The sequence below is a fragment of the Mesorhizobium sp. L103C131B0 genome (assembly GCF_000502275.1).
Classification (GTDB): Bacteria; Pseudomonadota; Alphaproteobacteria; order Rhizobiales; family Rhizobiaceae; genus Mesorhizobium.
Genome location: NZ_AYXC01000033.1, coordinates 1 through 56,584 on the forward strand (window position 1 = coordinate 1; position 56,584 = coordinate 56,584).

35 protein-coding genes and 24 pseudogenes are annotated in these 56,584 nt (G+C 58.8%); 35 read left to right on the forward strand and 24 right to left on the reverse strand.

The features are described from left to right. Positions 1–196: pseudogene (locus X730_RS0134900) on the forward strand (transposase); the annotation flags it as partial. 316 nt (positions 197–512) lie between these two features. On the opposite strand, the gene X730_RS136700 reads toward X730_RS0134900, so the two are convergent. Further along, positions 513–1,691, reverse strand: a complete 1,179-nt coding sequence (locus X730_RS136700; RefSeq protein WP_023827634.1) for a Xaa-Pro peptidase family protein — start codon at positions 1,689–1,691, stop codon at positions 513–515. 627 nt (positions 1,692–2,318) lie between these two features. Between X730_RS136700 and X730_RS136695 the strand changes: the two are divergent. From X730_RS136695 to X730_RS136685, 3 genes and pseudogenes are all read left to right on the forward strand, one after another. Beyond that, positions 2,319–2,573 (forward strand): annotated as a pseudogene (locus tag X730_RS136695) (transposase); the annotation flags it as partial. A gap of 231 nt (positions 2,574–2,804) precedes the next feature. Continuing rightward, positions 2,805–4,166 carry an IS110 family transposase gene (locus X730_RS136690; protein ID WP_031197465.1) on the forward strand — a complete coding sequence of 454 codons (1,362 nt, stop codon included), beginning with the start codon at positions 2,805–2,807 and terminating at the stop codon, positions 4,164–4,166. Then, positions 4,167–5,066: pseudogene (locus X730_RS136685) on the forward strand (IS3 family transposase); the annotation flags it as partial. 101 nt (positions 5,067–5,167) lie between these two features. On the opposite strand, the gene X730_RS136680 reads toward X730_RS136685, so the two are convergent. Together X730_RS136680 and X730_RS136675 are read right to left on the reverse strand one after the other, a co-directional pair. After that, a complete protein-coding gene (locus X730_RS136680) occupies positions 5,168–6,313 on the reverse strand; it encodes a M20 family metallopeptidase (protein WP_031197466.1) in 1,146 nt (381 codons plus the stop codon). Beyond that, positions 6,286–7,464: an aminotransferase class V-fold PLP-dependent enzyme gene (locus tag X730_RS136675; protein ID WP_245261442.1), complete on the reverse strand. Its 1,179-nt coding sequence runs from the start codon at positions 7,462–7,464 to the stop codon at positions 6,286–6,288. The genes X730_RS136680 and X730_RS136675 overlap by 28 nt, the downstream gene beginning before the upstream one ends. A 362-nt stretch (positions 7,465–7,826) precedes the next feature. On the opposite strand from X730_RS136675, the gene X730_RS136670 reads away from it, so the two are divergent. From X730_RS136670 to folD, 9 genes and pseudogenes are all read left to right on the forward strand, one after another. After that, positions 7,827–8,291, forward strand: a complete 465-nt coding sequence (locus X730_RS136670) for an Lrp/AsnC family transcriptional regulator (RefSeq protein ID WP_023827640.1) — start codon at positions 7,827–7,829, stop codon at positions 8,289–8,291. Between the two features lie 219 nt (positions 8,292–8,510). Then, a pseudogene (locus X730_RS1000000166985) lies at positions 8,511–8,805 on the forward strand (transposase); the annotation flags it as partial. Positions 8,806–9,238: 433 nt separating this feature from the next. Next, on the forward strand, positions 9,239–10,387 hold the full coding sequence (locus X730_RS136665) for a Xaa-Pro peptidase family protein (protein WP_023827641.1): 1,149 nt from the start codon (positions 9,239–9,241) through the stop codon (positions 10,385–10,387). A 9-nt stretch (positions 10,388–10,396) separates the two neighbouring features. Next, positions 10,397–11,653: a sarcosine oxidase subunit beta family protein gene (locus X730_RS136660; protein ID WP_023827642.1), complete on the forward strand. Its 1,257-nt coding sequence runs from the start codon at positions 10,397–10,399 to the stop codon at positions 11,651–11,653. A 12-nt stretch (positions 11,654–11,665) separates the two neighbouring features. Next, on the forward strand, positions 11,666–11,932 hold the full coding sequence (locus X730_RS136655) for a sarcosine oxidase subunit delta (protein ID WP_023827643.1): 267 nt from the start codon (positions 11,666–11,668) through the stop codon (positions 11,930–11,932). After that, on the forward strand, positions 11,929–14,883 hold the full coding sequence (locus tag X730_RS136650; RefSeq protein ID WP_031197468.1) for a sarcosine oxidase subunit alpha family protein: 2,955 nt from the start codon (positions 11,929–11,931) through the stop codon (positions 14,881–14,883). Before X730_RS136655 ends, X730_RS136650 begins: the two co-directional genes overlap by 4 nt. After that, on the forward strand, positions 14,876–15,379 hold the full coding sequence (locus X730_RS136645; RefSeq protein WP_023827645.1) for a sarcosine oxidase subunit gamma family protein: 504 nt from the start codon (positions 14,876–14,878) through the stop codon (positions 15,377–15,379). Before X730_RS136650 ends, X730_RS136645 begins: the two co-directional genes overlap by 8 nt. 145 nt (positions 15,380–15,524) lie before the next feature. Next, on the forward strand, positions 15,525–16,409 hold the full coding sequence (gene purU / locus X730_RS136640) for a formyltetrahydrofolate deformylase (protein WP_031197469.1): 885 nt from the start codon (positions 15,525–15,527) through the stop codon (positions 16,407–16,409). 3 nt (positions 16,410–16,412) lie between these two features. Further along, positions 16,413–17,305, forward strand: a pseudogene (gene folD, locus X730_RS01000000164930) (bifunctional methylenetetrahydrofolate dehydrogenase/methenyltetrahydrofolate cyclohydrolase FolD). Between the two features lie 346 nt (positions 17,306–17,651). On the opposite strand, the gene X730_RS01000000164935 reads toward folD, so the two are convergent. After that, positions 17,652–18,152, reverse strand: a complete 501-nt coding sequence (locus X730_RS01000000164935) for a phosphotransferase (protein WP_348633136.1) — start codon at positions 18,150–18,152, stop codon at positions 17,652–17,654. Between X730_RS01000000164935 and X730_RS1000000169305 the strand changes: the two are divergent. After that, a pseudogene (locus tag X730_RS1000000169305) lies at positions 18,118–18,189 on the forward strand (helix-turn-helix domain-containing protein); the annotation flags it as partial. The gene X730_RS01000000164935 and the pseudogene X730_RS1000000169305 overlap by 35 nt on opposite strands. Positions 18,190–18,343: 154 nt before the next feature. Then, positions 18,344–18,939, forward strand: a pseudogene (locus tag X730_RS1000000168895) (IS5 family transposase); the annotation flags it as partial. A gap of 288 nt (positions 18,940–19,227) precedes the next feature. On the opposite strand, the gene X730_RS136635 reads toward X730_RS1000000168895, so the two are convergent. Together X730_RS136635 and X730_RS0134930 are read right to left on the reverse strand one after the other, a co-directional pair. Continuing rightward, positions 19,228–20,631, reverse strand: coding sequence for an aspartate aminotransferase family protein (locus tag X730_RS136635; protein ID WP_023827652.1), 1,404 nt, complete (start codon positions 20,629–20,631; stop codon positions 19,228–19,230). 13 nt (positions 20,632–20,644) lie between these two features. Next, entirely contained in the window at positions 20,645–22,117 is a 1,473-nt protein-coding gene (locus tag X730_RS0134930; protein ID WP_031197471.1) for an NAD-dependent succinate-semialdehyde dehydrogenase, read from the reverse strand. Between the two features lie 1,066 nt (positions 22,118–23,183). Between X730_RS0134930 and X730_RS1000000169140 the strand changes: the two genes are divergently transcribed. The 5 genes from X730_RS1000000169140 (at position 23,184) to X730_RS136625 (ending at position 27,161) form a co-directional block, all read left to right on the forward strand. After that, a complete protein-coding gene (locus X730_RS1000000169140; protein WP_280816295.1) occupies positions 23,184–23,324 on the forward strand; it encodes a lyase family protein in 141 nt (46 codons plus the stop codon). A 55-nt stretch (positions 23,325–23,379) separates the two neighbouring features. Further along, positions 23,380–23,655 carry a lyase family protein gene (locus X730_RS1000000169145; protein WP_280816306.1) on the forward strand — a complete coding sequence of 92 codons (276 nt, stop codon included), beginning with the start codon at positions 23,380–23,382 and terminating at the stop codon, positions 23,653–23,655. 48 nt (positions 23,656–23,703) lie between these two features. After that, on the forward strand, positions 23,704–24,015 hold the full coding sequence (locus X730_RS1000000168900) for a hypothetical protein (protein ID WP_023827654.1): 312 nt from the start codon (positions 23,704–23,706) through the stop codon (positions 24,013–24,015). A 476-nt stretch (positions 24,016–24,491) separates the two neighbouring features. Beyond that, positions 24,492–25,343, forward strand: a complete 852-nt coding sequence (locus X730_RS136630) for an SDR family oxidoreductase (protein ID WP_023827655.1) — start codon at positions 24,492–24,494, stop codon at positions 25,341–25,343. A gap of 810 nt (positions 25,344–26,153) precedes the next feature. Continuing rightward, the gene (locus X730_RS136625; protein ID WP_023827656.1) at positions 26,154–27,161 is read left to right on the forward strand and encodes an enolase C-terminal domain-like protein; all 1,008 of its coding nucleotides are present in this window, start codon (positions 26,154–26,156) and stop codon (positions 27,159–27,161) included. Between the two features lie 522 nt (positions 27,162–27,683). Here X730_RS136625 and X730_RS136620 read toward each other — a convergent pair. Further along, on the reverse strand, positions 27,684–27,893 hold the full coding sequence (locus tag X730_RS136620) for a hypothetical protein (RefSeq protein ID WP_155922542.1): 210 nt from the start codon (positions 27,891–27,893) through the stop codon (positions 27,684–27,686). A 52-nt stretch (positions 27,894–27,945) separates the two neighbouring features. Here X730_RS136620 and X730_RS1000000167865 point away from each other — a divergent pair, with 52 nt between their 5' ends. After that, a complete protein-coding gene (locus X730_RS1000000167865; RefSeq protein ID WP_023827658.1) occupies positions 27,946–28,116 on the forward strand; it encodes a hypothetical protein in 171 nt (56 codons plus the stop codon). A 435-nt stretch (positions 28,117–28,551) separates the two neighbouring features. Beyond that, a pseudogene (locus tag X730_RS1000000167870) lies at positions 28,552–28,868 on the forward strand (transposase); the annotation flags it as partial. Between the two features lie 3 nt (positions 28,869–28,871). On the opposite strand, the pseudogene X730_RS1000000167875 reads toward X730_RS1000000167870, so the two are convergent. Continuing rightward, a pseudogene (locus X730_RS1000000167875) lies at positions 28,872–28,971 on the reverse strand (prephenate/arogenate dehydrogenase family protein); the annotation flags it as partial. 81 nt (positions 28,972–29,052) lie between these two features. Between X730_RS1000000167875 and X730_RS136615 the strand changes: the two are divergent. Beyond that, positions 29,053–29,514 (forward strand): annotated as a pseudogene (locus X730_RS136615) (transposase); the annotation flags it as partial. Positions 29,515–30,082: 568 nt separating this feature from the next. Here the strand turns inward: X730_RS136615 and X730_RS0134940 are convergent. Continuing rightward, positions 30,083–30,784 carry an IS110 family transposase gene (locus X730_RS0134940; protein WP_081731686.1) on the reverse strand — a complete coding sequence of 234 codons (702 nt, stop codon included), beginning with the start codon at positions 30,782–30,784 and terminating at the stop codon, positions 30,083–30,085. On the opposite strand from X730_RS0134940, the pseudogene X730_RS0134945 reads away from it, so the two are divergent. Next, positions 30,785–30,985, forward strand: a pseudogene (locus X730_RS0134945) (transposase); the annotation flags it as partial. Positions 30,986–30,996: 11 nt separating this feature from the next. On the opposite strand, the pseudogene X730_RS1000000167015 reads toward X730_RS0134945, so the two are convergent. The 6 genes and pseudogenes from X730_RS1000000167015 to X730_RS01000000164955 all read right to left on the reverse strand — a co-directional run. Then, positions 30,997–31,558: pseudogene (locus X730_RS1000000167015) on the reverse strand (prephenate dehydrogenase/arogenate dehydrogenase family protein); the annotation flags it as partial. A 6-nt stretch (positions 31,559–31,564) separates the two neighbouring features. After that, positions 31,565–31,687 (reverse strand): annotated as a pseudogene (locus X730_RS136610) (histidinol-phosphate transaminase); the annotation flags it as partial. Positions 31,688–33,375: 1,688 nt separating this feature from the next. Beyond that, a complete protein-coding gene (locus tag X730_RS136605; RefSeq protein ID WP_196814855.1) occupies positions 33,376–34,827 on the reverse strand; it encodes an aldehyde dehydrogenase in 1,452 nt (483 codons plus the stop codon). Between the two features lie 322 nt (positions 34,828–35,149). Continuing rightward, complete coding sequence (locus X730_RS136600; RefSeq protein WP_023827667.1) at positions 35,150–36,844, reverse strand: GMC family oxidoreductase N-terminal domain-containing protein; 1,695 nt, start codon at positions 36,842–36,844, stop codon at positions 35,150–35,152. A gap of 140 nt (positions 36,845–36,984) precedes the next feature. Next, positions 36,985–37,410, reverse strand: coding sequence for a 2-oxoglutarate and iron-dependent oxygenase domain-containing protein (locus X730_RS1000000167020; protein WP_245261447.1), 426 nt, complete (start codon positions 37,408–37,410; stop codon positions 36,985–36,987). Positions 37,411–37,631: 221 nt separating this feature from the next. After that, a pseudogene (locus tag X730_RS01000000164955) lies at positions 37,632–38,296 on the reverse strand (helix-turn-helix domain-containing protein); the annotation flags it as partial. Positions 38,297–38,525: 229 nt separating this feature from the next. Here X730_RS01000000164955 and X730_RS1000000168350 point away from each other — a divergent pair. The 8 genes and pseudogenes from X730_RS1000000168350 to X730_RS136585 all read left to right on the forward strand — a co-directional run. Continuing rightward, a pseudogene (locus tag X730_RS1000000168350) lies at positions 38,526–38,618 on the forward strand (DUF4372 domain-containing protein); the annotation flags it as partial. Beyond that, positions 38,618–39,585, forward strand: a pseudogene (locus X730_RS01000000164960) (IS4 family transposase); the annotation flags it as partial. The pseudogenes X730_RS1000000168350 and X730_RS01000000164960, both read left to right, overlap by 1 nt. Further along, positions 39,582–39,698, forward strand: a pseudogene (locus X730_RS1000000168905) (IS4 family transposase); the annotation flags it as partial. The pseudogenes X730_RS01000000164960 and X730_RS1000000168905, both read left to right, overlap by 4 nt. A 27-nt stretch (positions 39,699–39,725) precedes the next feature. Further along, positions 39,726–40,020: pseudogene (locus tag X730_RS1000000167890) on the forward strand (IS4 family transposase); the annotation flags it as partial. A gap of 42 nt (positions 40,021–40,062) precedes the next feature. After that, positions 40,063–40,221, forward strand: a pseudogene (locus X730_RS1000000167025) (IS21 family transposase); the annotation flags it as partial. Positions 40,222–40,927: 706 nt separating this feature from the next. Then, positions 40,928–41,236: a reverse transcriptase domain-containing protein gene (locus X730_RS1000000168910; RefSeq protein ID WP_245261444.1), complete on the forward strand. Its 309-nt coding sequence runs from the start codon at positions 40,928–40,930 to the stop codon at positions 41,234–41,236. After that, positions 41,233–41,649 carry a group II intron maturase-specific domain-containing protein gene (locus X730_RS1000000165575; protein WP_245261445.1) on the forward strand — a complete coding sequence of 139 codons (417 nt, stop codon included), beginning with the start codon at positions 41,233–41,235 and terminating at the stop codon, positions 41,647–41,649. Before X730_RS1000000168910 ends, X730_RS1000000165575 begins: the two co-directional genes overlap by 4 nt. A gap of 490 nt (positions 41,650–42,139) precedes the next feature. Next, a pseudogene (locus X730_RS136585) lies at positions 42,140–42,481 on the forward strand (ISNCY family transposase); the annotation flags it as partial. A gap of 2 nt (positions 42,482–42,483) precedes the next feature. On the opposite strand, the gene X730_RS136580 reads toward X730_RS136585, so the two are convergent. Together X730_RS136580 and X730_RS01000000164970 are read right to left on the reverse strand one after the other, a co-directional pair. Continuing rightward, a complete protein-coding gene (locus X730_RS136580) occupies positions 42,484–42,828 on the reverse strand; it encodes a hypothetical protein (protein ID WP_023827679.1) in 345 nt (114 codons plus the stop codon). Next, a pseudogene (locus tag X730_RS01000000164970) lies at positions 42,825–43,915 on the reverse strand (IS5 family transposase). Before X730_RS01000000164970 ends, X730_RS136580 begins: the two are co-directional and overlap by 4 nt. A 567-nt stretch (positions 43,916–44,482) precedes the next feature. Between X730_RS01000000164970 and X730_RS1000000167035 the strand changes: the two are divergent. Further along, the gene (locus X730_RS1000000167035; RefSeq protein WP_155922544.1) at positions 44,483–44,719 is read left to right on the forward strand and encodes a transposase; all 237 of its coding nucleotides are present in this window, start codon (positions 44,483–44,485) and stop codon (positions 44,717–44,719) included. Here the strand turns inward: X730_RS1000000167035 and X730_RS1000000165580 are convergent. After that, positions 44,679–46,081 (reverse strand): annotated as a pseudogene (locus tag X730_RS1000000165580) (IS30 family transposase). The gene X730_RS1000000167035 and the pseudogene X730_RS1000000165580 overlap by 41 nt on opposite strands. A 22-nt stretch (positions 46,082–46,103) precedes the next feature. On the opposite strand from X730_RS1000000165580, the gene X730_RS136570 reads away from it, so the two are divergent. Both X730_RS136570 and X730_RS136560 read left to right on the forward strand, forming a co-directional pair. Then, positions 46,104–46,421, forward strand: a complete 318-nt coding sequence (locus X730_RS136570; protein ID WP_023827683.1) for an integrase core domain-containing protein — start codon at positions 46,104–46,106, stop codon at positions 46,419–46,421. A 1,127-nt stretch (positions 46,422–47,548) separates the two neighbouring features. Next, a complete protein-coding gene (locus X730_RS136560; protein WP_023827685.1) occupies positions 47,549–48,613 on the forward strand; it encodes a serine hydrolase in 1,065 nt (354 codons plus the stop codon). A 355-nt stretch (positions 48,614–48,968) separates the two neighbouring features. Here X730_RS136560 and X730_RS1000000167895 read toward each other — a convergent pair whose 3' ends face one another. The 6 genes and pseudogenes from X730_RS1000000167895 to X730_RS136540 all read right to left on the reverse strand — a co-directional run bounded on the left by X730_RS1000000167895 (position 48,969) and on the right by X730_RS136540 (position 56,280). Next, complete coding sequence (locus tag X730_RS1000000167895) at positions 48,969–49,178, reverse strand: hypothetical protein (protein ID WP_155922545.1); 210 nt, start codon at positions 49,176–49,178, stop codon at positions 48,969–48,971. Next, on the reverse strand, positions 49,160–50,746 hold the full coding sequence (locus X730_RS136555; protein ID WP_023827686.1) for an ABC transporter substrate-binding protein: 1,587 nt from the start codon (positions 50,744–50,746) through the stop codon (positions 49,160–49,162). Before X730_RS136555 ends, X730_RS1000000167895 begins: the two co-directional genes overlap by 19 nt. A gap of 929 nt (positions 50,747–51,675) precedes the next feature. Next, positions 51,676–52,584 (reverse strand): annotated as a pseudogene (locus X730_RS1000000168915) (IS5 family transposase); the annotation flags it as partial. A gap of 177 nt (positions 52,585–52,761) precedes the next feature. Continuing rightward, positions 52,762–54,482: pseudogene (locus X730_RS01225) on the reverse strand (ABC transporter ATP-binding protein). Continuing rightward, positions 54,482–55,306, reverse strand: a complete 825-nt coding sequence (locus X730_RS136545; protein WP_023827692.1) for an ABC transporter permease — start codon at positions 55,304–55,306, stop codon at positions 54,482–54,484. The pseudogene X730_RS01225 and the gene X730_RS136545 overlap by 1 nt, the downstream one beginning before the upstream one ends. A gap of 8 nt (positions 55,307–55,314) precedes the next feature. Further along, positions 55,315–56,280, reverse strand: a complete 966-nt coding sequence (locus X730_RS136540) for an ABC transporter permease (RefSeq protein WP_031197478.1) — start codon at positions 56,278–56,280, stop codon at positions 55,315–55,317. Between the last annotated feature and the right edge of the window lie 304 nt (positions 56,281–56,584).

Consider the following 56,584-nt stretch of genomic DNA (forward strand, 5'->3'; position numbering starts at 1 on the left):
AAAAAAAGCGGGCGAAGACCAAGCCATCAGACGCTCCCGAGGCGGACTGACCACCAAGATCCACGCCATGGTCGGCGCATTGGGCAACCCCGTCGGCTTCTCTCTGACCCCTGGCCAAGCCTCCGATCTTGGCCAGGCTGAGCCGTTGCTCGACCAAGTCGACCCGCAAGCCCTTCTTGCGGACAAGGCCTACGACAGGCCACTCTCAACCGCTGCGATCACTCGCGAACGCAAATCCTCCGATATGGCTCTAACCATGCCTGCTGGCCTCCATACCCAGCCGACATGATGAATCAGATATTCTCCCCGATGGGAATCCCTCGCGATTCCATCAGGTCAGATTATGCTCTAGGCCTGTGCCCGATCCTCCATGGCGGCGTGCAGGAAGCCTCGATCGTCCGCCCAAGGCGGACCTTGCTGTGGAGAGCAAGGTTAGGCCAGCCTTCGACTTGTTATTAGGACGGTCTCCGCTCCCCGTCATTAAAAGACTAATGGATCATTCCCACTGCCGATCATCGAATGTGAAGTTCCCGCTTGAATTTCGTAAGTATTTCACATCCCGCTTCAGTCACCCGGATCGTTTCACTTATCCCTACGTCGGCAAATCCGAACACCTTGACCAGAGAAGGAATGTGAAAGGTCATATTTGGAAGCAGCTCTCGGGTTTCTCCGCGCTTAAAGGAAAGGATATGACCCTCGCCCCAATCCGGCGGAAAGCATACTCCGATCGAGTAGCCCGTTCTCTTGAATCGCCCCTCATAGCCGCCGTCCGTGACAGTGTTCGACCAAACCTTCCAAACTTCCTCCAAGGGGCGCCCAGGCCGGATGGCCTCGAGCATGTTCTCTAGCGCTTTGCGGGACACATCCTCCATGCGCTGTAATTCGCGGCTAGCCGGTTTGACGACAATAGTGCGCATGAGGGCCGCACTGTAGCGACGGACAGTACCCGATGGTTCCAACAAAATCGGGTCGCCTTCTTGAATTTTCCGGCCAGCCCAGGTTGCATGGGCGTAACTGGTACGAACGCCTGACGCAACAAACGGCGGATAACCCGGATATTCGCTTCCGATGCTTGTCACGACGCGCTGAATTTCGGCAGCGATATCATTCTCGCTTGCGCCGACGTGGATCTGGTTTATGCCAGCCTCCATACCCGCTTCAACGATCCGGGCAGCCTGACGAATATATTCAATTTCCAGGTCCGACTTCACCACTCGTGCACTTTCGACGATCATCGATCCGTCCTGGACTCTCGCGCTCTGAAGTCCTTCTCGGATCTTTTCATAGTGGGCGATTGTCAAGAACCAGCCAGTTTTCTCGATGCCAATGATGGAGTTGGCATAACCCATGTTTCCAATCGTTGCCACGAGGACCTCGATTGGCGATTCGTGGTCCATGTAACTGGAGCTACTAGTGAGCCACGAATATGCTTTAACGTTAGTCTGCTCGATGGCGCGCGTTACAATATGCAGGTCACCGTTGCTTGGCACTAGCAAGAATTGGATAGCCGGATAGCCTAGTGTGTGATACCCGCTAAGGTAATATATGTTTTCGGGGATACTGACAATCAGCAGGTCCAATCCTCTATTCGCAATCTCCTGGCGAACAGCTTTAAGGCGTCGTTCAAACTCCGAGACCGGAAATGCAAGATCTTTTTCGATAACGGCGTTGTCGATGCCTGAAATTTTCATCTAGTCCATCCTTGGTCCATCGAGCTCATATGCCGGCGGAGGCGGCATTCCCCTGTGCTCGATCTACATGTCCCGAAAAGGTAGCAAGGTCCTAAAAGTTGGATAGTGCGAAGTATCCGTTCGGCCTGCAGGAAACCAGCGTTTTTGGGCATCATGTGCACAATATGTCCACTCGAGTCGGCTGCATCGACTTCTTTGATCCTTGCCAGCCACTTCGCCCGGTGAAGCCTCGCCATGAAAGCCGCCGTGGAGGGTTGCCTAATGTGCAATGGTAGCCGCCTCCGGATTGGGAGGCCATTTGCTTGCGGCACGCTGCCACGCCGGCTCTTGCAACATGGCGCAGTAGCGCTCCTCGGCTTCGGCCTGGGGGATGTTGCCGGTTGGCTCAAGCAGCCAGCAATCGTAGAATCAGTCGGCCCGGGTGCGTTTGATCGGGATAGGGGGACGCCTCGCGACGCCGCCCCTCCCACACCACCGGGCATACGGGTCCGTACCACGGCGGTTCGATCGGATTAAGCTTGGGCATAGACAAGGAGGCGAGGGAGGCCGAGAGACTCGAAGGTCTGGCCTGCTGCCGGTTCCATGGACACCGAGTTAAGGTGTTGAAGATGGAACCGGAGTTTTCCCATGGAGAGAAGAAAGTTCAGCCGCGAGTTCAAGCTTGAGGCTGTGAGGCTGGTGAAGGAACGGGGTGTTGCGGTCGCGCAGGCGGCTCGGGATCTGGACCTGCACGAGAATGTGCTGCGCAAATGGATACGTGATCTGTCGGCCGATCCGCAGCATGCGTTTCCCGGCCACGGCCAAATGAAGCCGGAGCAGCTCGAGATCGACAAGCTGCGACGCGAAGTGGCGAAGCTGAAGGCGGAGCGCGACATCCTAAAAAACGATCACGGGCCTCGGTCCGCCTGTGCGCGGTAGAAACAGGCTGTGCTACGCTAGCCGCCGGAGGGGAGTTGCCGACTGCTTATTGGAGGCGATCGACCCCCGTTAAAAAACGTGGCACATGGGTTGTTGCGGACTTGAGAGTGGTGACGCCGCCTCGGCGGTGATCCCGGTTAGGAAAATGACGAACTTGCTCGGCCCAGCCCCTCCCGATCCACAGGAGGAGAAGCCATGTCAAAGACAAGTGCATCCATGCCGCAGAACCTCACCCGCATGAACCCTGGAGCAGCGGCCATCGACATCGGGTCCACGATGCATATGGCTGCGGTAAATCCGGATTGTGCCGATATGCCGATCCGCTCATTCGGCACCTTCACCCACGACTTGCATGATCTGGCTTCCTGGTTCAGATCCTGCGGTGTCACGAGCGTGGCGATGGAGTCGACCGGCGTTTACTGGATACCGGCCTTCGAGATCCTCGAGCAGCACGGCTTCGAGGTGATCCTGGTCAACGCGCGTTATGCAAAGAACGTCCCGGGCCGGAAGACCGACGTTAGCGATGCGGCGTGGCTTCGCCAGTTACATTCCTATGGCCTGCTGCGCGGGAGCTTTCGGCCCAACGCACAGATCGCAACTCTGCGTGCTTATCTGCGCCAGCGAGAACGGCTGGTCGAGTATGCGGCAGCCCATATCCAGCACATGCAGAAGGCTCTGATGGAGATGAACCTACAGCTCCACCATGTCGTCTCTGACATCACGGGCGCGACGGGCATGAAGATTATCCGTGCGATCGTCTCCGGCGAGCGCGATCCCGACGTTCTGGCATCCTTGCGTGATGTTCGCTGCCACTCGTCTGCCGAAACAATCAAAGCATCCCTGATCGGCAACGAACGTGATGAGCATGTGTTTGCTCTTTCCCAGTCACTGGAGCTTTACGACTTCTACCAGGTGAAGATGCTCGAATGCGACCGCAAGCTTGAAGCGTCGATTGCTTCCATGACCGTCGACCCTGAAGCGCCGCTCCCGCCGCTACCAAAGGTCCGGACGAAGACCAAACAGACGAATGCACCGTCCTTCGATGTGCGAGCTGCGCTCTACGGCCTAACCCGGACAGATTTGACCCAGATTCACGGCCTCGGCTCCTCGCTCGCGCTCAAGCTCATCGGCGAGTGCGGAACGGATCTCCGGGCATGGCCCACTGCCAAGCACTTCACATCGTGGCTCTGCCTTGCGCCCGGCAATAAGATCTCTGGCGGCAAGGTGCTGTCATCCCGAACCCGTCGCTCGTCCAGTCGAGCGGCAGCATTGTTGCGGTTGGCCGCCACCACGATCGGGCGAAGTGACACGGCCCTCGGTGCGTTTTACCGGCGGTTGGCCGGGCGTATCGGCAAGCAGAAAGCAGTGACAGCGACGGCGCGAAAGATTGCAGTCCTCTTCTACAATGCACTGCGTTTTGGAATGGTCTACCGGGACCCAGGTGCTGCTGCCTACGACGAACGGCATCGTGGCCGCGTCATAGCCAACCTCCAGCGGCGGGCACGGTCTATGGGCTACGAACTGGCACCTATGACTGCTGGAGACTGTGTTTCTTAGGAAGGCCGCAGCCTACTTCGCGAGGGAAGTGACATGAGGTTCGCTTTCATCGCGAAACACCGGAGCATCTGGCCGGTGGCATGGCTGTGCAGTGCACTGGATGTGTCCCGTTCCGGCTTCCATGCCTGGCTCGACCGAAACCCCAGCGCCCGGTCCCGGTATGACGAGGCTCTTCTTGTCGAGATAGACCGAAGCTTGAAGAGCAGCGACCGCACCTACGGCACACGCCGGGTCTGGCACGATGTCCTGGCGGAGGGGCTCTCTTGCGGCCTGCATCGCATCGAACGGCTGATGCGGGAGAACGGCCTGCGAGCCCGGCCACGCCGACGTGGCCTGCCGAAGGATGCTGGGGAGCGGCTGGTCGCGTCAGTATCGCAGAACATCCTCGACCGCGCCTTCGAGTCATCGGCGCCGAACCAGAAGTGGGTGGCCGACTTCACCTACATCTGGACCGCGCAAGGCTGGCTCTACGTTGCCGCAGTAGTCGACCTGTTCTCGCGCCGCGTCGTCGGCTGGTCGATGAAGGCCGAGATGACAGCCCAACTCGTCACCGACGCCCTCATCATGGCGATCTGGAGGAGAGGCAAGCCCGACAGTCTGCTGCACCATTCTGATCAGGGCAGCCAATATACGAGCGAGCAGTTCCAGCGGCTGATGGCCGACCATGGCATCACCTGCTCGATGAGCAGGTCCGGCAACGTCTGGGACAATGCGGCGATGGAGAGCTTCTTCTCGTCGCTCAAAACCGAGAGGACGGCCCGCAAGGTCTACAGGACGAGGGACGCAGCCAGGGCGGACGTGTTCGACTACATCGAGCGCTTCTACAATCCCAAGCGGCGCCACTCGACGCTGGGTTATCTCAGCCCAGTTGAGTTCGAGGAAATAGCGATGTTAGCTTAAGTGCCTGTCCACGGAACCGGCAGCAGGCCATACGGCGATACCGCGGGTGGACGCCCGCTGCACCGTGGACGTAGGAGCCTCGTCACCGTTCCGAGCTTGACCTAATAATTTAGCATGATTTTCTGGTATATTTCGACCGCTTTGTTCAACTGCTCTATTTCCACGAACTCGTCGTTCGTATGGGCTTGATTAATACTTCCGGGGCCAATCACGACACAAGGTATTCCGACCAAAGATAGCTGACTTGCATCCGTGCCGTAGGGCACCCCTATATATTTCCCAGTTCGCGCTATATCAGCACAGGCCGTTGCTGCCACTGCCGCAATCTTGCTCGACTCGGCACTGTCTGGAGCTGGATCTTCCAACGCGGGTAGCAAAGAGCGAACCTTGAACTTATCTCCGCCTTCGCGGAAAGATTCTAATACGTTCTCCACCTCCTGTATGGCTTGCTGCGGCTGCTCTCCCGGTATAAGGCGGCGGTCAATCCAAATCCGGCAAACGGGCGGTACAGTGGTTAGTTCTATACCTCCCTCGATAAGACTGACAGTGAGAGTTGGGGAGCCGACCAATGGGTGCGCACGTAAAGCCAAAGCGTGATTGAGTTCGTCAAGGGCTAGGACGATCTTAGCCATCCCCGTGATCGCATTGACTCCGAGATGGGGCTTCGAAGTATGGGCGGGCACGCCCTCCACTTCAACCTGCCAGCGGACCGAACCCTTGTGAGCGACAACAAGTTCTAAGTCAGTTGGTTCGCCGACCACTGCGGCATCATAGGTCAGGCCTGACTGAGCAATTGCACGAGCCCCAATCTTGCGAAATTCTTCGTCAATGCTCGCGGCGACAACGACTGTGGACTTGGGTCGACGTTCTCCAAGGGAGACAAGCGCCATCAGCATCGCTGCAAGCGAACCCTTTGTGTCGCAACTGCCTCGGCCATACACCCGCCCCTCCTTTTGCTCGCCAGAGAACGGATCTGACTCCCACTTATCAATAGGCACAGTGTCCATATGAGCGATGAAAAGAATGCGCTTGTCGGGATTCTCACCCGGAACCCAGGTCAGAAAGTTCGAGCGTCCGTCTGTCACCTCCTGAAATTCGTATGGCAGGGTTCGCTCTCTACAAAAACCCTCAAGGAACTTGGCTACCTCCTTCTCGCCACTTCCCTTTGGGGACAATGATGGATTGACGCTCTCGATTTTTACGAGTTCCTGAAGGAGCGCTACAGTTTCTGTGGCGACGGATGGCATGCACTCTCCTGTTTGCTGTGCGACTTGTGCTCGCGGCTATTCACCTTGGCCAAATCGACAACGCGATCGATTTCGTCCGCGGTATTGTATAGATGCAGTGAAAAGCGCAGCATGCCTCTACGTATCGAGACGATGACCTGGTTTTTCAGCAAGTGATCGTGAAGGGATTGAATTCGTCTGTCGACCTCGCGCGCCCCTGCGAGCGCAGCCATATCGCCGACCGCCACAATGCTTCCAGTGTGGCTCCCAGGAGCACCACCACAGACGGGTAGCCCCAGATCCAGAAGACCAACAGCCAGCCGCTTTGCCAGTGACGTAACGCTCTGCTCAATCTCCTTGGTTCCAGCTTCAAGTAATTGCCCCATCGATACGTAAGCGGCCAGCATTCCTGGAAAGTTGTAGTGGCCAATATCAAAACGAGGGGCGCCGTCACGCAATTTTACAGAACTGGGAATCGGTGCCGATTCCGGCGCGTTACCGAGATCGACACTGAAACGAGCCAGGTAGGCTGGGTTCAACCGATCGGCCCATTCCTGACGGCAATACAAAAATCCCGATCCATAAAGCCCCATCAATCCCTTGACAGTCGAAACCGCCAACCCGTCCACGCCTAGCCGGGTCACGTCGGTGTGGAGTATTCCGACCGACTGTGTTCCGTCTACCAAAAGAAAGGCGCCAACACGCTTGCAGGTTTCCGCAATGGGTGCCAGCTCGGTTCGAAATCCGGGGACCATCGTAACGGTCGCGAGTGCGACAATGCGGGTACGAGAGTCGATTGCTTTTACAATGGCTTCAGTCGGCATTGAACCACTGTCCGGCTCTACGACTCGCAATTCCACGTTGTGGCGGTTCCTGACCTGAAGCCAGGGCAAGATGTTATTAGCGTGCTCTAACTTGGGGCACAGGATCACATTGTCCCCGGGCCTCCACTCGATCGCATTGGCAATTATGTTAATGCCTTCCGATGCGTTCTTTGTAACTGAAATTTCATTCTTTTCAGCACCGATCAGTTGCGCGAATCTCGCCCGGGTATGCTCTACATGTTTCAACATGCTTCCTTCATCATTTCTACCATGTAGCCGATTATTCAAATGCGGCTCAATAGAAGCCACTGTTGCATTCGAGATGAGTCCTTGGTTTGCTACATCCATATAGATCACGTTTTTCGTGGCAGGGAATTCCTCCCGGAGGAGGTTCAAACGAAGAGAATTAGTTTGCATGGCGGCCCACTTGTACGGCTAACGGGTAAAAATCTGCGTACTACTTGCGCTCGCCGGACAATGGCGAAATGCAATGTTCATTGGCGAGGAATTATGCGGTTCCAGGGAGCCGCCTCTTCGGTCGCGTTGCATAGGCCGACTCCGGAGAAGGAAAATAGAACGCTTGAGGCTCCTGCTCTAGGCAGTTTGCTGAAGTGGCCATTTTAGGCCTTGATCATTGCGGAAGTCGGGCTAATACTCGCTCTTGAGCGCAGTTTTCCTGCGCAAATTCGCAATTTCTGCAGAGATGGACGATGGACCTCGATAGAATTGATCGCAAACTTCTCATCGCCGTGCAGCGCAACAATCGTCTTACGACTGAGGAATTGGGCGAACTTGCGGGGCTCTCGGCGACCGCTTGTCAGCGGCGGTTGAAGCGCCTTCGAGACGAAGGTGTGATCGAGGCTGATGTTGCGATCGTCTCCCCAGCCGCCGTTGGTCGGCCAATGATGATGCTGACTTTCATTGGTCTCGAGCGCGATCGAGCAGATATCATTGACCGTTTCAAGCAAGCAATCCGGCGCACGCCTGAGATCATGAGCGCATACTATGTGACAGGTGAAGCAGATTTCGTTCTGGCGATTTCTGTGCGTGACATGGTCGAGTACGAGGCATTTACTCGCCGGTTTTTTTATGAGCATCCGGATATAAAAGGATTTAAGACGATGGTCGTGATGGATAGAATCAAAGCTACCTTGGCTTTGCCAATTGATGAATAGCGGCACGGAGCGCCCATCAGTACACGGCAGTTGGAAAGTTGCATTTATGTTTCTCGCGTTGCGCTCAATGGATCTCGCGCGCAGGCAGGGCTCGTCGGACCTTCTCGCGGCGCTTTTCAGGACCGCCGGATGACGATTGCGCTTACCGCGGACGCATAGCACACCCCACACATTGAACTTGTCCACCGGCGTATCTTCGAAACCTACGTCGAAACGCAGCTCGCTCCGACGCTGGCAAAGGGCGATGTCGTCATCCTCGACAACCTCGCTGCCCACAAGAGTCCGGCCGCCGAGACAGCGATCCGGGCCAGAGGCGCATGGCTGCTCTTCCTGCCGCCTGCAGCCCAGATCTCAATCCCATCGAAATGGCTTTCACTAAGCTCAAGGCGCACCTGCGCGCAAAGGCCATCAGAACCATCGACGCCCTGTGGCAGGCCAGTGTGATATCTCCAACCTCTTCTCGCCAACAGAATGCAGAAACTACTTCGCAGCCGCAGGGTATGGACTCACATGAAAGTCCGCCGCTCTAGACCCGGCCAGGCGGGTGAACGGTTCCCGAGTTGTCAGCAAATGGTGAGCGACCCGATCGGGGATAGCGAGGACGCTGCTCGCTACCAATTCCCGGCGGCTATTGCCTACGTGCGAAATCCAATAGGAAAACGACGGTTTCCTGCGTGGAAGGGCAAAGATTTCGCGCATAGCGGCCTTTGACGCTGGTACTTTGACGAAGCGGACACACGGCATCCGGTCCCCATACCTGATGCGGATAGCTGTTGCTGAGAATAGAAAATGGTCAGTGTCAACAGCGTCTCGGAGGGTGCCGCAGGGACAATGGCGGCGAACGCTCCTGTGGCGTGGCGCGCTTATCAACTGATGATGGTGCGCACGAAATCGCGGCCGACCAAAGACTATGCCCGCAACCAGCCGGCTGCAAGCACGAGGACCTGATGGACCGTAACCCCTTTTCCGAAGCAGAAATCCAAGGGCGCCTTGCCAGCCTCCGCGCGCTGCTTTCTGAGCGCAATCTGGACGCGGCGGTCTTCGCCTCTCCGGAAAACGTCTTTTATCTCACGGGTCTAGACCACTGGGGATACTTTACTCCACATTTGCTTGTCGTCGCGCAGGAAGGTCAACCTGTTCTGGTCACCCGTGCCAATGAAAGATGGACGATCGAGAGCCGGGTGAAGGCAGCGACGTTCCGTAGCCACTCAGATAGCGAGACGGCCGCTGACGTTGCCGCGCTGGTGCTGGCTGAGATGGGGTTGTCCAGTAAGCAGATCGGCCTTGAATACTGGACGGCAGGTCTGAGCCACGGGCTTGCGGTAACGCTGCAGTCGCAGACTGACGCAAAATGGAGCGACGTTTCCGGTCTGGTCGACAAGATGCGGCGAGTGAAAAGCGCCGAGGAGCAAGCCTTGATGCGGCGGGCCGCCAAGGTGACGGACGCCGCCGCTGGAGCCGCGATTGCGGCGATCTCGGACGGCGCCTCCGAACAGGAGGTCGCTGCCGAGTGCATGTCAGCGATGATACGCGCCGGAGGCCATGTTCCGGGCTTTGGACCTTTCATCCGTCCAGGCGCGCGTCTGCGCGAAACGCACGCGACCTGGGGTGATGGCGTTTATCGGAAAGGTGAACCCGTCCTCATTGAGCTATCCGGCTGTGTCTCGCGCTACCATGCGCCGCTCGGTCGGCTCGTTCACATTGGCGACATCAAGGACGAGGACGTAGCGATGGCGGTGGTGAACGCCGCCGCATTCGATGCCGCATTGAATGCGTTGCGTCCCGGTGCAATAGCGCGGGAGGTTTTCGCGGCCTGGCGAGCTGTCGTCGACGACGCCGGCCTGTCTCATTACTACCGGCACCACTGTGGGTATATGATTGGGATCGGTCAGCCTCCGTCATGGACCGGCGGCAATTCGGTGATCGGGCTCAGACCCGATTCCGATATAGTCATCGAGACTGGCATGAGCTTTCATGTGCTCTCGTGGCTGATGGGGACCGGGCGGGGAGACGACTTCGTTTCCAACACGGTGCTCTTGGGTGATAACGGCGCGGAATTGCTCACCCGCACGCCGACCGACCCCATCGTACGCTAGGAACGCATCATGGCGCGCTATTCGGCATTTTCTATTTTCCGCAACGCGTTGTCGGGCCAGAAGAACTGGCAGCGCGCCTGGCGGGCTGCGGAGCCCAAACGGTCCTACGACGTGATCATCATCGGCGGTGGCGGACACGGCCTCGCCACCGCTTTCTACCTCGCCGAGAACCACGGCATCCGTAACGTCGCTGTGCTCGAAAAAGGCTATATCGGCGGTGGCAATGTCGGCCGCAACACCACCGTCATCCGTTCCAACTATCTGCTCGACGGCAACACCCAATTCTACGAATTTTCGATGAAGCTCTGGGAGGGCATGTCGCAAGCGTTGAATTTCAACGTCATGTTCTCGCAGCGCGGCCAGCTTGTCACGGCGCATTCGGCCGACCAACTCGGTGCCTTCAGCCACCGCGCCAATGTCATGCGGCTGAACGGCATCGACTCCGATATCCTCGACCGTGACGAAGTTCAGCGGATGTTGCCCTATCTCGATTATTCCGATACGGCGCGCTTTCCAATTTACGGCGCCATCTTCCAGGGCCGCGCAGGCACGGCGCGGCACGACGCTGTCGCCTGGGGCTATGCGCGCGCGGCCGATGGCCATGGCGTAGACATCATCCAGAACTGCGAGGTGATGGGCTTCATTCGCGACGGCGAACGGATCGTCGGCGTCGAAACGACAAAAGGCCGGATCGGCGCCGGCAAGGTCGGTCTTGCGGTCGCGGGTCACACTTCCGTGCTAGGAGCCAAGGCCGGCCTGCAGCTACCAATTGAAAGCCATGTGCTGCAGGCGTTCGTTACCGAACCTCTGAAACCACTTGTGGACCATGTCGTCGCCTACGGCGCCGGTCATTACTACCTTAGCCAGTCGGACAAAGGCGGGCTGGTCTTGGGCGGTGATATCGACGGCTACAACTCCTATGCCCAGCGCGGCAATCTCGGCGTCATCCGCGAAACGATGGAGGCGGCAATCGCTCTGATGCCGTGCGTCTCGCGTCTTCGCATAGTGCGCCACTGGGGCGGCGTTATGGACATGACGCCCGACGCCAGCCCGATCATCTGCCCGACGGCCATCGAGGGCCTCTATCTCAACGGCGGTTGGTGCTATGGCGGGTTTAAAGCGACGCCTGCTTCCGGGTGGTGCTTTGCGCATACTATTGCGAATGGCAAGCCGCATCCGCTCGTCGCCCCGTACAGCTTGGACCGGTTTCGCGCCGGGCGAACCATCGACGAGGCCGGAATCGGCCCGTTCGCTTGGTTGCATTAGGAGGCCATTGAAATGCTGCGCATTGAATGCCCGTGCTGCGGTCTGCGCGATCATGACGAGTTCCGCTATGGCGGTGACGCTTCGGTCAGGCGTCCGGCCTACAATGATCCCGATCCAGATGCTTGGTACCGCTATGTCTTTGTCAGGCCCAATCCGGCGGGCCAGCACCGGGAATTCTGGCAGCACGTGGCCGGTTGCCGAGAATGGCTGGTGGTCGAACGCGACACTCGAAACCACATCATCGCATCTGTGAACTTCGCCAGGAAATCGTTAGCATGAGTTCTAATCCGAGACGGTTGTCGGCAGGGGGTCGCGTAAGCCGCGAGCATCCGGTCACTTTCACCTTCGACGGCCGCAAGCTTGTTGGATATCGCGGTGACACACTTGCATCAGCGTTGCTCGCCAACAACGTCGCACTAGTCGGACGCAGCTTCAAATACCATCGACCGCGCGGGATTTTTTCCGCAGGACCTGAGGAACCGAATGCGCTGGTGACTCTCGGAACCGGAGGAAGGCGTGAGCCTAACCTACCGGCGACGACGCTGGAGCTAGAGGACGGCATGGTCGTAGAGAGCCAGAACCGTTGGCCGTCGCTCGCTTTGGATGTGCAAAGTATAAATGGTCTCTTTTCGCCGTTTCTGTCGGCCGGCTTCTATTATAAGACCTTCATGGGTCCGAGCCGCCGGGCCTGGATGTTTTACGAACACTTCATTCGCAAGTCGGCCGGCTTCGGCAAGGCCAGTACAGACCGGGACCCAGATCGCTACCAGGTTCAACATGCGTTTGCGGACGTCGCAATCGTCGGCGGCGGGCCGGCGGGGCTGTCGGCGGCGCGAGCCGCTGCAGCTGCGGGCGCCCGTGTCGCGATTGTCGAGCAGGACTTCCTGCTCGGCGGCCACCTGCTGACTGAGCCGCTCGACAGCGCGGCTGCCTCTTGGCTGAGGCAGACCGAAGCCGAACTAGAGAGGTCCGAAAGGCTCACGTTCATGAAGTCGACGACCGCCTTTGGAACCTATGACGGGAACGTCATAGGGTTGGTCGGGCGACATGGCGCCACCGGTCCCCGGCCCACTGGAGAAAGTAAACAGACCTTGACTATGCTTCGCGCCCGTTCGATCGTCTTTGCTGCGGGCGCCATTGAACGGCCATTGGTGTTTGCGAACAATGACAGGCCGGGCGTGATGCTTGCGTCTGCCGCTCGCGCTTACCTTAACCGATTCGGCGTTCTGCCCGGCAAGAAGGTCATCGTCGCCACTAACAATGACAGCGCCTGGCGCACCGCGTTCGATCTGGCCAATGCTGGCGCCAAGGTAACGGTTGCCGATCTGCGCACCTCCTTGCCAGCCGCACTTGTGGCGTCGGCGGCACGACTCAATGTCACAGTCCTTGCCGCGACACGCATCGTGGACGTTAGCGGTGCTCGGGCTGTGACGGGCGTGAAGCTTGCCGGACCGGACGGCCTTTCCCACGTCGCCTGCGATCTCGTGTGCATGTCGGCTGACTGGTCGCCAACTGTGCACCTCACTTCGCATTTGGGGATCAAACCCCGATATCGAGATGACATAGACGCCTTTGTTCCCGGTGCCTTTCCAACAGGCCATTTCGGGACCGGCTCGATGATGGGAGGCTGTTCGACTGCCCAAGCGATTGAAGGCGGTCACACCGCAGGCGTGGATGCGGCGTCATACTGCGGAAAGCGGGAATCGGTGCCCGCAGTTTCGAAACTCGATCTCGGGGAAACAGCAACGGAACCGGTGCGCCAACCCCCTCTCGTCGCGCGTGGGAAGGCGTTCGTTGATTTTCAGATGGACGTAACGACAAAGGACATCGAGCTCGCACATCGGGAGGGCTATGAATCAGTCGAGCACCTAAAGCGCTACACCACGCTCGGCATGGGCACCGACCAGGGCAAGACCAGCAATTTTCCAGCACTTTCAGCAATGGCAGCGCTGCGCAGCACAACAATTGCGGAAACCGGGATCACGACCTTCCGCCCGCCTTACACCCCGGTTGCCATCGGAGCGCTCGCCGGTCGTGCTATCGGGCATCATTTCAAGCCAATACGCCGCACGCCGATGCACGATTGGCATGTTAGGAATGGTGGCGAAATGCTGGAGAACGGGCTCTGGATGCGGCCCAACTTCTATCACCAGTCCGGGCGCAACGTCGACGAAGCCTATGTGGCGGAAATGCGGCATATTCGCCAAGCTGCGGGACTCGCCGACATCTCTACCTTCGGCAAGATCGACGTTCAGGGTCCGGATGCGACGATCTTCCTCGACCGCGTCTATGCCAATGGCGCTGCAAACGTGCCGGTCGGCCGCGCCAGGTACGGCCTTATGCTGCGTGACGATGGCATTGTATTCGATGATGGCACCGCGACGAGGCTGGCACAAGACCGGTACTTTCTGACCGCTTCGACCGGCAAGGCCGCCGACGTACTGCCACGTCTTGAGTTCCTACTCGATACGGTATGGCCCGAATTGCGTGTCGCTATTAGCTCTGTGAATGATGAATGGGCAGCAATGACGGTGGCTGGGCCAAAGAGCCGTGCAATCCTTAGCGCTGCATTCCCTGATTTCGACGTTTCCGATCCGGCGCTGCCGCGCATGGGGCTGCTTGAAGGCGAATGGAATGGGCATGCCCTGCGAATCCTGAGGTTGAGCTTTTCCGGCGAACGCCAATACGAAATTTACGTCGGTTCAAGTGTCGGCGAGGCCCTGTGGACCCACCTGCTCGAAGTAGGCGCGCCGCTGGGGCTCAAGCCCTGCGGGCGCGAAGCGCTGGGTGGGCTGCGCATCGAAAAGGGTCATGCCGCAGGGCCGGAAATAGATGGACGGACCACGCTTGACGATATTGGCTTCGGCCGCCTGGTGAGCAAGCGCTCCGGCTTTGTCGGTGACGTGCTCCGACGCCGCCCCAACCTTCTGGCGCAGGACAGGCAAAGGCTAGTCGGGTTGAAATGCACGGCGGCCGACAGCCGGCTGCGCGGCGGCGCGATCCTTTTCCTACCAGGCGACAAGATCGCCGGCCACGGCCGCGGGCGAGTCACCTCAGCAACCTTCAGTCCGGACCTCGGATGCTATGTCGCCTTGGCTTTGCTTGAGGGCGATGTCGCGGCGGAAGGAAACGAGGTCGTCGTCGTCTATCCGATCAAGGGCGAAATGGTGCGCGCCCTCGTCGTCTCGCCAGTATTTCTCGATCCGCAAGGAGAGCGGCAGCATGGATAGCCACACCCCAGTTAATAACTTCAGCCTGTCAACGGCCGACTGCGCGCTTTCCCAGGTCGAGGGATGGGAAAGCACGTTGGCGGAATTTGAGGCGAGCGTCTCAGCTTTGCTGGGCATCAGGCTTCCAGCTTCCGTGGGAGAGACAGTTCGTCACAAAGGCCTTCATGTTATCCGCATTGCCCCTCGCCGTCTCTGGCTGCTTGGCGACGATGGCTCTGCGGCGCCTTCACTTGCCATCGACCCTGCCATCGGCTGTTCGGTCGCCCTTGACGAAGGTCGTGTGCGCCTGAAAATGGCGGGATCTAACATTGCGCGGGTTCTTTCCGGATGTTTCGCCGTCGACTGGCATGCGCCAACGGCGGCTCCTGGTCGGGCAGTGCAGACGTCCTTCCACAAAGTGCCTGTGCTCTTGCTACGCACCGGTGAGACGACGTGCGAGCTCGTCGTGCCGCGAAGTTTCGCACGCAGTCTTTCAGACTGGGTTGCCGAGGGTTGATCGACGAGTCGGGTGCAAGGGTTCAGCGGCCCCTCGACCGTCCTCCGCCCGTTCCGCGACCTTTCGAAGTCCCGCGCGAGTATCAAAAAGCGTGTGAATTGTCACAAATCGGCTGTGCGGGCCAGATGATGGAACGGACTTCTGAATGAAAACCTATGTACTCACGGTCTCGTGCGAATCGCGGCGCGGGATCGTTGCTGCGATCTCTGGATATTTGGCAGGGAAAGGCTGCAATATAGTAGACAGTGCTCAGTTTGATGATTTAAATACCGGCAAGTTTTTCATGCGCGTATCCTTTATGTCAGAAGAGGGCGTCGACCACCACACGTTGATCGACGGCTTTGGGGCTGTCGCCTGCGAATTCAAGATGGACGCGAGAATTCACGACGTCTCCAGGCGAATGAAGGTCCTGGTGATGATTTCTCGTTTTGGACACTGTCTCAACGATCTGCTCTATCGCTGGAAGATCGGCGCGCTACCGATCGAGATCGTCGGAGTCGTCTCAAATCATTTTGAGTATCAGAAGATAGTGGTCAACCATGGTATTCCTTTCCACTGCATCAAGGTCACGAAGGAAAACAAGCCGAAGGCGGAAGCTGAACTGATCGAGATCGCCGAGCAGACCGGCGCGGAACTGATCGTGCTTGCTCGCTATATGCAGGTGCTCTCTAATGTGCTTTGCAAGAAGATGTCGGGGCGGATCATCAACATCCACCATTCTTTCCTGCCGAGCTTCAAAGGAGCCAACCCGTACAAGCAGGCCTATGAGCGCGGCGTAAAGCTGATCGGTGCGACGGCGCACTACGTCACCGCCGATCTCGATGAGGGGCCGATCATCGAGCAGGATATCGCCCGCATCACCCATGCGCAGAGCGCCGAGGACTATGTCTCGATCGGCCGCGACGTCGAGAGCCAAGTGCTAGCCAGAGCTATCCACGCGCATATCCATCACCGCTGTTTCATCAACGGCAACCGCGTTGTCGTCTTTCCCCCGAGCCCAGGATCCTATGCGTCGGAAAGGATGGGATGAGCCATGGCCTCTATCATAGATGGTAAACGCATCGCCGCAGCGATTATCGATAGTGTCAAGGCAGGCGCTATCTCGCTCCAAGCGAAAAGCGGCATCCAACCTAGCCTCGCAGTAATTGTCGTGGGTGATGACCCGGCGAGCCATGTTTATGTTAATGCGACAGGCAAGATGGCCGACTATTGTGGCTTCCGCTCGGTGCAGCACACTCTGCCGGGCGAAACCACACAGGATGAACTCTGAACACTTATCATCTCACTTAATGCTGTCGAATCCATTCATGGAAATTCTCGTGCAACTCCCATTGCCAAAGCATCTCGACGCGGGACCAATTGTGCAGTCGATCCGGTCAGAGAAGGATGTGGACCTCCACGTCGTCAACGTCGGTAGCTACTGGCGACCTGAAAACCGGCATGGTCTCGTGCACCCCGGCAGGGACAATGGTCTTCGTTAGGCGGGTCTATGGCGACGATCTTTCCGGTCGAAATGCGGTCGTCATTGGGCGGTCCCCAAACTTGTTCGGAAAACCAATGGCACAGCTACTGCTGAACGCCAATGCAACAGTCACGGTCGCTCATTCGCGCACCACGGATCTCCCTTTGATATGCCGCCAGGCGGATATTCTCGTAGTAGCTGTCGGTCGCCCCGAAATGATAGCCAGCTGGCTGAAACTTGGTGCCACCGTGATCGATGTAGGCATCAACCGTATCCATGCCCCGGAGGCAGGTGAAAGCAAGTTGCGTCTTGTGGGTGATGTCGCTTTCAAAGAGGCTGAGAAAATTGCTGCGTTCATTACCCCCGTCCCAGGCGGGGTTGGCCCAATGACGATCGCGATGCTGATGGCCAACACACTGAAAGCTGCTCAAATCCACTCCGGTGTCTCAACTGGACTAGCCTAGGATCCGGACTCAATTGAGCCACCAGTTATGGCGACGGCGAGATGGACGCCAGCCAGGAACCTTGCGAGCTTGTCGTATCGGGTAGCGGTGCGGCGGAAGTCTTTGAGCTGGGCGAACATCCGTTCGTTGAGAGTGGTGGTGAGTAGGAAAAACGAGAAATAAGCGCCATGCGTAGTCCACCTCGAGCGCCACCTGCTTCCTATCGCGCGCTCAAGTACCAGGATCACCGGTGCGGTAGCGGAATCGCGCGATCACGTCATCCAGTGGTACGCCCATGGCCCGCTCTAGGTTCGCCCAGTAATACTCGGCACTAGCGAGTAGCTCCTCGCTCTGGTCAGGTGCGCGTTCAGCCTTCCAGTACCTGATCAACGCGAGCATGGTGAGCCGCGCGAGAGCCGCAACTGGCAAAAGTGGAAGTTCTGACTCCTTTATCGGCCGGCTCTGCTTCGTACCCGGCGACAAAGGCAAAGGCATCCTGCCAAGGGTGATCCTGAGAGCGGCCAATCAGGTGCGCGACCGTATTGGCAGGGTCAAAGATCATCGCGCTATGGACAGTGTCACCAAAGTCAAGGATGGCCGCCACGAAGACATCGCTGTGCGGATCCACTACGACATTGTTGGGAGCGTAGTCACCGTGGATCACTTGCATTTCAAGGCTAGGCAGCCTCGGCAGCACGACTTCTTCGAAGAGCTTGAAGACCCGTTGAGCCAGCAGTCGGTGCTTGGGGTGTGGCGCGTACTCAACAAGTCCCGCCCAATGGGGAAAGCGCCTCGGCTTCGAGATCGGCCGCTCAGCCGGTCGTGTGAGCCGTATGCTGTCCAGCCTTTTCGACGCTGGCTTGATCACCATGCAGGATAGCAGCAATTACAAGCGCTACCCGGTGCGCAACGGCGAATGCGCAATTTTAGATGGTTGCGGCATCGATATGCGGATACTCATCCCCGCTATCGTGAGCTCTACCAGCTCGTGCGGCCGGCCCAAGGCCGAAAAATCGGCGGCGAGCGCAGCATTGCGCCGCTATCACGGCGAGATCATTGATGAATCGGGACTATTTCTGGCTGACGGAGGAGCAGTTGGCCAAGTTGCAGGCGTATCTTCCCACCGACACGCGAGGGTAGCCGCGGGTTGATGACCGCCGGGTGATCAGCGGCATTGTCCAGGTCATCAGGAGCGGCGGGCGCTGGGTCGATGCGGCTGAGGTCTACGGTCCGAGGAAGACACTCTACAACCGTTTCCAGCGCTGGGCCGCTAAGGGCGTATGGAGCGACATCTTCCGTGCGCTCGCCAGTGCCGGAGGACCGCCCGCGCAGATACTCATTGACTCCTCAGCCGTGCGGGCACATCGCTGCGCAGCGGGCGGTAAAGGGGGGAGTGCGGCCAAGCCATAGGCCGCTCGCGTGGCGGCCGTACCACCAAGATCCACGCTCTGACCGACGGGCTGCGGCGGCCTGTTGCCTTCATGCTGACGGGCGGCAACGTCGCCTACTGCAAGGCAGGCGAAGCCCTGCCTGAACAGTTGCCAGATACCGGCCTCGTCAACGCCGACAAGGGCTACGACAGCAACGCCATACGCCAGCAGATCGGCGACCGAGGAGCTTTCGCCAACAGCCCGCCCAAGGACAATCGCATCTGGAATTCGGCGCTCTGGCCGCCGCACGATGGGGTTAGGAGAGCGAGGCGTCTCAATCTGTTTCACGAGCTTGCCGGGTTTGGTGGGCAGGTTCGAGCTTCTTAACGATTTCGCCCCGGTCTCTCGTGGCGGCGCTCAGGCAACGCCGCCGAAACCCACCGCAGAAAGCCGCCACCCAAAGTCATAGCCACCGCGGCCTTGGCGGCATTGAGGGGGGTGCGGATTTGCAGTGTCGCACAATCTCACGACTTCCTCAGATGCTCGGCTGATCGAGTCCTGTTGCCGACCGCCTCAAATATTGAGGCCATCTCGCGTGAGGTCGTCCATGACCGAGCGGACGGCGCTTTCAGCGATCGCAATAATCTCCTCGACCTCAGCCTTCGTTGTCACGAGCGCTGGGGCAAAGCCCAGAATGTCACCATGGGGCATGGCGCGCGCGATGAGGCCGCGCTCGCGTGCTGCCTTGGAGATGCGCGCGCCGACCTTGAGTGTCGGATCGAAACGTTTCCTGTTGTCGCGATCGGCGACGAATTCGATTGCGCCCATCAAGCCAACGCCCCGCACTTCGCCGACGATTGGCAACTGCGCAAATTTCTCCTTCAACTGCGCCTGGAAGAAGGCACCTACCTCACGAGCATTCGCGGGGAGGTTTTCTTTCTCGACAATGTCGAGAACCGCGTTGGCCGCGGCAGCCCCAATCGGATGACCTGAATAAGTGTAGCCGTGGGAGAATGCGCCGACCTTGTCTGCCCCGTCCTCCAGGACCTTGTATACCTTCTCACCAACGATTGCCGCTGAAAGCGGAAAATAAGCCGAGGTCAGACCCTTCGCGACCGTTATGAGGTCTGGCTCAATGGCATAGTGCTGCGATCCGAACATGGAGCCTGTTCGACCGAAACCGGTGATCACCTCATCGGCAATGAGCAGAACATCATGCTTCTTAAGCACGGCTTGGATTGCCGCCCAATAACCTTCTGGCGGAGGCGTAATGCCACCAGTGCCGAGCACCGGCTCGCCGATGAAGCCGCCGACATTGTCCGGCCCCAAGCGCTCGATCAGCTGATCGAGCTCCTCGGCACGCCGCGTTGAGAACTCGCGTTCGGTCTCGCCCGGGTTTGCGCCCCAGTAATGATGCGGAACACCTGTGTGAACGATCTGCGGGAGCGGCAGGTCCATATGGTCGTGGTAAAAGCTCATCCCGGTCATCGAGCCGGAGACTACGCTGCATCCGTGATAGCCCCGTTCACGGGAGATAATCTTCTTCTTGCTCGGCTTGCCGCGCAGGTTGTTGTAGTACCAGACCAGCTTTGCTTGGGTCTCGTTCGCATCCGAGCCCGACATACCATAGAAAACCTTGCTCATCTTTCCCGGTGCCATCTTGACAAGGCGATCGGAAAGAATCGCGAGTTCGTCCGTCGTATGCGCAGCATAGGAATGATAATATGCCAAACGGAAAGCTTGACGCGAAATCGCTTCAGCAACTTCGGTGCGACCATAGCCGACATTTACGCAATAAAGACCGGCGAATCCATCGATAAACCAATTGCCGTTGGCGTCCTGAATTCGAATGCCCTGTCCCGTCTCGACAATGGTCGGGTCGCCGAGTTTGCCGGTGGCAAAATCCCTTAGCTGCGTGAAAGGATGCAAGACGCTACTTCTATCCTTCTCGCATATCTCTTTGATATTCATGGTCATTAGCTGCGTCCTTTCATGCTGCGAGATTGCCAAAACATGTGTATTTGGGCTCCAGGTACTCTGCGATGCCGTGCTTTGAGCCTTCGCGCCCCAAGCCGGACTGCTTCCATCCCCCGAACGGGATAGGCGCCCCGGTAAATTTGGGCGTGTTCACCGCGACCATGCCGTATTCAAGCCGGTCAGCCAGGCGCATGGCGCGGTTGAGGTCTCGCGTATAGACATACACCGCTAGGCCCATTTCCGAGTTATTCGCCCGGGAGAGCACTTCCTCCTCGTCGACGAAGGGGAGGATCGCAGCTACGGGACCAAAGGTCTCTTCCTTTGCTACCCGCACATCGTCAGTCACATCGGCGGGCACTGTCGGCGTCACGAAATTGCCGCCAAGTTGGCTCTCCTGTGCCCCGAGCGCCATGCGAGCACCGCTAGAAAGAGCGTCGAAAACCTGCTGGCAATATTTTTCGGCTACGGACGCCTTGGTCATTGGACCGATTTCGACCCCAGGTTCCAATCCGTGCCCGACTTTCAGTTTGGCGGCTGCGAATTCTTCTACGAAGCGCTCATAGAGGCGCTCCTGCACGTAGATCCTGTTTGCCGCCAGGCAGTCCTGACCAGACGTCGCGAATTTGGCTGACATGCACCCTTCGACCGCCGCCTCTATCGGCGCGTCGGCGAAAAGTATGAAGGGGGCGTTGCCACCAAGTTCGAGCGAAGCTCTTTTCACGGTTTTCGCAGATTGTTCGAGCAGTATTCGACCGACCTGGGTTGAACCCGTGAAAGAGAATGCCCGAACGTCGCTATGCTCTAACAGCCTCTTTGCAAGCGGAGGTGCCTCGCCCGTTATGACTTGAAACACCCCGGCAGGAAGCCCCGCCTCTTCGGCAAGACGGGCAAGTGCGAGGGCCGACAAGGGCGTTTCAGGCGCGGGCTTTACGATTATGGTGCGCCCAGCGGCCAGGGCAGCCCCTACTTTTCTGGTGATCATCGCCGAAGGAAAATTCCATGGAGTGATTGCAGCGGTCACTCCGATCGGCTGCATATCTACGCTCAGGCGACATCCGGGTAAATGGCTGGGGATGGTTTCGCCGTAGGACCGCTCGCCCTCCGCTGCAAACCAATCGAGAAAGGTAGCGGCGTATGCAATTTCACATCTTGCTTCGGCTAGTGGTTTCCCCTGTTCGCAGGTGAGGATGACAGCTAAATCTTCTACGTTTTCGCGCATGCCTGCTGCCCACCTCCGCAGATGTGCGCCACGTTCGGAAGGCAGGACATCGCGCCACCGCACGAAGGCGGTTCTTGCGTCGGAAACAGCGTTGTCGACATCTGACCGTTCGCAAGCCGCTACTTTTATCAACTCTTCGCCGGTCGCGGGACCGACGATCGCCAGTGTTTCCTGTTTTGAGAGCCACGCACCATTCAAATGAGCGCGTGTTTGCAAAAGGTCTGGCCGTTTGAGGTTCGCCAATGCAGCGCTTGCGAGGCCTTTCATTTGTAACTCCAATGCTAACGTTCGACTTTCCGTCAGGCTACGCCTCCTAAAACGTCGATCGGCAACGCAGGTGACCCCCTTAAAGCAGTTCTCCTGCGATTGATGCCATTCTACTGAGGTATTTCTTCACTCGTCGACTCGGAAATTGAAATGCCACTGGCCTGCGACAGGCACGCGAGCTCGGTTTGATGTTAGGGAAGCGGCGGGCAGGAAGGTGACGACGCGACACGCATGGCCACGCAGAAGTCGTACAATACGCCCATCCGCGGGCCTGTTGTTCCAGGCCTTCCAAGGTCTTTGTCAAAGGCTAGCACACGGGCCATGGAGCGCCGCGCGGAAAGAAATTCATGTGACCTGACGACCCCAGTCGATGCTCTATCGCGATGCCGGGCCGCGAACATGGTCTTTCGAAACGGCCGGGCCGCTGGCTCGATTCAGGTTCGGTCCGAGTACCTCACTATGGGATAAATATCCTGCAAACGGGCGCGAAACTGTGCAACGCTCCCAACAACGCAGGCTTTTTTGCCTGGAGTGGGAATGTCCACTGAAACAGCCTTCTTAGGCATGTTAGCTCTTTGAACCGAAGCTCTTCGATGGAGAAATGCCTGACCTCGTCCAGCAACAGGGGGAGCAGATCGTGGATACGAGATGGACAATGAGAATATTCCTTTTCCTACGCAGGTTTCGAGTAGGAGTCGGCTTCCCGTCGAAAGGCAGGAAGGTAAATACACCCGACTCCGCAACCGGCCGACGCCGATTGTCGTTCAAGGGCATCAACCCTGCTTAGACTAGCTACTGCCTTCCGGTGCTCGCGACGCAGCTGCCGCACGGCCCCCCTAGCTTCGCTCGATCTAATTGTCGGGGATAGAGGTCCCGACGACAGCTTATCAGGCATAACCACCTCGGCACGGATGAAAGGCAATCATTGAGTGTTGGCCGGCGAGGCACTACACAGCCGGGCAATTCTCTCACAAACTAGCTAGGTTGCAGCTTCTGAGGAGACCAGACCTCCTAGATTCGGCCACTCGCGGATCAATTCGAGGCCAAGGCCAAGAGCTTTTCGGATGTGATCAAGCTTGGCCGCACGCAGTTGCAGGACGCTGTACCGATGACGCTGGGCCAGGAATTCCAGGCCTTCGCGAAGACGCCGCGGGAAGATATAGCTCGTCTCGGGAGATCGCCGCCTTCTTCCATGAAATCAATCTAGGGGCACCGCGATTGGCAGGGGTATCAATACGAATGCGGACTATCAGGCTGCAGTTATTGCGGAGTTGCAAGCGATTTCCGGCTTTGCGTTTGTTGCCGGCTGGAAATTTGGTCGAAGCCAGCGGGATACCGGTGCCTCGTGCTCTTCTCTGCTGAAGCGGACGGCGACCAAGCTATCGAAGATATGCAACGATCGGCGTCTGCTATCGAGTGGTCCTCGCGGCGGCCTGTGCGAAATCCCATTGCCGCCGCTCCAGCCCGGGTCGTCGATCATGCCCGGAAAGGTCAATCCCGTTATACCGGAAGTGGTCAACCGGGTGGCTTTCCAGTGATCCTACCAACACTCTTGCTCCGAAGCCGGCCAGCTTTAGTTGAACGTGATGGAACCGATCATCGCGTACAACATCATGCATTCGCTGGAGCTTCTGATCAATGCCGTTGATGTGTTGCGGATGAAATGTGTAGGGGTATTACTGCAAAATCCAGAGATCTGCTGGAAACACTTGGAAGCCAGTACCGCCGTCGCAACCGTGTTGATGCCTACGATCGGTCACGAGCGGGCAGCACTGTTTGCCAAAGAGATCTTGGCTTCCGGCAAAACCATTGGCGAAATTCTAACGACCAGCCGGAGCTTTCCGATCGAGCTAATCGCACAGGTCGCCGATCCCCACCTTTTGACCCGACCAGCGTGATTACGAATGGCTTGAAATTTGGCATGCCGAGATTGATAAATCCAGTTTTTGCGCAGCAGAATCGCGGGTAGACCTGCTCGCTGGCGGTCTATTGGCCAAGCCGTGTTTGAAGCTTCGCGTCTGTGAAGATAAGCGGCCCCTCAGACGGGGTGGCGGCTTTCCAGATAGGGCGTAAGGTGGAATGACCGCCGAGTGAATATCTTTACGAAAAGGGTTTCGGACCGAGTTCAAGGTACGGATTGGTAACAAGGCTGCACGACAAGATCTGTCGGCGCGCCCTGGAGCGGGCCGAGAATGACCCAACGTTGACTGTGGGTTTCATCCGGCGCTTTCGTCGCCAACAAGATCCGCGCCGCGATACTGCGCAGTCTTCGGGGACTGTGTGGCCCACCGCGTAATGATAGCGCTTTCCCTCAGTGATGGGGCACATAACTGCGAAGCTCAATGGCGTGGATTGCCGAAGACTTCGCAGTCACATGTCTGCCGAGCAGATGGACTGGTCGCGCAAATCAGAGAAACAGCACGAGGAAACGGATCGAATGGATAGAAGTAGGCGCAAGGTTCTCGTTACCGGTGGCAGCAAGGGGCTGGGTTTCGCGATCGCGAGAAAGCTATCGGAAGATGGCTCCCAATTGGTCATCTGTGGTCGCGAGCAGTCTAGATTGGATTCGGCTATCGATGAGCTAAAAGACAATTCGAGATCCTTGGTTGCTCACGGCATAGTCGCCGATCTTTCGCAACGCTCGGATGTGGACATGCTGTTCAATCGAACACTGGAGCTACTGGGAGGGCTCGATTGCCTAGTCGTGAATTCTGGTCACGCGCCATACGGAACTATCGACTCATTGAATGACAGTGATTGGGATCACTCCTATGACATGTTGCTTATGAGTGCGGTCCGACTTTCGCGAGCTGCAGCAAGGGTGATGCAAGCGTCGGACGGAGGAGATATCATCTTCATTACGTCTACCGGCGTTCATGAAGCGACAGATCACCGGCTTGCGTCTAATGTCATGCGGGCCGGGATCGCAGTAGTAGCGAAGCACCTCGCAGATTTTGTTTCAGGGACTGGTGTTCGTGTAAACGTTGTAGCGCCAGGCTATTTTAATACGGGCAGGGTACGCACGAGAATTGAGGACCTGATGAATAATGAGGGACTTGATTTCCCGTCTGCCACTAGGCGGATTGCGACCGCAAATCCCCTGGGACGGATCGGAATGGCCAATGAGCTTGCGGAACTGATCGCATTCATGGTGGGCGGTCGCGCAACATACCTGAACGAAACCACTATCACGATTGATGGGGGCAGCAGTCGCATTGTTACTTAATTCCTGCGACTGACGCAGTGACGCAGACTTAACAGAAAATCAACTCCGGTCTTGCGGCGCACAAAGCGCGAAATCTGGAGTTCTTTACAGGGCTCGCTGCTGCCGCCTTGCAGTACGACCCAGTTGGGAGGGAGATTTACTCGCACACGGAACTGATTGCCTACTTCGGGATCGGCACCCGGTTCAGGCAAAAAACTCGGCGCGTCGCCTATCACGGTTCTCCAACCGTTGAGCCGCAGATCGCAGACCTCATCGTCGCTAAGCGCTCGAAGCGCCATAGGCCGATCACTGGCTTCTGGACTGGATATTATCTGCGGAATGAGCGCTGCCTGTCTGAGGCGCGGCGATCCGCACCAACCTCTGCGCACCGCCACCTGGTCAGATCAACATGTCACGGTTCGCTGCAAATAGGCTCTGTTTCAGGCCATCAATGCCTGATCGTGAGCGGGCACTCACTGTCATTTAACTGCATTGTGCGCGGATGACTACAAAAATGCAGATATTCTGCTCCGCGAAGGGGCGTTTCGAGCCAAGCAGGTCTTTCACACCTGCTAGCGTTGCCGGCCATATAGATGGCATTGATATGTGAACTTCTACCCGGCGATGCGCCGCCCATTGTTGGTTTTGCACAGCCATTGCAACGTGGCTTCTGCGCCTTCAGTGAGGCTGAGAAGCCATCCCTCGGGTGCAACAATATAACATCTATAAAGATGCGAACTTGAAGGGAACGATTAATGAAGATTGCGCGAATTGAAAGCAGAATCCTNCAATATAACATCTATAAAGATGCGAACTTGAAGGGAACGATTAATGAAGATTGCGCGAATTGAAAGCAGAATCCTGGAGATTCCAGTTAAAAAGGTTGTCCGGACCGGGATCGGTGCGATTGACCGCATCGCGAACGTCTTCGTGCGGATATATACAGATGACGGTATTGTTGGTATTGGGGAAGCTGGGCCTTGGCCCGTGGTAACCGAAACGTTGGCTGACACGAGATCGGCGGTCGACGAAAACTTTGCTCCTGCGTTGATAGGCGCAGATCCTGTCGCAATCGGGTTCATCCATTCCAAGATGGATGGACTAGTGCATGGCTGCGGTTGTTCTAAAAGTGCGCTCGACATGGCGTTGTACGACGTAGTCGGAAAAGCCCTGGGGCAGCCGGTTTACATGTTGCTGGGTGGCGCGCATCGAACGCAGTTCAGGTTGAGCAAGTCACTAGGGTCTCAGGTCATCTCACACGACGTCAATGAAATGGAGTCTTTGCTTCGTGACGGGATAGGCACTTTCAAAATAAAAATGGGCCTGTTGCCACCCACCGAAGATTTAGAGAGAGCACGAGCACTCCGGAAGCTTGCTGGCCCAATCACCGATATCCGCCTCGATTACAATCAGAGCCTATCGATGTCGGAAGCGGTAAGAGTTCTTGAACGCGCGTGTGAGATCGAGCCGACCTTTATTGAGCAGCCTTTGCCTCGATGGAACATCGACGGCCTCACACACTTGTCCGCGAGGATCTCAGCTCCCATCGCTGCAGACGAGAGCTTGTTCACCGTGCATGACGCGTTCACTCTGTCCACGCGCGCAGCGGCGAAGGTCTTCTGCCTCAAACTCTCTAAACATGGAGGGCTGTATAGGACAAAAATAGTTGCTGGAATTGCCGAGGCGGCCGGCATCAACTGCCATTTCTCTACTATGAACGAAACAAGCCTAGGATGTGCGGCGACNTGGAATTGCCGAGGCGGCCGGCATCAACTGCCATTTCTCTACTATGAACGAAACAAGCCTAGGATGTGCGGCGACGCTACACTTAGCTGCTAGCGTAAACAACGGAATAGATGCCTGCGATCTTTATCTTCCAAAGTACCTCATGGATGGAGACATAGTTCGAGAGCCGCTCGTGATTTCCAATGGACGAATGGTGGTGCCACACGGGGTTGGCCTTGGAGTGGACATCGACGAGAGCGCGCTCGAAAAATTCACCGTAAAAGGGTCAGTCGTCGTAACCTCTGCTAAATGATCGGGTGTGTAGGGAACGCCTTCTCTGAGTTGGGGAGGTATAGTTAGTTGCGGTCACGGGCACCTTGGCCTGACCGTTTTGCCCCGAAATCCCTACCTGAAATTTAGGGAGCGGGTCCACCAATTCGGCGCTTGAGCGGCGATGTACATAGAACCATGGCTCTCGCACGGATGTCAGTATAACCGCCTTCATTTGCCGGCATCTGCGCTCAATGCCGGAAAGAAGGCCGTCAAGGAAATCTGCGCCCGTCTCCCGCAGCTCACGACGAGGAAGTCGCGCTCGTCCGCCGCGCAAGATCCCGCGCACACTGTTCTCGGGATCCCTCAGCTTCGATTGAATGAGCTTGCACGCGTCAGCATCTCTTGCGCGGCCAGCGACTTGCAATGCACCGGTTGGAACCAGCCAAGCCGCATCAGCTGCCCGATCCCACGCGCGTAATTGCGGTGCGACTTCACCGGCGTCGCCTTGGAGGTCACGCGGACATGCCGCGTCTCCAGCAACTCCACCGCCAGTCCCGCTTGCCACTGCGCCAAGCAGACTGCGCGCCGAGCGCGCCGCTCACAGCGCCGTAGCGCAGCGAGCGGCTTGCTTGGCGCCGGTGGCCCCATCAAGGTCGGCAGGGTCGGTGCGGTCAAGTTTGACGACCGGAGCCGCGAGTACACCGAAGGCATGCCCGATCTGGCCGAGATCTTTGATCCGCTGCTGGACGCGACAAGCTGCGCCAGCGCTTTGGCGCTCTGCGCTGCAAGCTTCTGATGCTCGCAGAATTCGACGAGCCGCCGGCTGAGCAAGATTCCCGGTGTCGGTGCTGTGGTTGCGCTGGCCTATACCCCGACGATCGACATTCCGGCCCGCTTTAAGAACTCCTGAGCGGTCGGGCCGATCTTGGGGCTAGCTGGTGCTCAGGGAGTCGGGCGAACGCCAGGACGGAAATCATGCCGGTCGCCGGCTGAAAACTTGAGAAACATCGCCCCGACAGACGAGGCTACACAAGTTCTCACCTACGGTGGAATAGCTGTCATTCGCGGGACGGGGATGAGGTGAGTTCGTCGATTGGCTGGCTTGTGCCCCAGCATCGGGCAATCAAGGCGCTCGACAGATTGTTCCACTCCATTCTTCTGGATCCCATTGAGGGCCAGGGCCAGAGAGCCGACCCCGGAGAGAACTTCAAACCGTCGAAATTAGAGAAGGCAATCAGTCAAGACCACGGAAAGCGGCGGAATTCGGAGCTTCGACGCCGGAAAGAAGATCAACGGGCGCATCGTTTGCGACACATCGGCCTGATGGTCGGTCTCGTGGTCCACGCCGCCGATATCCAAGACCGAGACGGCGCACCGGCTGCCCTCATGACCATTCTCGAACGCTGGCCGTGGCTGCGACACCTATTCGCCGACGGCGGTTATGCCGGACCGAAGCTTAAGGGCGGGATGCAAAAGAACGGCACGTTCACCCTGGGGATTGTCGAGCGGACGGCCAAAGCCAAGGGCTTCGAAGTCCTGCCGCGCCGCTGTCCTGCCCGCCTCGATGATCGAACGGCGGACGGCGCGGGGTGAATAGGTCGAACAGTTTTTCGCCGTCGCCCCAGCGGATCGCCCGTTGCCGCGATGCTAGAGCACTGTGATTGATGAATCGATTGTGATGTGACGGCTGCGTTTTGTGCTGATTCAACGTCCAGCTCGATGGAGGTTGACGATGGGAAGAGCATTTAGCGTGGATCTTCGGTCGCGGGTCTTGAACGCTTCGGATGAGGGCATGTCGGCGCGGCAAGCGGCGGCGCGGTTCGGCGTGGGAGTGTCCAGCGCGATCCGCTGGATTGCGCGGGCGAAGATCGGCGAACTGGCGCCACGCCCGCAGGGCCGCCGCCGCGCCTCCAGCCTCGATGCGCATGAAGCCTTCATCGTCGGCTTGATCAAGGAGCGCAAGGACATCACGCTGAACGAGATGGTGGAGCGGCTCGTCGCCGAGCAGTCGGTGCGGATCAGCCGCAGCGCCTTGAGGGCCTGGCTTCGCGGCCACGGCTGGACATTCCGAAAAAAGTCCGCGCACGCACTGGAGCAGGATCGCCCCGACATTCTGAAGCGGCGCCGGGACTGGTTCGACGGCCAGCTCGACCTCGATCCGGCGAAGCTCGTGTTCATCGATGAGAGTGTGCTGCAGAGGCACGGAAGGAGTTCAGTATGAACTAACCCCGTACGTGAAGCTGCGTGAATGATGGAGGACGGCCCTCCGGGATCGGCTTTCAGGAGCGGGTCTCAAACCAGTCCGAGCTGCTGCGGTAAAGAGCCGTGGTGGTGAGCGTCGGATGAAACGTTCGGACGAAATTCGAGCAGGTGCATGTCCGAAAGACGAACGAAGTGAACCCTCCGAAGACGCGTCGTTATGAACTTAAGTGTCGTCGAAACCAGGATCGTCTCATCATCCTGGGACAAGTCCGCCGGGTGCCTGATGACCGGGCGGGCGGCGACCGGCGTAGAGGGGGCGTGAGTTGGACATAGGCTTTCACGGGAACTGCAGGAACCAGGCTAAGCTCAAGTGTCCGGCCTCTGTTGCGGCTGTCACATGCCGCGGGCCCGTATGGGAGTTCGCGGATCGGGTCCAATTCAACCTGGCGCGCTCAAGGCGCGTATCCATGATCTGGTTTTCCCGATTCCGTCTCGTTGACCGTTGCGCCATACTCTCCGTTCGACCTTCTCACACCATGGCAGCCTGCTCGAGGAGCGGACTATCCTGCTATGGCCGGCGTTCGATAGGTTCCGCCTTTGGCCATTAATGCCCACACGATGCGCGCCGTCTTGTTGGCCAAGGCGACGATGACCAGCATGGGTGGCTTGCGCTCAAGCATTCGCGAAAGCCACGGATTCCCGGTCGACCCCTTCCGCATGGCCCAGCGCACAGCGGCGCTGGCCCCAATTATCAGCAGCCGTCGCAGGGTTCGCTCGCCCCTGCGGGATGTCTCGCCGAGCTTTTGCTTGCCGCCCGAAGAACGTTGCAGCGGCGTTAGTCCGAGCCATGCCGCGAAGTCCCGGCCTGTCTTGAAGGTCTGAGCGGACGGGGCCAACGCGGCAAGCGCCGTCGCGGTGATCGGTCCTATACCGGGAATCGTCATCAAGCGCTTGGCTTCCGCATCCTCTCTGGCGCGCCGGCCAATCTCTCGGTCGAGCTCGGCCACTCTCGCATCCAGCGACCGCAATTGCTCAACGAGTAAAGACAGGATCGGGCCGGCGGCTTCGGGGACAGTAGGGTCCATCTGCTCGATCGCCGTAACAAGTTTAGTGACGTGGAAGAGGCCTTGCGCAGCCACAAGTCCAAATTCCGCAAGATGGCCGCGTATTGCATTGATCGTCTGAGTCCGCTGGCGAACCACAAGATCGCGGACGCGGAACACAATGGCCGCGGCCTGTTGCTCTTCGCTCTTCACCGCCACGCCGCAGGCGCGAGCCTGCTCTACCTGCCGCCTTACAGTCCAGACTTCAATCCGATTGAGAACGCCTTCGCCAAACTCAACGCGCTGCTGCGAGCAAAGACCGAGAGAACCATCAAGGCTTTGTGGGACGCGGTCGGCGCGGTCGTCGACCTCTTCACCCCAGCCGAATGTGCCAACTACTTCAAAGCCGCAGGATTAAACAGGACGTGCTCTAGATCCTCGGAAAACCGCGCCAGCATTTCGAAGATGGCGTCCTTGTTGTGCAGGCAGAGGTCGCGCCAGCGCCAGAATTAGGAAAGCCTCTCCAGCGCATCCCGATCGGGTGTCCGGCAGCGGCGTGAAGATGCATCAGCGATTGTCGAACAGGTCGGGGAACACGGCATCCGGCCCCGACTTCTCGGTGCCCGCGAGCGGATGGCCGGGAATGAAGTGCACGCCATCAAGCACGTGCGGCTGCATCTGCGCGATGACGGACGCCTTTGTCGAGTCGACATTGGTGAGGATGGCGCCCTTCAGCGCCGGTGCTATCTCAGGCGACCGTGCCTGAAGAGCCGGCACCGAAACGATGATGAGATCGGCATCGCGAACTGCTTCGCTTGCGTCGGTGGTGTAGGATTGCCGAGACCGAGTTCTTCGCTCTCGCCAGTGTTGCCGGGCTGCGCGTCGCGATGGCTACTTGGCCAGCCAGAGCCTCGCGGCGGACAACGCGGGCCAGCGACGAGCCGATCAGGCGATACCGACCAGCGCGACCTTTTCGAACATCGGTGATGTCATGGTGCTCTAGCCTTTCAGGAATGTCGTGAGCGCTGCAATGAGACCGCGATTGGCCTCTTCGGTGCCAATGGTCATGCGCGGAGCATTCGGAAAGCCGTAGCCGGTGACGCGCCGCAGGATATAGCCCCGCGCGCCATACGATAATTGTTCGACCCGCTTGCGGACATGCAGCTTGATCTTATGCACGCTGACGATCCGTCAGAAGAACCTGTCCCTCCTGCGCTCGATTGCACCGATGTTCAGCAACCATCACTTCATACCTCCGCCGCTGGCGCAGGTGCGGGGAGGTGAGGGCCGGATATGTCCCTATCCGCCCACGGTCGGAAATGGTGTGATGGACCAATCGATCAAGTCGACGGCGCGCTGAAGTATTGCCTCGGCTGCCCTGGGCCGCTTGGACCTATAGTAGCCCATTGCTCCTTGTGCCTTCAAGCAGAATTAGCGCGCTTCTTGCCATCTCCAGACTGTCCGTGCTGTACGGCTGTGCGCAAATCCGCATAAGCTGTTTCCGCAAGTGCCTCTCAGACCTTGCGATGAATGTATCATTTGTCAACGATTGGCGGTCGCAAAGGTCTGCAAATTTATTTGACGGGTTTGTTGCAACGGTTCGATCGCCGGCGTGTGGCACGGGTCGAATTTTGGTGGGTGCGAAGTTCAAAGGACACTACCGCCTACTGCACAGAGGAATTGACCCTTCGACGGGTTGGAGCTTGGTGAACTCAAGTTCGACGAGTTCAATACTGCGCGCGAGGTCCGGTTGCCTGCGGATCAATCCAGCGCGCTGCCGGGTGAGTTCCATTTTGATTGACGGAAGACGCAGTGATCCCGAACAAGCGCTGAATGTTGCGTTCGGCCGGCGAGCGAGCGTTGACACGCCGTAGGTCCGCCCAAACGAGGCGAGGTGCTGGCCCTGCTTTTCGAGTTGGCGGCTTTCCTTCAACTATTTTTCTTCAGGTTGAGTATTTTCCGATGCTTGCGGAACCTCTGGAAAGGAAGGCATCCGACGAATGCATGCTATCGCGTCGATCTCGACCAGCCTGACGCCACTAACCTACAGGCGATGCTACGAAGCGGCAGGCAACTGCGCGCAAGCTCAAGCAGCACAGATCCTCCTCTCCACGGTCTTCCGCAGTTGTTGCGTGAGATAGTGCGCCGGCGCTTGGGCGAGACCCGATCTCAAGCCGCGACGCAAACACATATGGTGCATTCCAAGAGATGTTGTTCTGACGGTTCTGCGACAAGCTCTGAAGAGAGGCCGGCGCTGACTCTGAAGCGAGTGGCCGTCACGCCACTCTGGTGACGTTGCGATCACCGATTCACGGAAGGGGAAGTACCATGACCAATCGGCAAGTTAAGCTGAGTGGGTCAGAGTTGAAAGCGTTGCTGCTGTCGATAAGGACGGCTTTCGTAGGTTTTGCAGACCGTGGTGCAGGAGGTTCTGGAAGCCGAGGGGACGGAGGCGCTTGGGGCCGAAAAAGGGGGAGCGGAGGGTGGAGCGGATCGGCTATCGGTCCGGCTACTAAGAACGCAAGGTTGTGAAGCGGGTTGGCGTACTGGAGCTCGGGTTCGCAGGATCGGGCCGGGCGATTCTCGTGAAACTGGTGGAGCGATACCAGCGCTCGGAGAAGGCGTTGTATCGGCGCTGGTGGAGATGTACGTGCAAGGGGTGTTGACGAGCACGGTTAAGGCGATGAACGAGTGGGCTTGCGCCCGTTTGTTGGCCAAAACTCGCGTTTGGGCTGACAGTCCCAGCTTCAGCCGGTTGGATAGTTGATAATTCACAACACGTGCATTTGTGCAACAATGAACTACTGCAATTACGAGGGTGGTAAAATGGATTTGGTTTCAAGAAAAGTCGCCAGCCCCTCTGGCCCTAGTTCACGGCCAAGACCGCTACCCTTGACCCCACCGAAGGGCGCATCGATGTGGAGCGTGTAACGGTTGATGCCGACAACGCCAGCCGCAATTCGGCGCGCAATCGCCATTCCCCGTTGCGGGTTAGACGTAAACACCGCACCGCCAAGCCCATATGTCGTACCGTTGCAGATCGCGAGCGCCTCCTCATCGTTGTCGTATGGGATGACCGATATCACCGGCCCGAAAATCTCCTGCTGAGCGATACTCATCGCGCTGTCCACGTCACGGAAGACTGTCGGCTGAATATAGTATCCGGCATCCAAGCCCTCCGGCCGACCCCCACCGGTCACGACTCGCGCACCTTCTCGGCATCCAGATGCGATGTATTCCTCGACGCGATCTCGCTGACGCCTCGCCACGAGTGGCCCGACCTGCGTCGCGGGATCGAGCGGGTGTCCCACGACAAGGCCGGCTATCTTGGCTGCGATCCCGTCTACCACTTCCTCGTAACGTGCGCGCGGAGCAATCACACGAGTGAGGGCGTGACAAATTTGACCGCTGAACGGTATGCACGTGGATGCCACTAGTGGAAGGAAGGTGTTGAGATCGGCGTCGTCGAGTAGCAGCGCTCCCGATTTGCCACCAAGCTCCAGCGTGAGGCGCGCGAAGCGTTCTGCACAAGCCAGCGCTACTTGGCGCCCCGCGCGCGTCGATCCGGTAAATGACACCTTGTCGACGCCAGGATGACACGCCAGCAACGACCCCGTCTCACGTCCTCCGAAGACGATATTCACAACACCTGGCGGAATGCCCGCCTCGTCCAAGGCTTCGGCAAGCAGGTAGGAGTCCAGCGACGCTTCCGGTGACGGCTTTATGACCGTCGTACAGCCAGCGGCCAACGCGGGCGCCAGCTTCCACGCAATTGCTCCCTGCGGACCGTTCCACGGGACGATCAGTCCGGCGACACCCACCGGCTCTCTCCGAACGATCGTTCGCAATCCGTGTCCGAAGCGCTCGGACTCAACTTCGAGCTGATCAGCGAGTTCCGCATAGTAGTCGTAGTACCTGGATGTGCCGACCCCATTAGACAGCACGGAAATCGTAAGGGGCATCCCAATCTGCGCGGTGACAATCGCGCCGAGTTGCTCCGCGCGCTTCTCGATGGCTCGGGCGAGCTTGTGCAAATGGTTGGCTCGTTTCGATGGCGGCAACTGCGGCCAACCGGATTTCTCGAACGCTTCCCGCGCTGCCTCTACTGCGGCGCAAACGTCATCCTTGTCGCCGTCGGGTATCAACGCAAACTCTTGCTCATCCGCCGGATTTACGACTGGGATCCTGGTCCGCGAATGGGCCGGTCGGAGCTTCCCGTTCACGTAAATATCGACGTGCTCCCCATTCATGAGTCCGGCCATTCCGTTTGTATCCACTTTCCTCTTTTCGCTTCTATGCTTCTTGCCACGGTGTTGATCCTGGAGGGAGACGCGTTTGCTACGCCTGGACCTCGATGCTGCGACCCGTTTCGGCGCGGTTTTTTGGACCCAGCGACAACGCCGCGATTCAACGGCTCACCTTGTCTACTTTACAGGCTACAGCCACCGCTTCGGCGAGACACTGTTCGACATCTACCGGAGTATTGCATCACGGGCTGCACAGGGCCGGGTGGGAGCAGAGAACACGCTTGACCAGACTCTCATCAGCGCGTTGGATACCGGCTTCCGCGTTATCGTCTCGGAGCTACCCTGTGTTTGTCGTGCCACGCCCTTTCAAAATCGTGTCAGCGATCTTCTCAGCCACCATAATCGTGGGGATGTTCGTGTTGGCCCGAGGGCAGAACGGCATCACCGAGGCGTCGGCGATTCTCACACCGGAAACGCCGCGGACGCGACCTGACGAATCCGTCACAGCCAAACGATCCGAGATTGCCCCCATCCGGCAGCTCGATGTCGGATGCCAACTGCCCGCCACGTTTCGACGGACGAAGAGATCCAGACGTTCCTCGTTGTCGAGCAGATTCGAAATGGTTTGACCATTCGTGATGACACGCTTCACGAGGTGGCGGCGCAAACGCGGAGAAGTGTCCATAAGAACAGCCAGCGCTGATGTCAGTGCGTAGTTGACGCGATTGATTTTGCTGGCCTGTTTGGCGCGCCAATTCCAAGCCGATGGAAACGGATCGAGTGCGGCCGCCGAAAGCGGCTTCTGCTTCAGCAAATGCGCTAGGAATCGAAAGCCACCCTTCAGTCGCTCGATGTCCCGCTTGTCGCTCAACCAATTGAAATCCACCTCGGGCTCTATGACATGAGAGCGATGCTTCAGCGTCACGGTTCCTGTGGAGTAGCTACGGTTGACCCACAGGAAAAGTGAGCCAAGACGTTTCCCGAGCGGATGCCAAGCCGACTTGGCAACCGTAGAGATGGCCATGTCCGTCGAAGGACACCTGTCGTACCCTGAGGAGTATCGCGCATGCATCTGGATGTGACCACTCACATTGCGTGCCATGCGATTGTTCCGCTCCAGATAGACCGAGATCGCGATCCCCGGGTGCTCTTGAAGGCCTTGGCCAACTCCCGGCACGTCTGCAATGACTGGGATGCCAAGGTTTGTGAGTTGTTCGGCCGAACCGATCCCGGAGCGCATCAAGATGGTTGGTGAATGGAGAGCTCCAGCGCAGAGAACCACGGTCGAAGCCTGGTAGGTCTGCCGGCCAGAGCTGTTTTCCGTCTCCACGCCCGTGACGGTCGGTCCGGAAAAGATAAGACGCACCGCCGTCGTATTCGGTAAAATTTTCAAATTGGGCCGCGCACGCACGCTGTCGGTCAGGTAGGCCATTGCCGTGGATGCCCGATGACCATCGCAGTTAGTTAAAGGCACAACGGAATATCCATCCCCGAACTCGCCGTTAAAATCGGGCCTGAAATGAATGCCGGAAGCCTCATACGCCTTCGATACAGCCTGGACGAAGCCTGACCATTCGGATTGCCGAACACGCCTTATCGGCAGCGGACCATCCTTGCCGTGAAATTCGCCATCGAAATCCAAATCGGTTTCGAGGCGACGGAAGTAGGGCAGAACCTCTTCCCAATTCCAGCCTCCAGCACCGTTCAAGGCCCATTCGTCGTAGTCTCCAGGGCCACCGCGGTTGGCCACTTGGGCATTTATGCTGGAACCGCCGCCCATAACCCGTGCTTGCTCGTAGTGAACTGCCTTTCGCCCGTCTCGCACCAAGGTCGCTTTGAGGGATAACCACTGATAATGGGGATTGAAGTAGGCGCGAGTAGGATCGGCATCGAGAATGTCGTCAGGGACGGCGCTCGACGGCGTATCAGGACCAGCCTCGACGAGCAGCACGCGACTTCCATCGGCAGAAAGTCTGCTCGCCATGACGCAACCAGAGGAGCCACCGCCAACAACCACGTAGTCGAACATCATATGATACCTTTCAGTCAGGCGAGGGCTGAGAGCGCACCTGGTCACGCGTATGAAGGAGCGGCGCCATCGTGCATCTCGCTGCCGCATAAACTCAAAATTTTTCTCTCGCGGCGTTAAGAAGGGCAGTAGATCCGGTCGTATTATGCTCGACTCGGTGCTGGGCACTCTTGAAGGGTGGTCGCTAAAGGCCTGAAGAATATCGCCCAGATTGACGTGGAGATCTTTGCATCAGGGTCAGGCTCACGATGTAGTAATTCGCCGTGCAATGGACTGCAACCACGGGCGAGAGAGGGATATACAACTTGGCAGCCAAAACCACAGCGTTCCTTAACCGGCTGGGGTAACGCGAAGAAATGTCGGGAACTCTGGATCTCTTCTATGATTCGTTCTTTCGCGATGCCTTGCTGGACAAGATAGAAGAAGCCATGATCCTGACAAACTGTGCGAAGGCAGGCACGCTCTTCCTTTTGTGTTGCGTCGGCTGCCGCCAACTTAGCAAGTGAGACTTGTGGCAGCGTGGTCAACGCATGAATTCCCGTTTCGTTTTGTGTAGAAAGAGCGCACACCGGTTCCCGACCTACAGCGAGCGCGAGATTTACTTCTAAAATTTGCGCGGTCAGCTGACGCCATTTCGAAATAGCAAATATTGACCCATACAACAAGCGTTCATCGCTCCAGACTTAGTGAATTTTTATTATGTACTTTTATTCGTACTTTAATATTTGAAGGAGCTCAGAGTTCACTTGTATCGCCGGTAGGGCGCACAAGCCCGCGGCATAAATCCTCAGTACCGGGCAAAGGCGTGCAGCCGCACATTGATCTGCACCTCCCGCGTCGCCACATCGTGTTCGACCAGCGCCTTCGCACGGGTTGTCGAACAGTACTTCTGCTGGACCCCGCCGAAGCGAAGGAAGGCTCCTTCCACCCCCTCGAACCAGTCCGCCTGGCGCTCCCGAAGCGAGAGACGGATATGCAGCCGACGCGAGTAACCCAGCGTTGCTACAAACAGGTGCACCCGAACACGCTCGCCGCCGATCCACGCCCGCGTGTCGCCAAAGTCGATCTGCATCTCATGTCCCGGCGCCGTCTCAAACCGAACCGTCGCGCGCTTCTGCGCCCTCAACTCCCGACGCCAATGCTGCAGCCGAAGCTCCACCGAACGAAGCCCTATGACGATCCCGTGTTCGCTCTCCAGTTCCTGGCGCACCACATCGGCATTGCCGCCATGGCGGAACAAGCGCTCCCGCAGCCAATCGTCTGACCCGTCAAACGCGGTCGGCCGCACAGGCTTGCGAAACGGAACAATCCCGCCCTCGCGTAGATACCGACGCACCGTGTTGCGCGCACCCGAATTCCTTCGCCAGTCGCTTCGCTCCCCAGCCAAGCTCATGCAGCCGCAGCATCGCTGCCACCTCTTCAGGCTGAAGCAGCCCCTCTATCCTTTACCTGCATCGTTCTCGACAATGCAGAAATCCGAAATCCCAATCGTCATCCATGCCTCCTCTCATAGCCGAGGGGGTCAGTTCTTCCTTTCGTCAGGGGTCAGTTTCTCAATTTTCCCGACATTCGCAAGAACACGGTCGATTGTCGCCGCGCTCATCGTCAGAAACCGGGTGCGGATTTCCGCGGTAAAACGAAGAAGTCCGTGACGCTCCATCGCCTCGGCGCTGCTTTTAGAGTTGTGGATAGCCATGACCGGGACACTTATGACAAGTCGTTCAAGAGTTGGGACCACCTGATGGAGTTGGTTTACGCGCAGCTCAGTGGCGCCAACAGCCTGCATAGCCTGAAAGCCGGCTGGAACGCCAACTGCCAGCACCATTATCATTTCGGCAGCGACCGGTTGCGCCGCTCGACCTTGTCGGATGCCAACGGCCGCCGCCCCGTTGGTGTCTTTGCCGAGACTTTCGGTCTGCTTGCCGCCAACTCGACCGGCAGGACGCGGCTTATCGATTCCACGCCCATTCCGCTCGGCAAGGCCTGCGCCTGGCCAAGTCGAACGGCCGCATTCGTTGCATAAAGATGCATGTCGTTTACGATTCCGACAGCGATTGCCCGCGAGTCCTCGACATCACCGATGCCAATGTCAACGATGCCCAGATCGGCCGCACGATCACCATCGAGAAGGGCGCCAGCTATGTGTTCGACAAGGGCTACTGCCATTACGGCTGGTGGACAGCGATCGCCACCCGCCGAGCCTTCTTCGTCACGCGACCCAAATCCAATATGGGCCTCAAGGTGCTGCGCCAGTGCCGCATCGCCCAAACTCAGGGCGATGGCTTCACCATTCTGGAGGATGCCAACGTAAGTCTTGCCAGCAAAACCAATGCAAGCTGGCAATCCCGTTGCGCCGGCTCATCCTTAAGTGAAAGAACGGCGACACCATCACGCTCTTGACCAACGACCTCAAGCGATCCGCCGTCGAGATAGGACAGCTCTACAAGGGCCGATGGCAGATCGAGCTGTTGTTCCGCTGGATCAAGCAGCACCTCAAAATCCGCAAGTTCCTCGGCAACAACGACAATGCCGTCCGCCTGCAACTCTTCGCCGCCTTGATCGCCTATGCGCTGCTGCGCATCGCCGGTCGCGCCTGCCGTGTCGCCATGCCAATCCTCAGGTTCACCGATCTGGTCACCAGGTGCCTCTTCGAGCGCCGCAACATCGCGGCCATCGACAAACCGCCGCCGGTCAACCCGAGTCAACGAAAACCCAACTCCTCGCCAAACCAGATGTGCTTCTCGAGCTGTTGTTCCGCTGGATCAAGCAGCACCTCAAAACCCGCAAGTTCCTCGGCAACAACGACGATGCCGTCCGCCTGCAACTCTTCGCCGCCTTGATCGCCTATGCGCTGCTGGGCATCGCCGCTCGCGCCTGCCGNCTTCTCGAGCTGTTGTTCCGCTGGATCAAGCAGCACCTCAAAACCCGCAAGTTCCTCGGCAACAACGACAATGCCGTCCGCCTGCAACTCTTCGCCGCCTTGATCGCCTATGCGCTGCTGGGCATCGCCGCTCGCGCCTGCCGTATCGCCATGCCAATCCTGAGGTTCACCGATCTGGTCACCAGATGCCTGTTCGAGCGCCGCAACGTCGCCGCCATCGACAAACCGCCGCCCGTCAACCCGAGTCAACGAAAACCCAACTCCTCGCCAAAACCAGATGTGCTTTACCTATGCATGACTTTCCCCGGACAGCCCTGCGATGGTCGAGAGAGGGATTTCGGTGATCAAAATCGGGGAGATGATGATGTTACTGGACTTGCATGGGCGGGGCCTGTCGGTGTCGGCGATCGCCGGGGCGAGCGGGATCGACCGCAAGACGGTGCGCAAATACATTGAGCGCGGGCTCGAGGCTCCGGCCTACGGACCGCGTAAGCCGCGTCAGGCGGCGGTCGATACCTTCGCGGCACGTTGACCAGGCATCGATTGCCATCGAAGCGCCGTGCAGGAGCACAACGGTAGGCCCGGATCCAGGATTCGAGATAATGTGTTCGGCATCTCTCAACGTCGATAAATCGAGACACAACTTCGTTTGCAGGACGTCGTACCCATGTTTGAAGTGTCCTCCATTCCGTATCCCTAGCGATCCGGGCGCGCCGTCGCACGGCCTATACACTCCCGTCGCCTCACCGGCCTACGGTGACTCAGATAGTCTAGTTTCCATCCATAGTGTGCTGCAGCAAGCAGAAGGAGAGGTTCGATGGTGACTGACAACATGCTGAAAAGCTGCGTGAGAGATGAGGGTAGGCCCCTCGGGTTCGGCTTTCAGGAGCGGGTCTCAAACCAGCCCAAGCTGCTGTGGTAGAAGAGCCATGGTGGTTAGCGTTGGGCCAAAAGCCGCGGACATGATCCGGGGCAGGTAGGCATCCGGAAGATGAACGCAAGCACGCGTCGTTAGCACTCTTTAACACAAAAAACCGAGGGCGTGTGGATCTCTCGGGACAAGTCCGTCGGGAGCCTGATGACTGGGCGACAGTCTATAGGGGGCATGAGCCGGATGCAGGCTTTTGCGCGGAACTGCAGGAACCAGCTTTCTGATGCCAAGGGAGAAGCCACAAGCGGCACACCACCGTGAGGCGACAGTACCGATGCAGGAAGTTGGGGCGGATCAACCCATAGTAGTGACGAAGGTCCTGCGTCGTTTCGCCGATTCTTTCAAATCTTTTTTTCCGCACTATGCGTTTGATCGGTGGATGAAACGGACACATCCCGACCTTCCATGGTGTCGGTATGCGGATGATGGGCTGGTGCACTGCCGGACCGAGCAGGAGGCGGAAGCCGTCAAGGCTGCGCTTCAGGCGAGGTTGGCGGAATGCCAACTGGAACTGCACCCGACGAAGACCAAGATCGTCTACTGCAGAGACTCCAAAAACGCAGAGGGCAACATCCGAACGTGACGTTCGACTTCCTCGGATATTGTTTCCGACCGCGCGTGGTATGGGGAACGCAAATCGGGCGACTGTTTTGCGGCTTCACACCAGCGGTCAGTTCCTCGGCGCTGAAAGCAATGCGGGAAAAGATCAGGGACTTGCACATCCGCCGACAGACGCAGCTCTCGTTGAACGACATCGCCCGGCTGATCAATCCGCTCCTCAGGGGATGGATCAGCTATTATGGACGGTACGCGCCAACGGGGCTGCAGCCCATACTTCGCTACGTCAATCAGACGGTGCTTGCGTGGGCAAGGCGGAAGTTCAAGCGCTTTGGCAGGGGTAAGGCTCGGGCAAGTCGGTTCTTACAACGGATCGTCAAGCAGCGCACCGATCTCTTCGTGCACTGGCAACTCGGTCTGATCGGCACGTTTGCCTGATGGGAGCCGTGTGAGCTGAGAGGTTCACGCACGGTTCTGAGAGAGCGGAGGCGCGCAAGCGTTTCCGCTACTCGCCAACGGCAAATAGTTGATTGTTTGAATGAATCCTGGTTCTCCACGAGCAAGGCCCGGCGGTAATGCCACTGAGTCCAAAACCCTGCCACCGCCTGCGCCAAGGACGCACCGTCCAAGCCAGATCCTATGAGGAGGGTGGATAGCGACCTGCGCTCTGGCAAAGTGAGGTCGCTGAATCAACACCTTACCCTGGAGGCAAGCATGCCCATTGGAGCTCACCAATCCGAAGCGCCGACCGCTATCGGTACCGATCTTGGCGCAATCTTCGTCTCATTGGAGTTGAGCCGCTCGAAATGGTTGATCAACTCGCTGTCGCCGGGTGGCGGTGAGAAGATGTCGAAGCATTCGGTTGTGGCCGGCGACGTCGCCGGACTGCTGGCGCGATTTGCCGAGCTCAAGAGGAAGGCGCAGGCCCACTGGCAGGAGCGGCATGATCCTCGATCTGGTAATCGAAGCAGGCAATCCGGCGGACAGCGAGCGGCTGCTGCCTATGCTGGAGCGCCACATCACCTTCTACGGCGAAACGCCGCGGCAAGCGGCGCCGATGGCGGCTCCGCCACTCGCGACAACCTGGCCACAGCGAAGGCGTGGGGCGTCTCCGAGTGCCTTCCACAAGAAGGCCGGGCTCAGGATCGAGGACATGGTTAGAAGCAAGTGGGTCTATCGCAAGCTACGCAACTTCCGCGCCGGCATCGAAGCCGGAATATCGTGCTTGAAGCGCGCTTGCAGCTTGGCAGGCTGCACCTGGCGTGGCCTAGTCTAGCAGGCTGTTGGAGAAGTATCTCGTTTGGATTTGAGGATCGCCTCGTCGCCGTTGTGATAGGCGAAGGTGATCTCGATCGAGCCGTCGTCGAGCATTTCGGCGGAGCCGCCGCCAGTGACTTCGTCCATCTCGTCACAGCCGGCCCATGTGAAGAAGACCATCGAGGGACTGTAGCCGAGATCGAGGCTGGCTTGCAGGGCGCCAAAGGCGATCTCGCCGTAGTTGTCAGCCCCGACAGTGATGGTGGCGGGTCCGCCGAGGTCGAGATAGCCTCGATCCCACAGGTCAGCTGCGATGATCCGCCAGCGGCAGATCAACTGGCAGCCAGCAGGCGCGGTCATGTCGGCACCGCTAGCAGCTTCGGTAGCCGCACTAGATTGTAGGCGGTGGCGCTGAAAGTGAAGGCCCATCCGACACGGTCGCGGCCACGCAACTTCGTCTTCGCCTCTCCGGCGACCGTCTTGATCCATCCGAACGCCTCCTCAATGCGCTTGCGGATACGCTGGCTGACGGCATAGGCCGTGCCGCGTCGTGCGCCCATCGATCGCCGAACAGCGGCCGCTGGTGTTCTGCCCTACGTGCGGCGTGACCTTCATCGAGCGCAGCTCATTGATGAAGTCTTCCGCGCTATAGGCCTTGTCAGCGCCGAGCGTGATCGCAGCCGGCCGATCCGCACGAGGCTCGATCATATGGAGTGCCGCCACCCGCTCGGCATGCCCGTCGGCAAGCGTCAGGCAGGCGTCGACCAGAAGGCCGTGGCGGTTCTCCATCAGCCAAGGCCCCATGAAGCACAGCTTCGCCTCCTTGCCCCGCCACTTGCGGTAGAGCCTGGCGTCAGGATCGGTGGTCGAGGCATGCGTCTCGTTCGATCGCCTCTCGCCGTGGAAGTCCGCTTCCGCATTGCGTCCGCCGCCATCTGCCGGCGGTTCGCCCGACCCGTCCTTTGGTTTGACGCTCTTCATCGACGCCCACGCCTCGATCAGCGTGCCGTCGAACGAGAAGTGGTCCGTGGACAGAAGCTTCTTCCCCTTGGGCTGCGCCACCTCGGCAGCCAGGAACTTCGCCGCAATGTCGCCCTCCAGCAGCCGGTCGCGGTTCTTCGAGAATACCGAATGGTCCCAAGCAGCCAGCATCGACGCCGATGCCGACGAACCAGCGGAACAGAAGATCGTATTCCAGCCGCTCCATCAAAAGCCGTTCCGAGCGGATCGAATAGAACGCCTGCAACAGCATCGCCCGCAGCAGCTTCTCCGGTGGGATCGACGGCCGCCCGATCGGCCAGCACAGCGCCGCGAACTCCCGCTCCAGTGCCGAAAGCGCCTCGTTCACAATCGCCCGAATCGTCCGCAGCGGATGATTGCGCCGCACCCGCACCTCAAGGCCTACGTAGCTGAACAACTCGCCCGTCTGTCCGTCACCGCCCCGCACGATTCACTCCCACCTCTCGTGGTCAGAGTGAGTCGCGAAACCTGGAACCGTCGCGAGCCCATTTTCAGCAGCCTGCTAGACTAGGCTAGATCACTTCACGACCTTCGTCTGGTCCTCGGCCGTGGCTTACAACCGCGTCCTGTTCACACGCCTCGAACCGAACTGACATCACAGTATCGCCGCTGCCGTCGTGCCGATCAGTGACAGGGCTCCGTGGTGCGCGCCGGCCCATCATCCCACTTTGTCAACACCGGCGCTCTTGATCCTGTCCATGCCATTCAATGAGCTTCACTGGACGAGGTTAAGTGCTTGCAAAAGCAGAAAAATAGGCGCGTTTATGGGCAGAAACTAGTCTAGTTCCTGCAAAACGCTTTCTACCGAGGGCTGGCCGCACGGGCGTTCGGTCTCGTTCCTTGCAGCGGTCTCATGTCCTTGTACGCGCTGAATTGATATACCAGCGGATTGCTCGCTTGCACAAAATTGCCCCCTAATTGGTGTGCGCCCCTGCGGGTGGACAGATTGGGTTTGAAGGATTTACCAGTGCTGTCGGGTTTCGGAGAGAGAACCATGGCAAGACACCGCAGCTACAGCATCACGTTCAAGCGTCAGGTTGTTCAGGAATATCTGTCGGGCGATACGTTTCACAGCTTGGCGCAACGGCACGACATCACCCGCACCCTGATCCGGATCTGGGTTGGCAAGTATGAAGCTGGCGGTTTGGATGAGGATGTGGCCTCAGCGGCTCTGATCACGGAAGGCGGATTCAAACGGTCGTCGCAACAGGGTCGGTTTTTCTTTTCATGAGCCATTGGTCAAGCGCTTCAGCTGGCGTCTTCCAGCCGAGCGCTTTTCGAGGTCTCGCGTTGAGCGTCGCTGCGACGGCAGCGATCGTTGCGGCGCTATGCGCGCTCAGGTCCGTGCCTTTCGGAAAATACTGGCGCAGCAGCCCATTGGTGTTCTCGTTGGTGCCGCGCTGCCAAGGACTCTGGGGATCGCAGAAGTAGACCTGGATCCCTGAGTCGATTTTGAGGGCAGCGTGTTGGGCCATCTCGGCGCCCTGATCCCATGTCAACGAGCGACGAAGTTCCGTGGGCAGGGTTGCGATGGTGCGCGTGATGGCGTCACGGACAGCCTCCGCACCATGCCCGGCGAGGGCCGGTCCATTCCTGGAGCGTGGTGCTTCGCCGTGGCCGTCCAGTCGCGGTAGGTGCAGCAGCATCGTGAACCGTGTCGTGCGCTCCACGAGCGTACCGATCGCCGAACTGCCAAGCCCGAGGATCGCCTTCCCAATGTCCGGGGACTGCACGGTCATCCGCTTCAGCCGGGCGCTGACTGATCATGATCTCGGATGACACGAAGCCCTTGCCACGCAGGCCGACGCGCGCCCGTGGCGTCCGCAGGGCTCGCCCAGTCCGCAGGCATGCCGTCAACTCTCGCCGCAGCGCTCCTCGACCTTGGACGAAGAGGGCTTGATAGATGGCTTCGTGGCTGATCCGCATCGTCTCGTCATCCGGAAATCTATCGCCAGACGCTGGGCGATCTGCTCTGGGCTCCATGCCTTGCCCCATCTTCTATCCTTTCGTTGCCCATGCCGGCGTCCGATCCAGGGGACCGTAGGACCAGGAGCGACTATTCCGTCAGGTGCCGCGACTGTTCCGGCAAGCCTTTCCTCGACATAGAGGCGCAGGGCCTGGTTCAGCGCAAGCTTGGCAATCTTCGGGCGCCGGCCTGATCGCTCGGCGTGCCATTGGGCAGTCGACGCACGATACTCCAGGCCACCGCTGCGCACGTGGCAGCATTGCGGCGCAACTCGCGGGAAATCGTTGAGGCGGATCGACCAAGGCGGCGACCGATGTTGCGCATCGAAAGGCCCTGGACGCGAAGAATTGCGATCTCTTCACGTTCCGCGAAAGAGAGATACCGGCCGCAGGGCAGCTTGGCCGAAAATCTGAACATCGATGGGGGCATACCGCCTGCCTTTCGGAACAATCTTGCTCCGACAGGCTGCGATATGCCGGCCTCCAACGCAGCATTCTCGCTGGGCATCCCTCGGGCAATCCCCAACCAAAATCGCCGAAGTTCGGATCGCCCCGCTTCTGGCGGCCGTCCAGGTGATGGCAACGGCGCTCGTCCAGATTGGTGTGATCGCCGCTTTTGAATAGTCATCGCAACCTCCAATGTCAGAGTGTTGCGACGACCGTTTGAATCCGCCAAGTATGCCGCCGAGGCCTACCGGCAACTTCTGGCCGGCCATGGTCTGGCGGGCTCGATGGGCCGCAGAGGCAACCCTTATGACAATGCCAAGGCGGAGAGCTTTATGAAAACCCTCAATGTCGAGGCGGTCTACCCGATGGCGCTCGAAACGTTCGAGGACGTTACAGCGCAACTTCCCCACTTCATCGACGAGGTCTACAACAAACGCCGGCTCCATTCGGCGCTGGGATATCTCAGCCCGCAGCAATTCGAGGATCAAAACATCCGACACACTGGCAAATCAGCGGCCTGAAATCTGTCCACCCGAAAGGGCGCACTCCAAATCGCAGGAACTCTGCGTTTTTCTTGCTCAATACGCAGTTATGGCGACGACACCGACTAAAGGCACTTGCAGGCGACAGGTGGTTTGACTGTTTATGAAGTTCGACCATCGCGATCTGGCAGAGGTCGTTGAGGTCGTCGCGCTCGGCCAGCGCGCACCGGAGCTACGATGCGTCGCTTTGAAGTCGAGAAGAATGATGCCAACCGAACGCGCCGATCAAGTGCTTTCGGGTGGTCACGATCTCAATGAAGAGGCGAGGTCGTATTTCTTGGGCCCGCTCAAACCTAACCAAAACCGTCTTCTCGCCCCGCAGCCCCCATGACAAATCAGCCGCAGTTATCAACCGAGTGATGCGGTGACGCTGCATTCCGCCACAAGAGGATTGCCAAGCTGAGACGGCAGCTTCCTTGGGGCTGGATCTCCGACCAAAAAGAGCGGACCGCACCATCTCGGTGAGCAGCTGATTGACAAAATTGGATCCAGAGACCGGGGGCAACGATAGAGCAAGGGTGGGTTCCAACCCTGCAGAAAACGATGCGATACATTGACGGGTAATCGAGAAAGGCCACCACCCCGGTCATTTCACGGTCAGCTTTAATCGACACGATTTCACGCCACCAAAGCCTTGAGCGTGGGGAGTCATTCAAGCGTCATTCAACGGCTTTGTGCGCGGTACGCCAAAAAATGCTGATTTCCTGCTTGCGGGGCGGGCGCATCGCGCAAAGCAGCTCTTCCACACATGCTAGCTTTGCTGGCCAGAAACGGCGTCAACATCTATGCCGCCCATTGTTAGTTCCGCAGCGCGGTGCATTAGGGAATTGTCTATGAAAAGTACGCGAACTGTTCGAAGTGCGGCCGCGACCTCGGTTTCGTCCTGTTCGGGAATGACAAAGATGCCGCCCACCCCAGTCGCTCCAGTCGGCAGCAACACATCGCAGTTCGATCCAGAGTCCGGCCAGCTCGATCCAACACTAGGCGCGCCGATGATCCAAGCCAATGAGTGGTCCCTTTGGCCTTACAGCCGTTGGACCTTTTCGAATGTGAGCGAGCATACGCGAACCGCCAGGGTTTGGCGGGGTCCAGGACCGGTCCTGACAATGCCCCGGCGGCTCAGAGACATCGGAGGCATCGAAATCGCCTTCCGCGATGGCCGTCGCGCCACAGTGAGCGAGTTTCTCGAGAGGGATTATACTGCCGGGTTTCTGGTTCTGCATCGCGGCGAGATCGTGTTCGAAACATATATGAATGGCATGGAACCGCATTTTCAGCACGTTGGCAGATCGGTCTCGAAGACCCTCACGGGAACGATGGTCGGCATACTCGTCGGCAAAGATCTCATTGATCCTGGAAGCCTGGTAACACGGTATTTGCCGGAACTTCAGGCGACCGCTTATCGCGGCGCCACGGTGCAGCATCTCCTTGACCATACTGCGGGCGCGACGATCGGCAAAGGAGAGGACGATCAGTATGTGGCAGGTAGCCAGTACTACAATTACGTTGTGGCTTTAGGATATCATGGGCCTGTGGAAACCCATCCTGACGCTCCAGCTAGTGTCTGGGACGCCATACTGGGAATAACGAAGCAGGAGGCGCCGCACGGCGCACGGTACGCTTACTTTGACCCGAACCATGACGTGCTGGGCTTCATCATGCAGCGGGTAACCGGCACGTTTCTCCCGGAGCTGTTCAGCAGCGAATTGTGGAGTCCGATGGGGGCGGAGGAAGACGCCTGTCAAATCGTGGACCCGGCGCGGCATGCTATGACGTCCGGAGGGTTCCAGGCCACACTTCGTGACTGGGCCCGCTTCGCGCTGCTGCATCTGCGCCGCGGCAAGCTCAACGGAAGGCAAATCGTTCCGGCTGAATGGATCGACCACACCCGAGCAGCAAGCGACGGGCTATTTCAATTACAGGGTGGGCAGCTCGCTTACCACAATTGTTTTGAGATCTTTGACCGGAAACGGCGGGACTATGGCCACGATGGCTATGCCGGCCAAACTCTCTATATCGACCCCCAATCCGATTTCGCGGCGATGAAGCTCTCGCACCGGTCCGTCCCGGGAGAGGTGTTCACTCACCATCGGCCGGTACCCAAACCCGAGTTTAGTTACGATGATACACGCGCGGCGATGCGCGCCATCCGGGATCAATTGGCGAAATAGAGAATATAAGATTTCAATGGGCACTAGATGTCCGCGAGTTTGCAGATATCGCTCGCCTGTTCGCCTCCCGACGTATACCGCACCAAATAGGGCTTGCCGGCTGACTCCGATCGTTACCCAAACTACGCCGCCGCACGCTCGGTATTGGCGACCGCCAGCGCCGCGATCGCCGCGGCGGGCTGAACCCCACCGGAATGCCGAACACGGATGTCGTCTCCGTTTCCTCGATCACGCTGATCCAGTAGGCGTGGAACCACCAAAAACGGTGTTCCACAGGCGGCGGCGCAGCAGATCGGTATGTTCTGCCCTCGACAGAGCGTTGGCGACATCGCCGGTCAGCCCACCGAGCATCCAGTCAAAATAGCGAAGCAGGCAGGCATTGTTGAGACACGTTCGGCGTTGGCAAGCGTTCTGAGGTCGCTGCTGGCCGAGGGTTGATTGTAAAGTCACTTGGCAGGATATATGTCCTGTCGAAGATAAGAACCGAAACAGCGAAGAAAAGCAGAACGCCCAGCGCGATGCGCTGGGCGATCAGCGTTAGCTCGATCAAGCCGTAAGCCAGCATTTGGAGAACGCGTAACCGTTCATGAGGTTGTCGCGGAAGCCGGCGTAGCCGCCGACCTTGTCGGAGATGGCGTCGATGACCTGGGCGAACATAGGTATTATCACCCCGCCCTCGTCGCGAAGTAGGAGGCCCATCTCGCGATAGAGGTTCTTGCGCTTGTCCTGGTCGAATTCCGCGCGTGCCTCGATGAGCAGCTTGTCGAACTTCTCGTTGCGAAAGTGCGTGTCATTCCAGGACGCCGTCGACAGATAGGCGGTCGAGTATATCTGGTCCTGCGTCGCGCGGCCGCCCCAGCTGGTGTTGTAGAACGGCTGCTTTGACCAGACCTCGGACCAGTAGCCGTCATCCGGCTCGCGCTTGACCTCGATGGCAATGCCGGCCTTGGCGCAGCTCTGCTGGAAGAGCTGGGCGGCGTTGACGGCGCCGGGGAAGCCGGCGTCCGCAACCCGAAGAAGAATGGGGCCGCTGTGACCAGATTTCTCGTAATAGTACTTGGCCTGGTCGGCGTCGAATTCGCGCTGCGGGATGTCATCGGCGGAGAGCCGATATGAGGCATTGACCGGGAAGTCGTTGCCGATTGTGCCGTAGCCGCGCAGGATCTTGTCGACCATCTCCTCACGGTCAATGGCGAGCTTGAGCGCCATCCTCAGATCGTTGTTATCGAACGGCGCGGTGTCACACATCATGTTGAAGCAGCAATAAGAGGGACTCGACGCGGTCTCGACCTTCAGGCTGGGCACGCGCTTGATGAGATCGACGACCTTGGGGTCGACGTTGCTGATCATGTGCACCTGGCCGGCCTGCAGCGCTGAGATGCGGGCCGTGTTGTCGTTGATGACCAAGATGTCGACCTGGTCGGCGAAGCCCATCTTGTCGGACTGCCAGAAATTGGCAAAGCGATCGCCGCCGTAGCGGGCACCGGGCTCGTTGACGGACACCTTGTAAGGACCGGCGCCGATGCCGGCGGCCGGATTGTCCTTGCCACCGTTCGGCTGGATGACGAGATGATAGTCAGTCATCAAATAGGGGAAGTCGACATTGGGATCCGTCAACGTCACGACGACCTCGTCGCCATTCGCCTTAATGGTGTCGATGCTTTTCAGCAAGCCGAGCGCGCCGGACTGCGACTTGGCGTCGGAGTGACGCTCAAGCGTCGCTACCACATCTTCCGCTGTCACGGTCTTGCCGTTGTGGAACTCGACCCCCTTGCGGATCTTCATCGTCCAGGTCTTGGCGTCCTTAGACGAACCGACTTCCTCGGCGAGGCGATTTTCCAGTCCGCCGTCGGGCGCCAGCGCCACGAGATACTCGCCCCAGCAATAGCTGAAGCTTTTTACCACCACCGACGTATAGGTCGCCGGATCGAGGCTGTCGGTCGAGCCACCGCTGTGGAGGCCGGCTTTCAGGATTCCGCCACGAACCGGCCCCTGGGCCCGTGCGGCACCGGCAAGCAGCGAATTCGCGAAGGCCGCTGAGACGCCCAGCGCCGTTGCACGGCCGAGAAATTCACGTCGACTCAGCCGGCCCGCAGCGACGCAGCGGCTGAGGTAGTCGAGTTCCTGTGTCATCTTCTTTCCTCCCTCTATCTTGCCTCGGGCCTGACAATGCACCCTCTTTCCACGACGATACCAACGTGAATCGGCCGCATTGCGCGAATTTTCCTTTATCAACGCAGGAAATCGGCGTTTTCTCCCTCACTTCCTACGCTTGCTGCTGGAGAGTGCCCGTTCCTCGCTCAGCCGGGATGGACGATATCCCTCCATCTCTGCAGGCGTCCCGGCAAGGAATGATCATGGACGTCGGGTCTGGGGTTCTTCGATAAGGCTGGTCGACTAACGCGGAGGAATGTTCGTTCGTTTTCCACATGGCGTGAAGAATGACGGCGAGCCTTCTTGAATGCAGCTCCCTTCGCAATCCTGAGGCAATTCACGAGGGAGAGGCCGGCTTGTCGCGCCGTAGACCGACTTCATAAAGATGGTTTCGGGCAGTCGTCGAGGCGCCACTATTGCTCTGCTGCACCATAGGATCTCTAATATCGACGTACGAGCGCGATCCCGCGGTGCTCCCATAGCATCTGGAAACCATTGCGCCATTGGGCAATGATCCCTTCGTCAGCTTGCCTGCCGTGCACGCTGGCCTTCCCCGGACCTGTCGGGGAGCACCTTGGCAGAGCCATCAGACTAGCTGCATAAGATTACGTCGAATGACATCTGAGGCCGGCTCACTGGCGTCCATGGCGTGGGCGACAGCTACACGCCCGCTATTACCGACGGGATCCAAAACATACGCCAACTCATCCAAATCCACAGCCACGATGGGACGCGTGCCGAAGCCGCGGCCGACCCAAGCCCAATCCCCGGTTTTGATTTTGGAAGCGTAGCCTCAGCTTCCAGGCCCGAGTCGCGCGCATTGCCCGGCATTGGTTCGAGGCATCCACCGTGCACCTCAGCAACACATGAACAACTTGGGCGTGTCCTCGGTTGAGGAGGAAAGTTATAGCGACGAGTTGAACGGCGGCGAGGAAATTACGCGCGGTCTTGTCATAGCGGGTGGCGATGGCGCGGAAGTGCTTGAGCCTGTTGAAGAACCGCTCGACGAGATTGCGCTCGCGGTAGAGCGCGAAATCGGTCTGGCGCGGCGTGACGCGGTTGGCCTTGGGTGGGATGACCGGCGTGATTCGTCGGTCCTCAAGGGTTCGGATGAGGGCATCGGCGTCGTAGGCCTTGTCCGCAAGAAGGGCTTGCGGGTCGACTTGGTCGAGCAGCGGCTCAGCCTGGCCAAGATGGGAGGCTTGGCCAGGGGTCAGAGAGAAGCCGACGGGGTTGCCCCAAGGCGTCGACCATGGCGTGGATCTTGGTGGTCAGTCCGCCTCGGGAGCGTCTGATGGCTTGGTCTTCGCCCGCTTTTTTTGNCCGACCATGGCGTGGATCTTGGTGGTCAGTCCGCCTCGGGAGCGTCTGATGGCTTGGTCTTCGCCCGCTTTTTTTGGGCGCCGGCGCTGTGTTGGTGAGCCCGCACGATGGTCGCGTCCAGCGACATGTACTCGTTGTCGTGGTCACTGGCCAAAGTCTTGAAGATACGCTCAAAAACGCCGCTCTTGGCCCACCGGTCAAAGCGTTGCCAGACAATCTTCCACTCCCTGAAACGCGGCGGCAGGTCGCGCCAGGGAATGCCTGCCCGGTAGCGGTAGAGCACCGCTTCGACAAACAGCCGGTTGTCCTGCGCCGTCCCACCNCCTGAAACGCGGCGGCAGGTCGCGCCAGGGAATGCCTGCCCGGTAGCGGTAGAGCACCGCTTCGACAAACAGCCGGTTGTCCTGCGCCGTCCCACCTACATGGCCTTCCCGGCCGGGCAGGAAATCCTTGATCCGATCCCATTGGTCGTCGCGAAGTCCATATCGCCGCACCGGTCGGTTCCCCAAATCAAACCGACCGCCTATGAATCACTCAAAGACTGATTTGGGAATCCCCTAACTGAGGACACGTCCTAGTTCGCCCTAGCCGCGTGCGTCGAGCGTGAGAGGCCGATGGTGTTCGGCAACCGCGGTAGCCCAGCGCCGGCGAAGCAAGCATTAGAGCACAACTTAGTGGCCTGCGCTCTCCATGCGCCGTCCCGTGATCGCCTTCTCCAGCCAGCCCAGTTCCACCTCGGGAACGGAAGACAGCAGCAGGTCGGTATAGGCATCGAAGGGCGGCGTCAGGACTTGCGTCTTCGAGCCGTACCGGACGACCTCGCCGCGATACATGACCGCAATGGAATCGGCGATTGCCTTCACGGTCGCGAGGTCGTGTGTGATGAATAGATAGGCCACCCCCTCGATTTTCTGCAGGCGAAGCAGCAGCTTGAGGATGCCGTCGCCGACAAGCGGGTCAAGCGCACTGGTCACCTCGTCGCAGATGATGAGCTCGGGCTTGGCGGCGAGAGCGCGCGCAATGCAGACGCGCTGCTTCTGGCCGCCCGAGAGCTCAGCAGGATAGCGGTCGATGAAGCCCTTGCCCATCTCGATCTCGTCGAGCAGCTCGGCGATGCGCGCATCGCGCTGGCGTCCCCGCATCCCAAAATAGAATTGAAGCGGGCGGCCAATGATGGTTCCGACGGTCTGACGCGGGTTCATCGCCACGTCGGCCATCTGGTAGATCATCTGCAGTTCGCGCAGGTCGTCCTTCGTCCGATCGGCAAGCCTGGGCGATAGTGTCCGCCCCGCGAAGGTGATGCTGCCGGAGATCGGCGGCAGGAGCCCAGTGATAACGCGGGCGAGCGTCGACTTGCCGGAGCCGGATTCGCCGACGACGGCCAACGTCTGGCCAGTATGGACTTTGACTGAGACATCCTGCACCACATGAACATACCCGCCGCCATAAGCGGCCGTGACGTTCTCGACCGCAAGCAACGGCTTGTCTGTCGGCTTCTTTTCCTCATGCTCGATGGAGCGCACCGACACCAGGGCCTTGGTATAGTCCATACGCGGCGCTTCAATGATTTGGCGCGTCTCGCCGTGCTCGACCATCTTGCCATGGCGCAGCACCATGATCTCGTCGGAGACCTGGGCGACGACGGCAAGGTCGTGGGTGATGTAGAGCGCCGCGACATGGGTGTCGCGGATTGCGTCCTTGATCGCCGCCAGCACGTCGATCTGCGTCGTCACGTCGAGCGCCGTCGTCGGCTCGTCGAAGACGATCAGGTCCGGCTCGGAGCACAGCGCCATCGCCGTCATCACGCGCTGCAGCTGGCCGCCCGAGACCTGGTGCGGATACCGTTTACTGATATTCTCCGGATCAGGCAGGCGGAGCTTCTTCAAGAGTGCAAAGGCACGCTTTTCGGCTTCGGCGCGGGTAGCGACGCCGTGTAGCAGCGTGGCTTCCACCACCTGGTCCATCAGCCTGTGCGCCGGATTGAAGGCCGCTGCCGCCGATTGGGCGACATAGCAGACCTCGCGGCCGCGCAGCTTGCAAAAACCCTCCTTGCCACCCTTGAGGATGTCGCGGCCGTTGAGCATGACCTCACCGCCGGTGATGCGCACGCCGCCGCGGCCGTAGCCCATCGACGACAGGCCGATGGTCGACTTGCCGGCGCCGGACTCGCCGATCAGGCCGAGCACCNGTAGCCCATCGACGACAGGCCGATGGTCGACTTGCCGGCGCCGGACTCGCCGATCAGGCCGAGCACCTTGCCTTTTTCGAGCGTCAGCGACACGTCATCGACGAGCACGATGTTCTTCGGCGGCTCGCCCGGCGGGTAGACCGTCGCCTCGATACGAAGGTTGCGGATGTCGAGCAGCACGGATTTTTTCTGCTGGTCGGCCATCACCCGCGTCCTCCCTTCAGGCTTGTCGTACGGTTGAGCACCCAGTCGGCGACCAGGTTGACCGAAATAGCCAGCATCGCGATCGCCGCCGCCGGGATCAGGGCGGCCCCGATGCCGAAGACGATGCCGTTCTTGTTTTCCATGACCATGCCGCCCCAGTCGGCGTCGGGCGGCTGCACGCCAAGGCCGAGGAAGGACAGCGTCGACAGGAACAGCACGGCGTAGATGAAGCGCAGGCCGAGTTCGGAAACCAGCGGCGACAGCGCATTGGGCAGGATCTCGCGGAAGATGATCCAGGCTCTGCCTTCGCCGCGCAACATGGCCGCCTCGACATAGTCCATGACGTTGATGTCGACGGCGACCGCTCGCGACAGCCGATAGACGCGGGTCGAGTCGAGAATGCCCATCACCAGGATTAGGGTCACCAGGTTGGACGGCAGCACGGAGAGCACGACGAGGCCCATGATCAGCGTCGGGATAGACATCAGGAGATCGACGAGACGCGACAAAAGCGTGTCGAACCAGCCGCCGAACACCGCCCCTGAGAAGCCGAGGATGGCGCCAAGGGAGAACGACAGCGCGGTGGCCAGCACCGCGATGAACAAGGTGACGCGGGCGCCGTAGATCATACGCGACAGCAGGTCGCGGCCGAGATTGTCGGTGCCCAGCCAATGCGTCGCCGACATCGGTCCCCAGACGTCGCCGACGATCTCGCCATTACCGTGTGGCGCAATGAAGGGCGCGAAGATCGCCGCCAGCACAAATAGTGACGTCAGCACCATGCCGATCAGCGCGGGGATGGGGATACGTTTGATGTCGAGCATACCCGCCCCTATTTCGGATGTCTGAGACGCGGATTGGCGACGATCGCCGCAATGTCCGCAATGATGTTCAGCCCGATATAGACGGCGGCGAAGATCAGCCCGACCGCCTGCACCACAGGCACGTCGCGCTTGGTGACGTGGTCGACGAGATATTGACCCATGCCGGGATACACAAAGATCACCTCGACCACGACCACGCCAACGATCAGGTAGGCGAGGTTGAGCATGACGACGTTGATGATCGGCGCAATGGCATTGGGAAAGGCATGTTTGCGAATGACATTGAAGGCCGACAGGCCTTTCAGTTCCGCCGTCTCGACATAGGCCGACTGCATGACGTTGAGGATCGCGGCGCGCGTCATGCGCATCATGTGGGCGAGTACCCCCAGCGTCAGCGCCGTCGCCGGCAGCGCGATCGCCTGCATGCGCTCGCCGAACGGCATGCCGTCATGAACGGTCGAGATGCCCGGGAAGATCTGCCATTTCACGGCGAAGAAATAGACGAGCACGTAGCCGATGAAGAATTCGGGAAACGACGTCGAGGCGAGCGCCAGTCCGGAGATCACCTTGTCGACCCAGCCATTGCGGTAGCGCACCGCGATCAGGCCCAGGATGATCGCCAGAGGCACGGCAACGACCGCCGCCCAGAAGGCGAGGAACAGCGTGTTCCACAACCGTCCCTTGATCGACGTGGCGATATCCTGCCCGTTTGACATTGCCGTGCCGAGGTCGCCGGCCAACATGCCGCCGAGCCAGCGGAAATAGCGGATAAAGGCGGGATCGTTGAGGCCGAGCTGCTCACGCAGATTGGCGAGCGACTCCGGCGTCGCCGATTGTCCGAGGATGGCTTGCGCGACGTCGCCGGGCAGGATCTGGGTGCCGGCGAAGATCAGGACAGAAACGGCTAGCAAAAGGAGAATGCCCAGCGCAATGCGCTGGGCAGCCAGCCTCAGAACGGGTGAACCATAAGTCACGCCTGCCCCTTCGCGGCGCCGGCTGCAGCGCCGCAGCGGCTAAGGTAGTCGAGCTCCTGTGCCATCTTCTTGCCTCCATCTTCTTGCCTCGGGCCTGCCGCTGCGCCCTCTTTCGACGACGATACCAACGTTAATCGGCCGCATTACGCGAATTGTCCTTTATCAACGCAGGAAATCGGCGTTTTCTCGCTCCGAACTGCGTCTCGCCTCTCAGGTCTAACTGCGAGAAGGCCCCGATCATTTAGCAGAGGTTACGACGACTGACCCTTTTACGGTGAATTTTTCGAGCGCGCTCTCGTCGATG

Coding starts and splice junctions, on each gene's coding strand:
- X730_RS1000000168910 (WP_245261444.1), top strand. CDS start 40,928: ATGCAGGAAGTTGGGGCGGATCAACCCATAGTAGTGACGAAGGTCCTG.
- X730_RS136545 (WP_023827692.1), bottom strand. CDS start 55,306: ATGCTCGACATCAAACGTATCCCCATCCCCGCGCTGATCGGCATGGTG.
- X730_RS136690 (WP_031197465.1), top strand. CDS start 2,805: ATGTCAAAGACAAGTGCATCCATGCCGCAGAACCTCACCCGCATGAAC.
- X730_RS136580 (WP_023827679.1), bottom strand. CDS start 42,828: ATGACCGCGCCTGCTGGCTGCCAGTTGATCTGCCGCTGGCGGATCATC.
- X730_RS136560 (WP_023827685.1), top strand. CDS start 47,549: ATGCCCCGGCGGCTCAGAGACATCGGAGGCATCGAAATCGCCTTCCGC.
- X730_RS136630 (WP_023827655.1), top strand. CDS start 24,492: ATGTCTGCCGAGCAGATGGACTGGTCGCGCAAATCAGAGAAACAGCAC.
- X730_RS136555 (WP_023827686.1), bottom strand. CDS start 50,746: ATGACACAGGAACTCGACTACCTCAGCCGCTGCGTCGCTGCGGGCCGG.
- X730_RS136605 (WP_196814855.1), bottom strand. CDS start 34,827: ATGGCCGGACTCATGAATGGGGAGCACGTCGATATTTACGTGAACGGG.
- X730_RS1000000168900 (WP_023827654.1), top strand. CDS start 23,704: ATGGAACCGATCATCGCGTACAACATCATGCATTCGCTGGAGCTTCTG.
- X730_RS136700 (WP_023827634.1), bottom strand. CDS start 1,691: ATGAAAATTTCAGGCATCGACAACGCCGTTATCGAAAAAGATCTTGCA.
- X730_RS1000000167895 (WP_155922545.1), bottom strand. CDS start 49,178: ATGCTGGCTTACGGCTTGATCGAGCTAACGCTGATCGCCCAGCGCATC.
- purU (WP_031197469.1), top strand. CDS start 15,525: ATGAAAACCTATGTACTCACGGTCTCGTGCGAATCGCGGCGCGGGATC.
- X730_RS136635 (WP_023827652.1), bottom strand. CDS start 20,631: ATGACCATGAATATCAAAGAGATATGCGAGAAGGATAGAAGTAGCGTC.
- X730_RS136675 (WP_245261442.1), bottom strand. CDS start 7,464: ATGGATGTAGCAAACCAAGGACTCATCTCGAATGCAACAGTGGCTTCT.
- X730_RS136650 (WP_031197468.1), top strand. CDS start 11,929: ATGAGTTCTAATCCGAGACGGTTGTCGGCAGGGGGTCGCGTAAGCCGC.
- X730_RS0134930 (WP_031197471.1), bottom strand. CDS start 22,117: ATGAAAGGCCTCGCAAGCGCTGCATTGGCGAACCTCAAACGGCCAGAC.
- X730_RS1000000167035 (WP_155922544.1), top strand. CDS start 44,483: ATGGCAAGACACCGCAGCTACAGCATCACGTTCAAGCGTCAGGTTGTT.
- X730_RS136655 (WP_023827643.1), top strand. CDS start 11,666: ATGCTGCGCATTGAATGCCCGTGCTGCGGTCTGCGCGATCATGACGAG.
- X730_RS136665 (WP_023827641.1), top strand. CDS start 9,239: ATGGACCGTAACCCCTTTTCCGAAGCAGAAATCCAAGGGCGCCTTGCC.
- X730_RS136670 (WP_023827640.1), top strand. CDS start 7,827: ATGGACCTCGATAGAATTGATCGCAAACTTCTCATCGCCGTGCAGCGC.
- X730_RS136660 (WP_023827642.1), top strand. CDS start 10,397: ATGGCGCGCTATTCGGCATTTTCTATTTTCCGCAACGCGTTGTCGGGC.
- X730_RS136645 (WP_023827645.1), top strand. CDS start 14,876: ATGGATAGCCACACCCCAGTTAATAACTTCAGCCTGTCAACGGCCGAC.
- X730_RS136680 (WP_031197466.1), bottom strand. CDS start 6,313: ATGCCATCCGTCGCCACAGAAACTGTAGCGCTCCTTCAGGAACTCGTA.
- X730_RS136600 (WP_023827667.1), bottom strand. CDS start 36,844: ATGATGTTCGACTACGTGGTTGTTGGCGGTGGCTCCTCTGGTTGCGTC.